The organism is Chryseobacterium sp. CBo1 (assembly GCF_001693475.1).
Taxonomy (GTDB): domain Bacteria; phylum Bacteroidota; class Bacteroidia; order Flavobacteriales; family Weeksellaceae; genus Chryseobacterium; species Chryseobacterium formosense.
The window spans coordinates 1-57671 of sequence record NZ_MAUH01000009.1; the positions used below are offsets into that span (position 1 = coordinate 1).

The 57671-nt window shown below is 34.6% G+C and carries 43 protein-coding genes and 3 pseudogenes (1 of these 46 running past the window's edge); 3 read left to right on the plus strand and 43 right to left on the minus strand.

The features are described from left to right. Positions 1 to 122 precede the first annotated feature (122 nt). The 17 genes and pseudogenes from BA768_RS07075 to BA768_RS07155 all read right to left on the minus strand — a co-directional run bounded on the left by BA768_RS07075 (position 123) and on the right by BA768_RS07155 (position 18934). Entirely contained in the window at positions 123 to 1001 is an 879-nt protein-coding gene (locus BA768_RS07075) for an RHS repeat-associated core domain-containing protein (protein ID WP_317039941.1), read from the minus strand. 167 nt (positions 1002 to 1168) lie between these two features. Then, positions 1169 to 1915: a hypothetical protein gene (locus tag BA768_RS07080; RefSeq protein ID WP_065720246.1), complete on the minus strand. Its 747-nt coding sequence runs from the start codon at positions 1913 to 1915 to the stop codon at positions 1169 to 1171. Positions 1916 to 2526: 611 nt separating this feature from the next. After that, positions 2527 to 2712: pseudogene (locus tag BA768_RS21740) on the minus strand (RHS repeat-associated core domain-containing protein); the annotation flags it as partial. A gap of 74 nt (positions 2713 to 2786) precedes the next feature. Continuing rightward, the gene (locus BA768_RS07090) at positions 2787 to 3242 is read right to left on the minus strand and encodes a hypothetical protein (RefSeq protein ID WP_065720248.1); all 456 of its coding nucleotides are present in this window, start codon (positions 3240 to 3242) and stop codon (positions 2787 to 2789) included. Between the two features lie 535 nt (positions 3243 to 3777). After that, positions 3778 to 3969, minus strand: a pseudogene (locus BA768_RS21745) (RHS repeat-associated core domain-containing protein); the annotation flags it as partial. Positions 3970 to 4019: 50 nt separating this feature from the next. Next, complete coding sequence (locus tag BA768_RS07100) at positions 4020 to 4361, minus strand: hypothetical protein (RefSeq protein WP_065720250.1); 342 nt, start codon at positions 4359 to 4361, stop codon at positions 4020 to 4022. A gap of 2 nt (positions 4362 to 4363) precedes the next feature. After that, positions 4364 to 5224, minus strand: coding sequence for an RHS repeat-associated core domain-containing protein (locus BA768_RS07105; protein ID WP_065720251.1), 861 nt, complete (start codon positions 5222 to 5224; stop codon positions 4364 to 4366). A gap of 43 nt (positions 5225 to 5267) precedes the next feature. Further along, positions 5268 to 5747 carry a hypothetical protein gene (locus BA768_RS07110; protein WP_123947077.1) on the minus strand — a complete coding sequence of 160 codons (480 nt, stop codon included), beginning with the start codon at positions 5745 to 5747 and terminating at the stop codon, positions 5268 to 5270. Further along, a complete protein-coding gene (locus BA768_RS21650; protein ID WP_065720253.1) occupies positions 5731 to 6801 on the minus strand; it encodes an RHS repeat-associated core domain-containing protein in 1071 nt (356 codons plus the stop codon). The genes BA768_RS07110 and BA768_RS21650 overlap by 17 nt, the downstream gene beginning before the upstream one ends. Before the next feature lie 42 nt (positions 6802 to 6843). Continuing rightward, complete coding sequence (locus tag BA768_RS07120; RefSeq protein WP_065720254.1) at positions 6844 to 7539, minus strand: hypothetical protein; 696 nt, start codon at positions 7537 to 7539, stop codon at positions 6844 to 6846. Between the two features lie 3 nt (positions 7540 to 7542). Beyond that, the gene (locus tag BA768_RS07125; RefSeq protein ID WP_065720255.1) at positions 7543 to 8268 is read right to left on the minus strand and encodes a hypothetical protein; all 726 of its coding nucleotides are present in this window, start codon (positions 8266 to 8268) and stop codon (positions 7543 to 7545) included. A 28-nt stretch (positions 8269 to 8296) separates the two neighbouring features. Next, positions 8297 to 8989, minus strand: a complete 693-nt coding sequence (locus BA768_RS07130) for a hypothetical protein (protein ID WP_065720256.1) — start codon at positions 8987 to 8989, stop codon at positions 8297 to 8299. A 675-nt stretch (positions 8990 to 9664) separates the two neighbouring features. After that, positions 9665 to 9880, minus strand: a pseudogene (locus BA768_RS21750) (RHS repeat-associated core domain-containing protein); the annotation flags it as partial. A gap of 33 nt (positions 9881 to 9913) precedes the next feature. Beyond that, the gene (locus BA768_RS07140) at positions 9914 to 10396 is read right to left on the minus strand and encodes a hypothetical protein (protein ID WP_123947078.1); all 483 of its coding nucleotides are present in this window, start codon (positions 10394 to 10396) and stop codon (positions 9914 to 9916) included. A gap of 2 nt (positions 10397 to 10398) precedes the next feature. Beyond that, a complete protein-coding gene (locus BA768_RS07145) occupies positions 10399 to 13845 on the minus strand; it encodes a DUF6443 domain-containing protein (protein WP_065720258.1) in 3447 nt (1148 codons plus the stop codon). 5 nt (positions 13846 to 13850) lie between these two features. Further along, complete coding sequence (locus tag BA768_RS07150; protein ID WP_065720259.1) at positions 13851 to 17282, minus strand: hypothetical protein; 3432 nt, start codon at positions 17280 to 17282, stop codon at positions 13851 to 13853. Positions 17283 to 17287: 5 nt separating this feature from the next. After that, on the minus strand, positions 17288 to 18934 hold the full coding sequence (locus BA768_RS07155) for a T9SS type A sorting domain-containing protein (RefSeq protein ID WP_065720260.1): 1647 nt from the start codon (positions 18932 to 18934) through the stop codon (positions 17288 to 17290). Positions 18935 to 20094: 1160 nt separating this feature from the next. Between BA768_RS07155 and BA768_RS07160 the strand changes: the two genes are divergently transcribed. Genes BA768_RS07160 through BA768_RS07170 form a run of 3 tightly spaced genes read left to right on the plus strand, consistent with a single transcriptional unit; the run spans position 20095 to position 22810 of the window. Next, the gene (locus tag BA768_RS07160; protein ID WP_262696904.1) at positions 20095 to 21144 is read left to right on the plus strand and encodes a di-heme oxidoredictase family protein; all 1050 of its coding nucleotides are present in this window, start codon (positions 20095 to 20097) and stop codon (positions 21142 to 21144) included. Positions 21145 to 21146: 2 nt separating this feature from the next. Beyond that, positions 21147 to 21593, plus strand: coding sequence for a ubiquinol-cytochrome c reductase iron-sulfur subunit (locus tag BA768_RS07165; RefSeq protein ID WP_051879933.1), 447 nt, complete (start codon positions 21147 to 21149; stop codon positions 21591 to 21593). Next, positions 21590 to 22810 (plus strand): hypothetical protein, encoded by a 1221-nt coding sequence (locus BA768_RS07170; RefSeq protein WP_065720261.1) that lies wholly within the window; start codon positions 21590 to 21592, stop codon positions 22808 to 22810. Before BA768_RS07165 ends, BA768_RS07170 begins: the two co-directional genes overlap by 4 nt. Before the next feature lie 285 nt (positions 22811 to 23095). On the opposite strand, the gene BA768_RS07175 is transcribed toward BA768_RS07170, so the two are convergent. The 26 genes from BA768_RS07175 to BA768_RS07300 form a co-directional block, all read right to left on the minus strand. Further along, positions 23096 to 23290 (minus strand): hypothetical protein, encoded by a 195-nt coding sequence (locus tag BA768_RS07175; RefSeq protein WP_034975906.1) that lies wholly within the window; start codon positions 23288 to 23290, stop codon positions 23096 to 23098. A gap of 444 nt (positions 23291 to 23734) precedes the next feature. After that, a complete protein-coding gene (locus BA768_RS07180; RefSeq protein ID WP_034975909.1) occupies positions 23735 to 24526 on the minus strand; it encodes a phosphatase PAP2 family protein in 792 nt (263 codons plus the stop codon). Between the two features lie 210 nt (positions 24527 to 24736). Next, on the minus strand, positions 24737 to 26785 hold the full coding sequence (locus tag BA768_RS07185; protein ID WP_040995614.1) for a heavy metal translocating P-type ATPase: 2049 nt from the start codon (positions 26783 to 26785) through the stop codon (positions 24737 to 24739). 27 nt (positions 26786 to 26812) lie between these two features. Next, entirely contained in the window at positions 26813 to 27274 is a 462-nt protein-coding gene (locus tag BA768_RS20875) for an MgtC/SapB family protein (RefSeq protein WP_034975913.1), read from the minus strand. Between the two features lie 11 nt (positions 27275 to 27285). Beyond that, positions 27286 to 29016 carry an LTA synthase family protein gene (locus BA768_RS07195; RefSeq protein WP_228388333.1) on the minus strand — a complete coding sequence of 577 codons (1731 nt, stop codon included), beginning with the start codon at positions 29014 to 29016 and terminating at the stop codon, positions 27286 to 27288. 375 nt (positions 29017 to 29391) lie between these two features. Beyond that, positions 29392 to 30288 carry a cation diffusion facilitator family transporter gene (locus BA768_RS07200; RefSeq protein ID WP_034975918.1) on the minus strand — a complete coding sequence of 299 codons (897 nt, stop codon included), beginning with the start codon at positions 30286 to 30288 and terminating at the stop codon, positions 29392 to 29394. Between the two features lie 26 nt (positions 30289 to 30314). Further along, complete coding sequence (locus tag BA768_RS07205) at positions 30315 to 31193, minus strand: bestrophin family protein (RefSeq protein ID WP_028123473.1); 879 nt, start codon at positions 31191 to 31193, stop codon at positions 30315 to 30317. A gap of 125 nt (positions 31194 to 31318) precedes the next feature. After that, positions 31319 to 32593, minus strand: a complete 1275-nt coding sequence (locus BA768_RS07210) for an efflux RND transporter periplasmic adaptor subunit (RefSeq protein WP_028123472.1) — start codon at positions 32591 to 32593, stop codon at positions 31319 to 31321. Between the two features lies 1 nt (position 32594). Beyond that, complete coding sequence (locus BA768_RS07215; protein WP_081780193.1) at positions 32595 to 36959, minus strand: CusA/CzcA family heavy metal efflux RND transporter; 4365 nt, start codon at positions 36957 to 36959, stop codon at positions 32595 to 32597. A gap of 159 nt (positions 36960 to 37118) precedes the next feature. Then, positions 37119 to 37448 carry a DUF6660 family protein gene (locus BA768_RS21655; protein ID WP_072410597.1) on the minus strand — a complete coding sequence of 110 codons (330 nt, stop codon included), beginning with the start codon at positions 37446 to 37448 and terminating at the stop codon, positions 37119 to 37121. Between the two features lie 193 nt (positions 37449 to 37641). Next, on the minus strand, positions 37642 to 42801 hold the full coding sequence (locus BA768_RS07225) for a helicase-related protein (RefSeq protein ID WP_042279187.1): 5160 nt from the start codon (positions 42799 to 42801) through the stop codon (positions 37642 to 37644). Continuing rightward, positions 42798 to 43478, minus strand: a complete 681-nt coding sequence (locus BA768_RS07230; protein ID WP_034975921.1) for a hypothetical protein — start codon at positions 43476 to 43478, stop codon at positions 42798 to 42800. The genes BA768_RS07225 and BA768_RS07230 overlap by 4 nt, the downstream gene beginning before the upstream one ends. 79 nt (positions 43479 to 43557) lie before the next feature. Beyond that, entirely contained in the window at positions 43558 to 45540 is a 1983-nt protein-coding gene (locus BA768_RS07235) for a hypothetical protein (protein WP_051879934.1), read from the minus strand. A 17-nt stretch (positions 45541 to 45557) separates the two neighbouring features. Beyond that, a complete protein-coding gene (locus BA768_RS07240; protein ID WP_034975922.1) occupies positions 45558 to 46265 on the minus strand; it encodes a hypothetical protein in 708 nt (235 codons plus the stop codon). Continuing rightward, positions 46258 to 47130, minus strand: a complete 873-nt coding sequence (locus BA768_RS07245) for a M23 family metallopeptidase (protein WP_051879935.1) — start codon at positions 47128 to 47130, stop codon at positions 46258 to 46260. The genes BA768_RS07240 and BA768_RS07245 overlap by 8 nt, the downstream gene beginning before the upstream one ends. 1 nt (position 47131) lies before the next feature. Continuing rightward, positions 47132 to 49123, minus strand: coding sequence for a type IV secretory system conjugative DNA transfer family protein (locus BA768_RS07250; protein WP_034975924.1), 1992 nt, complete (start codon positions 49121 to 49123; stop codon positions 47132 to 47134). Continuing rightward, entirely contained in the window at positions 49123 to 49479 is a 357-nt protein-coding gene (locus BA768_RS07255) for a hypothetical protein (RefSeq protein WP_028123307.1), read from the minus strand. Before BA768_RS07255 ends, BA768_RS07250 begins: the two co-directional genes overlap by 1 nt. Before the next feature lie 10 nt (positions 49480 to 49489). Beyond that, positions 49490 to 50359, minus strand: coding sequence for a DUF4138 domain-containing protein (locus tag BA768_RS07260; protein ID WP_028123306.1), 870 nt, complete (start codon positions 50357 to 50359; stop codon positions 49490 to 49492). 4 nt (positions 50360 to 50363) lie between these two features. Continuing rightward, positions 50364 to 51572 carry a conjugative transposon protein TraM gene (traM, locus tag BA768_RS07265; protein ID WP_028123305.1) on the minus strand — a complete coding sequence of 403 codons (1209 nt, stop codon included), beginning with the start codon at positions 51570 to 51572 and terminating at the stop codon, positions 50364 to 50366. Beyond that, entirely contained in the window at positions 51568 to 51921 is a 354-nt protein-coding gene (locus tag BA768_RS07270; protein ID WP_028123304.1) for a hypothetical protein, read from the minus strand. The genes traM and BA768_RS07270 overlap by 5 nt, the downstream gene beginning before the upstream one ends. Before the next feature lies 1 nt (position 51922). Next, entirely contained in the window at positions 51923 to 52537 is a 615-nt protein-coding gene (traK, locus tag BA768_RS07275; protein ID WP_034975926.1) for a conjugative transposon protein TraK, read from the minus strand. Between the two features lie 54 nt (positions 52538 to 52591). After that, complete coding sequence (locus BA768_RS21040; RefSeq protein WP_228388334.1) at positions 52592 to 52735, minus strand: hypothetical protein; 144 nt, start codon at positions 52733 to 52735, stop codon at positions 52592 to 52594. Further along, the gene (locus BA768_RS07280; RefSeq protein WP_065720262.1) at positions 52698 to 53285 is read right to left on the minus strand and encodes a hypothetical protein; all 588 of its coding nucleotides are present in this window, start codon (positions 53283 to 53285) and stop codon (positions 52698 to 52700) included. Before BA768_RS07280 ends, BA768_RS21040 begins: the two co-directional genes overlap by 38 nt. Positions 53286 to 53368: 83 nt before the next feature. Further along, entirely contained in the window at positions 53369 to 54163 is a 795-nt protein-coding gene (locus BA768_RS07285; RefSeq protein ID WP_034975954.1) for a hypothetical protein, read from the minus strand. Between the two features lie 1561 nt (positions 54164 to 55724). After that, positions 55725 to 57134 carry a T9SS type A sorting domain-containing protein gene (locus BA768_RS07295; protein ID WP_065720264.1) on the minus strand — a complete coding sequence of 470 codons (1410 nt, stop codon included), beginning with the start codon at positions 57132 to 57134 and terminating at the stop codon, positions 55725 to 55727. A 403-nt stretch (positions 57135 to 57537) separates the two neighbouring features. Then, a protein-coding gene (locus BA768_RS07300; RefSeq protein WP_065720265.1) for a hypothetical protein crosses the window boundary here: on the minus strand, positions 57538 to 57671 show its end. 2098 nt of this gene lie beyond the right edge of the window; 134 of the gene's 2232 nt are visible here — the last part of the coding sequence; its start codon lies off the right edge, out of view; the stop codon is at positions 57538 to 57540.

Here is a 57671-nt window from a genome sequence, read left to right on the forward strand (position 1 = left end):
GATGTCTTTTACGAATTTTTCGGAACTTTTCTTTTTAGGTGTTTCCATAATTAAATGTAATTCTTTTTTTGAAAACACTCCTTAACTTTTATACTATATAATGTCTACTTTTTGCTGACGATTTACAGAGTTCCACTACGGCCGTCTCTTTTGCGTTCTATATGATCTACGTTATCCTCCCTTTTATCAGGTGTGACACCTTTTTCCGATTTTTTAGCGGGTAGAGTTTCAACACCACAGTGTTCACAAATAGTTTTACCTCCGTTTTTTTCTTTATTCAAATTTATAACAGCCTCTTTTCCTGCTTTTGTAAAATCTTTTCCTGGTCTTTGCTTTTTACTCAGTTTTTCTGCTCTTTCTTCTGCCTTAGTTTTTGGCTTAGCTTCATTTTCAGATTTTTTATCACTTTTACCATCGCTTTCACTATTCATCACACTATCACATAGCGAGGTGACGTTATCATAAGCATTTAGAACGTTACTAGCAGTCATTGCTGTTGTTACTAAAGCTACACCTACTACTGCATCTTTTGCAGAGTTAATCGCATCTTTTACATCGCTTAATCTTACAGGACGCTGACCAATAGGATGAAACCCTGTTGTACTACCTCCATAGGCAGGTGGCGGCGGAGCAATAGGAACTCCTCCGGGACCTATCATAACAGCTTCTAATCCTTCCAGTTCAATGTGGTTGGTTACTTTGTTTTCAGAAAATGCATAAGGAGTTTGATAGTCGTACTCTTCTGCAAGAACATCTACATTAAAGAACCACCCTACATCCGGCATGTAGTTTCTCCACTTAAAACTATAAAAACCAGTTTCCTGTAACTCTTGTCCTTGGTACTTATATTTATAAGCATTTGAGCTACTTGCCTGACTGGCGTGATCAAACAGCATCCCAAAAGGATAGTACGTGTTGTTGGCTACAATCTCACCGGGGATAAATGAATCGACACATTGCCCATTCGTACATTCCCGTATTCTCTCATCTCTTCCTCTGATATTGCCGTCATGATCTGCGTCTGCATAGCCTTATTCTTATATTTCCCAGATGATCGGTATAATGATAAACATACAAATTGAGCAAAGCATTAAAATACCCCTCAGAAGTCGGGATAATTATAAGCTTCATGGATTCAACCGTTAGAAGATACGGCAATATAATTGACTTATTCTTTAACCCATTCTAAACCTTTCCAAAATATCGTATTTTTATTTTTTCTGTAAATTAAACTATGATCATAATGTTCAAACTCAAAAAAACATTCGTCGAAATAGGGCAGTTTGATTGTAAAATAATTGTTTTGATATGTATCTATTTTTTCGCTAAATATATCAAACAATATTCTGCCTTCATAAGTTTTAGTTCCCGAAATATTGGCATTTAATGAAAAATCTATTAAATTTTCAGATGGAGAATATGATTGCAAATATTTTTTCTTGGGTAAAGATATATGTAGTTTATCTGTGTTATAGCGTTTACTATTATTAAAAGTAAATGTTAAATCAACTGGTCGATATTCTGTTGGAAACTCAACGTTAAAGTAAATGCTGTCCTGTGAATATCTTTTCTCTTCTTTTAATTCATATTTAAATCCATCCTGTTTCAAATAATTATCTTCACTTACTAAACTAATAACATTTTTACTAATTTGTAACCATTTTCCTTTTGAAGCAAGATCACATTGTTCTATAGCTGGAGAAAAATTAGCTTGTGCATGGTAAAGAAGATAAGTACTGTCTACATTTAGTACTATCTTATCATAATTTTTTTCTGATAAAGCCTGATAAATTTTATTTCCACTTTTTAGCTTATAACTCCCAATAATAGAGTCTATATCTTTATTTGTAGATATTGCAGGCTTACAAGATGATATTGTTATAATTAATATTAATAATTGAATGATATTTTTCATATTTATTTGCCTTTTTCGTAAATGTATGATGAGCTAGTTGAAATATTAATTAGAGATTTTTCATTAATATCATCTAAAGAGTTGGCAGTTCCAGGATAACTACCTTGTTGGTATGAGTGCCCTACCTTGTAAGCTTCTACTTCATGCATTCTCGCTTGTTTCATATCAACACTTCCGTTAATAGTTTTTGCAGCATTTAGTAACTGTCCTTTTTTATTAAACTTCATTCCTCCTACTTCAAAACTTTGTCCTACGTGTCTAATTTCATGCAAATGAAGAGTAAGTCCATCGCCCTCAATAAGAATTTTGTCTTTGCCTTCTGAATCTTGTTTTTTAAGTACTCCGTGAGTTCCATCTCCCTGTGTCGGCTTTGATAAATAAAATGTTTCCTTTGCTTCTGCAATAGTGTTAATATCCTGTAGTGACTGATTCATATAACCAATCTTTTTATTGTTTTCGGACAATTCTGTCTTTAGTGATTTTACTTTACCTTCACTAAGCTCACCTTTTTTAAGTTGAGATTCTATTTTATCATTACTCTTATTAATTTCATCAATTCTTCTATTAACATTTCGTAATAACTTTTCTTGGTCTTTAGGATCTCCCCATGTTCTTCCATCTGGGTCAATAAATCTAATAGGATTATCAGCAGCATAGACATATGGTGTCCATCTTCTGGTTTTCTCCGCCAATGGATCTACGACTCCCCATCTTCCGATATCCGGCATATAGAATCTTGCGCCGTAATCATACATCCCGGTCTCTTGTAACTCCTTGCCGTTGTACTTATATTGATAAGTAACCTCATAAATACGAGGTTACCTATTATTTGCCACCCAATACAATCGTACGGGAGCGGGATACATTATCATTAATTAATTGGAAGCAATTTTTTTTTACTACTAATTATAGAATTACTTTTCTCTATTTCGTTAAGTTGATTTTCAAAAAATTTACTTTTCAATATTTCTTTTTTTAAGCACTCGCTTCTATCTAATTCATATCTAGTTTTTTCATATATTTTGAAAATTTTGTTATCACATACTGTTAATAAACTTACTGTTGTATGAGTAATATTTAAACCTACCTTATATATATTATTTATTTCTTTTTTATTATGTGTGAAACTATTAAGGTAAACAAGTTTATCAAACTCTTTTATTATTTTATTTCTTTGATCTAAAGTAATTTCTTTATTATCATAATAATAATTCGCAATATTACTTTTTAAAGTACTATTTAATTTAAAATTTTGTCTCTGAGTAGAACAATTATTAATGAAACAAAGAAAAATAAAAAGAAAAATTATGTTATAGGATTTCTTCATATATATATTGTTGTAAAATTTTTATTTCTTTTTGATCAGGAACAACTTCACTTGCAAAACCTGTAATAGCTTGATTGGCTTTATCTACTGCATGTTCAATTTCATGACCTACATTAGCTGCTGTAGCTTCTTCTTTCGTCACAAAGTTGTAAAGCTTCTGTTCAGCAGTTAACAAATTATCTTTACCAGCACTAAAATATTGCCCTACTAACGATTGAAAATCTTCAATGCGACCAACATAAATTTCTATATCTGCTTTTTTAACATCTCCTGTTTGGGAATCTCTTGTAAGAGTAGTATTTCCCATTAAAAAATCATTAGTTCCTCCTGTTGGTCCCTTACCACTTAGAAGACTAACTGTTGTTGGAATATTTGAAGTTACTAGTTTATTAAATTGCTCCGTTCCACCTTCAGTTTGTTGCAGGAAATCTCCAATAACTTTGTCATTATCAGAAGCATATTGTGTATATGATCCTTTTCCATTGTTGGCATTAGGATCATAAATGAGTTGCCCATTTTTATTTCTCCAATCGTTTACATTACGGCCATCTGGATCAATAAAACGCAGGGGGTTATCAATTGCATAATTGTATGGCGACCATCTGCGATATTTCTCCGCCAAAGGATCAACAACACCCCATCTTCCAATATCCGGCATATAGAACCTTGCTCCATAATCATACATTCCGGTCTCCTGAAGTTCTTTTCCGTTGTACTTGTAATTGTAAGTAACCTCATAAAATACGAGGCTACTTATTATCATAAAATCAGTTTTTGCTATTTCTTCTTAAACTGAATATTATTACACTTATTTTTCTCATACCATTCTATCCAACCTTTTCGATCTTTTATAAATGTACTTCCAGGATATAGACCTGTATAATTTGCAGTGTCTTCAAAAGAAACATGGGAATACTTTGAAATAAATCCCAAAGATTTTTTAAACTCCTTATTTTGATTTCTATAAACCAAGCTATCAATTATTTTAACTCTGTGAAAAAATTCTTTTTTAAATTGCAGATTTTCTATGCAATCAACTTTTTCTTGGGAAAAAATTTTATTTGGTGTAGAACAATTTATGAAAATTAATAAGATAAATATAGATGTATTTTGTTTCATTATTACGGAATTGTAGTTTTCTTTACTTCAATCAAAGGTTTTTCAGTTCGTACTACTTGAGATGTCTTTGATTTGTCTTTTTCTTGAAATACATTTATATTAGTATAATCTATTTCATTTCTTGTATTTCCATTAACTTTATCCTCAACTTTTAAACCTTTTTTATGAGCTTTTTCATATTGCGGATATGTTTTATTACCATTTTTGTCTGTAACTGTTTTACCCATTTTCCCTTTAGGAATTCCCATTTTTGCTTTTTCTAGTTGCTCTACATGCTCATGAACTAATGCTCCTGCGCTACTAGTGCCACCTTTACCTGCTTTATCAAACTCTAAAACATCTGCGATGTCAATATCTCCAGTTTGAAATCTTCCAACAGGTGCATTTATGTCATTTTCTACTATACTTTGATTAACAACTTCTTTTGCTCCAACTACATCATTATAGCTATCATAGAAAGCCTGTTGTTCTTTCGTCAAAGAAGCATCTTTATTAATCATATTGAGAGTTATCTTATAATTACTTGTACCAGTAATTTGAGTATAAACAGCTTCATATTTCCCACCCAATGTATTCTTAACTAAATCTTTATAGGATTGCTCTGCTGTAGCAGTAGCAAATGAAAGAATTAATTCATTTCCATCAGGATCTATAAAGGCAATAGGATTATTACCTGCATAAATATATGGAGACATCAGCGAGTATTTCTCAGCTTTATTGTCAATCACACCCCATCTTCCGATATCCGGCATATAGAATCTTGCTCCGTAGTCATACATTCCGGTCTCTTGTAGTTCTTTTCCGTTGTACTTATAATTGTAAGTAACCTCATAAAATATGAGGTTACTTATTTTATCTGTCATATGATTAAATCGTGCGGTAGTGTAGGATATCTACTGACAGGAGCTAAAAGCTCGCACCAGCGTGAGGAGTTTCACTTGTAATTTTGCACTTACTAGCATGCCATTTATTATTTATCTTTTCCATATTAACTTCTACAAAAGTTTCCGAGTTTTTTATTTTGTAAAGCATATAAAACTTATCAAAGTTTTCATTGAATTGATAAGTCCATATTATTACCCACATACCGTTTTCTTTTAACTGTGAGTGATTGATTGTAGTAGTATGATTAAAAATTTTGATACTTCTGGTAAAGGGATCATTTTTTTTTCCAATTATAATGTTTATTTTAGAATCTTTATTTTCAAAAAAATATTTTTTTTTGGATTCCTCACATATATTAAAAGCAACCTCTATTATTTCAGTTAGCTCTCGATCCTTTTCTATTTTGTTATAATTGTCTAATCTTTTCTTTTTTTGGCAACAAATTATCAAAAAAAACGAAACAAATAACAAATACAGTAACTGTTTATTTAATTTCTTCATCTTTTTGTTTTTTAACTCGAACATTATCAATTACTTTTTTGAATTCTTCATATTTATCTTTCTCCTGCATCATCTTAAATGAGTCTTTCACCATTTTTTCAATAACTCTATCCAAACGTTTTTCAGCAGCCTTTCGATGTTTTCTAACATTAGAATATTGAAGATCTTCTTTAAATATATCTAATTCAAAAAGGTCTCCGTGATCTTGTTTTTCAATCACCTTTGCTTCATCATTTCCTCTATGAATATCTTCGTGAAGAATGGTCATTGCAATTTTGAAAATCAAATCTGCTTTGTCTTCACCATCATAATCGGAAGCGTTATCAACTGTGATTTCATTTAGTGTTAAATTATTTGTACCTAACCCATTGGTTGCATACTCTCCAAAAGCATAACCATTGAGAGATTTGTCTAATGTTATCGTTGGTCCCTTTCCATTTGTAAAATCTCTCTTTAATTGACTATAAGATAAATTACCTCTTTTCATAACACTAGTTAATACCTGATTATCTTTCAAAAAAGATCTTGCAAGTTCAATAGCTTTTTGAATAATTACCCTTTGCTCTTTGGTAGCTTTTGAATCGATTATAAATCTACCATCAGGATCAATATATCTAATTGGATTATTCACCACATAATTATAAGGTGACCATCGACGGTATTTTTCCGCCAACGGATCTACCACTCCCCATCTCCCGATATCCGGCATATACATTCTCGCACCATAATCATACATCCCCGTCTCCTGCAACTCCTTTCCGTTGTACTTATACTTATACGCATTTGAATTATTGACCTGAACATTATGATCGAACAGCATTCCAAAAGGATAATACGTATTATTGGCTACAATCTCACCGGGGATAAATGAATCGATACATTGCCCATTCGTACATTCCCGTATTCTCTCATCTCTTCCTCTGATATTGCCGTCATGATCTGCATCTGCATAGCTTATTCTTACATTCCCAAGATGATCATTATAATTGTAAACATATAAGCCTAATAATGCATCGTAATACCCTTCGGAAGTCGGGATAATTCTCAGCTTCATTTGTGCAGTTGATGTTAATCCTACATGTTATTTAATTAATCTTTACTCCTTCTTATCATTTGATTTAAAGAAATTCCAGTAAGCTGCTTTTTCACCTTTTCCGTAATTTCTTTCGTAAATATTTAAGATTTTTCCAGTCTTTGGATTTAGCTCAATTACTTTAGCTTTTTTCTCATTGCTACAATCCTGTATCTGCCATATATCCTGATCTATATTGTAAGAACTTGCAGAAGTTAGAGATTGATAGCAGATGTTTTTCAAACCATTAATCTTAGCGATTTTTAAAGCCTTTTTAGGAGAAAGATATTTTTTAGTATTTATTTTATTGTAATAGTTTATAATTTGTTTGTTTATTAAATCTATAAGGTCTTTATTCTTTACTAATTCACATGTAAATACTTTATGGTAAAAAACCATATCTCTATAGAAAAAATTATATACGTAAAAATCACTAGAATAGAATTTAGGATACTCTTTTCTGTACATTTTTATATCATTTTCATTATTTAGATTCAAAAAGATTATTTTATAATTATCATCATTTTCTATATTATTTGTTAGGTGCAGATCAATATAACTTTCTTTCTTATTATATTTTATATTTTTTTTATAAAATTTATCTCCGAAAAAATCTTTAAATACAGAATCATGCAGTGATTTGCATTGTTGCTCTATATTAATCTTATTTTGTGAGGAGAAATTTGTTCCAAGAAAAATGAATAATATATAAATTTTCATGTTTTAATATTGATTTGAAGGAATGAAAATTTGTTTTGTAATTCCTTTAATCTGATTCCAATACGCAGCTTTTTCCCAGGGAAAGTAGTTTCTGGTATAATTCGTTATTTCTTTTCCATTAATTGGATCTAATTCTATCACTTTTATTTTATTTGTATTACTGCAATCCTTTATTTCCCATACTGTTTTATTTTTATTATAAAGACTATAGTCTGTAATACTTTGAGAACAAACATTTTTTATTTTTTTTAGTTTGACAATTTTATGTATTCTTTTGGGAGTAAGGTATTCTCCTTTTTTTATTTTTTCGTAATAATGGAGAACTTGTTCATTTCCAAATTTAAATTGTTTATCATTATTAACAGAGTCAAATCTGTAAATTTCTTGATGAAAAGGATAGCCATTATACAAAAAGTTATATGTATAAAAATCTAAAAAAGAAATATAGTTATTCTTACGTTTTTTTTTGAAAAGTAAAATATTCTTTTTGTTTATATAGAAAGATTTTGAAGTATTATAATCATCGCTATTAACATCTAACGTATCAACTTTCCAAAAATATTGTTGTTGATTATAGATTATATTTTTATTAAAAAAAGATTTACCAAAAAACGCTACAAATGATGAATCATATTTGATTTTTTGTAATTCAATATCAGTAATTTTATTTTGCGCCAGAAGTTTTGATGTAATAAAAAGAATTATTACAAAATATTTTATTTTAAACATATTCTGTTTAATTATTTGATTTCAATTCTTACTTATCTTTTGATTTAAATAAATTCCAGTAAGCTGCTTTTTCAACTTTTTCATAATTTTTATCATATATGTTCAAAACTTTTCCAGATCTTGGATTTAGCTCAATTACTTTAGCTTTCTTTTCACTACTACAATCTTGTATTTGCCAAACATCTTGATTTATATTGTAAAAACTTGCAGAAGTTAGAGATTGGTAACAAATATTTTTCAAGCCGTTTGCCTTGGCAATTCTTACTGCTTTTTTAGGAGAAAGATATTCTTTGTTTTTTATTTTATTATAATAATCAAGAATTTCTTTGTTTATTAAATTTGAAAGTTTCTTATTATTTACTAACTCACATACATATATTCTGTGGTAGAAGACATTACCTTTGAATAAAAAATTATATGAATAATAATCAGTATAATCAAAGTAATTTTTACTAGATAGCTTTTCTAAAGTTTGTTTATTATTTTTGTTTATATAAATTGCAAAAGACGTATTATAATCTTCATTATTATAATCCATTGTATCTACTCTTAGAGAATATTGATTTTTATCAAACTGGATATTTTTCTTAAAAAACTTATCTCCAAAAAAATCTCTAAATATAGAATCATATTTGGATTTGCATTGTTCTTCTATAGTCTTATTTTGTGAGAATAAATTTGCTCCAAAGAAAATGAATAAAATGTAATATTTGAGTTTCATAATTTGTTATTTAATTGATCTTAGCTTACCATTAGATCCTGATTCATTAACTTTCTTAAGTTCATCTGGAGTAATATATTTAGAATCTACAACACCATATCCCTTATCAGGTCCAGTTACATCCATTCTTCCCATAATTGCACGTACAGCATCATTGGTGACTGCAGTAAAAGTAAATGTTGTTGTCTGTTTTAAACCTTGTTTATGGGTGTTTATATTATCTGTAGTATCCATCATTTGACCGGGATCACCGTGTATTCCTCCTAAGTTATGCCCGATTTCATGGTTAAAATCACTTTCAAATTTACTCGCATAATTCATTCCAGGGTATTTCATCACCTTAGAAGCATCTGAAACAATACTAATTTTGTCAGCCTCTGCAGTAGTATCATCTTCTACAGTTCCATTAGAAATGTAATTTCCGATTCTTATCATTCTACCTTCACTGTCCGGCATTTTATCTCCATTAGCAGAAGCTATTGCGTTTTCCATACTTGATGATTCTATTGCAGATAAATTAAACTTTGTATAAATTTTTCCGTCTTTTGTTTCAATTTCTCTTGCATTTCCTCCATTATTATAACCCGCAATAGATGCGTTCAAACCTTGTTTCTGTTCTTTTGTTAAGCCGTAATGATAATAATTAGCTGTAACTACAAAAGGATCATCTTTTGTACCTTTACCAGTGACACCGCCATCTCTACCATCAGGATCTACATACCTTATAGGGTTATTTAAAGTATAATTATAGGGGCTTAAAGAGGAATATTTCTCCGCCAAAGGATCTACCACACCCCATCTACCAATATCCGGCATATAAAACCTCGCACCATAATCATACATCCCCGTCTCTTGGAGTTCTTTACCATTGTACTTATACTGGTATGCATTCAGTGTTGCGTAGCTGTGAACGAATTACCCGATTTATAAATCGGGTAAAAAAATCATATTTTGCTGATAAAATCTCTCTTTATAATTTTTACTAGCATAATTAATAGCAGATAAAATATCTATTGGGAGTTCTTTTATTTTATAGATATTTAAAAATGGCTCATTGTGATTATTATATAATAGATAAAAATCTTCTTTGGGTTTTATTATTTTTATAAAATCTAAGAAAATAATAGGGTGAGTGTTAAAATTTTCTAAACTGTTTTCAGTTAAAAGTTCTTTTAATGAAAATTCTCCTTTAATCCCAAAATATTTCTGTGGAATTTCTTTATTTTTTGTTATCCAAAATACTATTTGGTCTTTACTATTGTTTTTAATTTTAATTCTTTTATAGTTAAAATTTTCCCCTGATACATTATATTTTAAAGTATCTTTTTTTATTTCAACATCTTTTTTTTGTGAACTGATATAGAGTACATTAAAAAAAAATGTCAAAAAAAATATTTTATATTTCATTCTCATTTCATGTTATTTATTGTTTCATCTATTGATTTAGTAATTGATTCCTTTAATTTAGTATTTCCTTCTATCCTTATTAGCGTATCTCCTTCCCATTTACTTCCTTTTACTTGATGTACCCAAGTTTCTCCTCTAATGTAAAATAAAGCATGTCCTCCTATTAATTCATGAGATGCATTTTGAGCTTGTCCTTCTTCGCTTAAATTACCATTAGTATATACTTGTAAATTATTATTTGTAGATGTTTTGACTTTCTCCGACGTTCTCTTATCATTCGATGGTGCCAAGGTTGTTCCCATTACATCAGCACTTTCTCCTGTTCTTATATGCATACCTTTATCAGGGGTTCCATATCGTATTTCGGAAGCATCATCTTTGATAAAGTTTCCGTTTTTATCATAATAACTAACGCTATTACCAACAGTATATTCAATAGTTGTTGTAGAATTGACTAACTCTGATAAATTTGAATAGTTACCACTGGTACTTTTATGAGAGTTTAATACTTCTCTATCAATATTTCCATCTTTATCAAGTGTTACAAATTGTCTGTCTTCTTTAGGCAAAGTATTTTGAATAGCTTTCAAAGACGCTTCATTAGTTGGCTTCACTGTTTCTACACCTCTTCCATCTGGGTCAATAAATCTAATAGGATTATTCATTACATAATTGTATGGCGACCATCTGCGATATTTCTCCGCTAATGGATCTACAACACCCCATCTTCCAATATCGGGCATATAAAACCTTGCACCATAATCATACATGCCGGTCTCTTGGAGTTCTTTACCATTGTACTTATACTTATACGCATTTGAATTATTTACCTGAACATTATGATCGAACAGCATTCCAAAAGGATAATACGTGTTGTTGCCTACAATTTCCCCGGGGATAAATGAATCGATACATTGCCCATTCGTACATTCCCGTATTCTCTCATCTCTTCCTCTGATATTGCCGTCATGATCTGCATCTGCATAGCTTATTCGTATATTTCCTAAATGGTCAACATAATTGTACACATACAGATTCAGCAAAGCATCAAAATATCCCTCAGAAGTCGGGATAATTCTCAGCTTCATTTGTGCAGTTGTCATAGTTCCTGATTCATCTTCCCACGGCTGGGTATATTTATACTGAAAACCGTCGAGATAATCGGTTTGCACCGTTCCAAAGAGCTTCTTCACTTTTACTCCGTCTGCGCGGTACGTATAATTCGTTACCTGTGCATTCTGAGTAATCTGCTTGGGTAAATTTAAATAATTATATTGAATTGATGACATTCCTTTGTCATTATAATTCATCATATTTCCGTTATCATCATATCCTATATCCGTAGGAACGGCTGTATACGGATACCCCATCGAATTCTGCGAGGCATCTGTTATCTTCTGTAATCTGTTGCTTGCGTTGGCAGAATAATAATCGTAGGTAAGATTATCAATAAGCCTTGGCGTCGCCCCAAAGGCTTCTGCAGTTCTTTTCAACGTTTTTATATTGCCGTTGAGATCGTAGGTAACTTTCTCAAAATATTGCCTCATCGATGGAAACATTGAGTTTTGGTAAAACCCGGCCGACAACCTGTTCAATCCGTCATAAACGTAGCCATACCTTTTTAAAGGTTCATTTTCCTGGGTTGAGGTTTTCCAGTCGATTTCCGTAATATTACCATTGTACTTTGGTGTTACCTGCAAAGCGGTATCAGATGCATCAGGAGTTACCAGACCTTCTACCTGGTTGTATTTTATTTTATAACCAAACAAGTCGTTTCCGAGATTATCAGGATTGTTGATGTGCGTCATCCATCCTCTGATGTTGTAGCTGTAATCTACTGTTTGCAAGCCGTTTCCTAAAATCTTACCGCCTACCTTTTTGGTTTTAAGCTGAGACAATTCGTTATACTCATTCTGAACTAAAATTTCTTCAGTATTGTTATCGATTTTATGTTTATGCGTCAAAAATCGGTTTTGATGATCATAGATAAAAGTTTCCGTAATTACTTTTTCGGCATCAGCGGCTAATCTTTTGTGATAGGTTTTGGTCTGCAAAACGGCTCCTGCAAAATCAAGCTGAGACTCTGTTTTGGTATACCCTCCGAGATGATTAATGGCATAGCTTCCAATGGGTCTTCCTTTGGTGTCATAGTATGAGTAGCTTTTCGTCCAGTTATCATCTTCAATGTTTTTTACCAAAGTCATTACGGGAAGGCTTTTGGTACTTTTTCCTAATGTCGCTGCATTATCCGTTAAAATTGTTTTTCCATAAATCGTAGAAGGAAAAGCAGGGTTGAAGCTGTAAGAAGGATAGGTGTCATAATAATTGACTGATAGCACTGTTTCAATCTGACTGTAAAGATTATTGGTGTAATAGATTTGTATTCCGTTTCTGGTAAATCCTGTATTGTCTCTGGATTCAGTAATTACGTATTGATTCGTAATTTCCTGTAAACCTACTCGCGTCTGGTTCGGCAGTGGCATCAATCCGGTATAGATTACTCTTCCAAATTGATCATATTTTGTAACCAGCCATGTTGAGGCTTGTCTTAAATTGACATCCTGAGTAGCAATCAATCGATCTGCTTTATCATACACCATATATTCCCATCCTTTTCCGGGAAGCTTTTTTTCTACCATTCTGCCATCCCCGTCATAACGGTACTGGTAGCAGAGATTATCGAGCAATGTTGGAGTTAAGGCTATGTCTGAGGATAAAGGAGGAACCACGAATGCCAACTGATTGTATTTGTTGTACACATAGTAAGTGTTGGTATTTTCTGTGGCAGAAAGTTGTTTTCTTACTAAAATTGTTTGTCCTTTACTGTTTTTAAACTCAACGGTAGTGTTGCCGTCCTCATCCGTCACGGTATTTTTGTACAGTTGTCCTTCAGAATAGCTTCCGCTGTCACTGATGACAGATTTTGTTGCTCCGTTTTCCCAAATGGTTGTAATGGCATATTTTTTCACCTCGCCATGGATGTTAACATCATATCCGAATTGCACGGGTTTATCTGCCCATGCGTTTCCAACCTGAATCTGCTGTTGCAGCCTGTTTAGTGGTGAGTTATCTAAGATTTTTTCTGCATAGATTTTTTCGGAACCGTATTGAGTGTTAGCGTTGGAGAGGGGCAAGGTGTAGATCCCGCCGTTTTGTGTAGCAGATTGCGGAATGGGAAGATATTCCTTAGCCTGTCTTCCGTACTGATCGTATTCTATATGGGTAACCACATCCTTTCCAGTGGGAGAAGATTTTACGTTGACCGTCTGTTTAGCTCTTCCCAAGCCGTCAAAATATTGAACGGTCTGTATCTGTTTTGCTGAGGAACTGCTTGCAATTACAGGCTCGAGGTAAACTCTGGTCTGTACATAATTTTCTGTATTCGTTGTCTGTGCATGGTAAAAAACAGCTACAAACAATACATTTATAGAGATAAGTATTTTTTTCATGTGTTTTATGGCTTGTAGTGATACTGGTATTCTTTCAGGATCTTTCCCTCTTCGTCTACGATTTTTTCCAACCTGTTGGTATGATCATATATATAAATCTCTCTGATTCCTGATGGCGGGGTAAGGCTTGTGACACCAATTAAAGGGTTGTAGGTTATGGTTGCCATCTGGTAATCTTTAAAGTTGGCGTCATTTCTCAATGTGTCCAGGGCAGATATCAGGTTGCTTTCCATAGCAGGATTGGCAGCATCAGCATTAGATGCGTTGATGATAGCGGTAATCAGAGGATTATTTTTAATATTATTATAAATAGCCCCTTCAATCTTCGCAATCGGCTGGGTATTGTTATACCCCCATATTACTGTTGTAGGAACTCCATTTTTGGCAGTAAACTGGAGGATGTTTCCCTGAGGATCGTATTGATTGAATGTTACCTGCTCAGAAGCATTTCCACTGGCAATATTGTATGATAATACCGAGCTCGGAAACAAATGGGATGTATCGGAGTACTGCGTTTCTGTTTTTGATGCCATTATTCCAGTAGCCGCCGGGCTTTCTTTTTCTGTTACCATAACTTCCAGAGGGATAGCAATTATATTGGCATTAATCAGCTTTGTATTTCCCTTCTCGTGGGCGTATTGATAGCTGGTTTCCTGAACGGTATTATCAGATGATGTTATCGTTTTTTTTGTAAGATAATCTCTGCTATTATATTCATTATCAGTAGTAATGATAGCAGAGCGCTGACTAGGATAATAATTGATTGTTTTTTCCTGTATCAGATTAGCTGTACCGATATGCTCGTTCTGGAAATTAAGAGTCAGAAAAGCGAAAGGATCGTTTCCTACAAAAGGTCTCATTCCGTTAGAGCTTGTATCGGCATAAAATTCATCATAATTTACATACTTCCCTCCATGCAGGTAAAATCCTACATTTGAATGGGGAATCGGCTGTACCGTTGCTCCGATCGTTAGATCGTAGCCAGTATACGAATACGTATATCGGTCTTCAGTAAGAAGAATATTGTTGTTATCATATACTTTTTTGTTTAAAAGATTCCCTCTGGTATAATCATAGTTGGCAACTGCATTGAATGGTGGAAGCGTAGAAATGGTATAAGGATTCGGCTGATCTATCGGAGAAGTGTATTGATAGACCGTCTTTCCGCGACCTGTTTCATTTACGGTAACATACTGATATCCTATATCTGAACCCTTTGTTTTTTGGGTAGGCAGAAAATTTCGATCAGAACGATAAGTAATATCTGCTATAAATAATGCAGTACAAAGGTTATTACCAAAAGATGAGCAGGTATATTCCATACCGGCTACATAAGGAGCTGTATAGGTATACAGAGGTTTTGGAAAAACTAAACCACCAGTACTTTTCTTGTTATCTAAGAGATTGTGGTAATTAAAGTTTACAGTTCTGTCTGGTGTAGTGCTATTTTGCTCTGTGTAATAATTGATATTTTTAATGCGTACATTTCTGTAATCAAACAAGTACTTTAAATTGTTGGAATTCCTTACCCTGAATGTCGAATTATAGCTTGTGTTGAAACTGATTCCCGAAGTTCCTAGCTGATTACTTATAAGCTCGAGGTAATAGTCGCCTGCCTCCAAGATTTTTCTGTATTCAGTTGGCACAGGATCAGCCGCGTTAAGCAGAGCTGTACCCAATACGCCAGTCTCTATGTAATTACTGCCAACTTTTTTCAAAAGGCGCAATGTCCAGGAATATTGATTAATTTCTGATGTTTCAAGATATATAGTTGCAGCAGTATTATTTTCAGGTACTGTAAATGCAAAAACTTTTCCACTTACAAAATTTTGTAATTCTGTATTATGATTGGAAGTATCCCAATTGAGAGGATTTTCATCATAGTCTGAAAGCTCGGTTGCAGCTGTTGAGACTCCCGAAGTAGCTTCTGGTACAAAAGAAAAAGTTCCGTTTTCATAGAAAAATTCAGATTTCCCCTTTGTAGGATAGGTAACAGATTTTAAAAGTTCCACTTCCGCGCACCCTACCGGTATGTTCTCTGAGCATTTGAAAAATATCTCTTTGCCGCTGATAAGAGCCGGTGCAAATCTGTTTTTGCTATAATAATCAAGTTGATAATCAAAATCCTGAATATAATTTCCATTAAATTTATTCATCTTCTGTACCGAGGTCAAAAAAAGTCTTTTATAGGGACCGTTATTTTTATAAACATAATTAAAATTAAATTTCTCATCATATTTACCATCCATTCCCTGAATCACAATGCTTTTCAGTTTTGAAAGCCTAGTGGCATTAAGACCACCTACATAATTGGTATCTTCCCTGCCATTTTCGTATTCGAACAATACGTTGCCTTTTCCCGGAAGTTCTATTTCTTTTATTCTGCGTGTCCCGGTAATGGTAATACTGGTAGAAGACTCTGAAATTTTGGGCAACAAACCCTTATTTTGATTAATGACCGTTGCATAGGTAGGTGAATCATTATAAGTAATTAAATTACTGTTAAAACTATTTTCAACCGACTGTATTTCTACAGGTTCTGTATCGTATTTTAAAAGCACTTTCACTATATCATCAGCGCTTTTTACAGCACTCAAATGAAAAGCACTATTGAAACTCGCATTCATTACTGAAGAAGAGGTACTTGTATAAGATTCTAATCCAGAGCTGTATGTAAGTGAAGAAGTTGATGATGTTTCTAAAACATCAAACACAAATTTATTTCCGAAATCATCTATGATGTTAAAAAATACGGGAGTAAAATCCTGTAAGGCATTTACACTTATTTTCAGATTGTTTTTATCAAGCTTCATTACCTGCAATTGTCCATTCACCTTTTTGATAATAAATCTTCCGGTGTAGCTTAAGAAATTATATTGATAAAGGTCATATTGGGTATCATATCTGTTTTTGTAATGAGCATCAAAAACGCTTCTCATGGCATTAGAATGCTGACTCGCCTGATTGGGATTCTCAACCATAGCCCCAAAGTAATTTTTATAAACATTTACGCTCGTAGTTTCATCCAGATAAATTCCCAGTTTAGGGCTTGAGCCTCCACCGAGAGAATAAGCTACTGATTTTTCATCGGGACTTCCCAATACCGTTCTTGATATGGTTCCACCCGCAAAAAGACTCCACCCTAATCCTGTTTCACTGGCCTTAGATTCAGAAGCAGCATTATTAACATGGTATTTTAAGTTTAGGCTGATAGGGATATTATTTAATCCAGTTTGCAAACTGGCAATAGGTATTGTAACGTCAGGTATTCCCGTGTAATTGCTCACAGGAACTTCTTCAAATTTCATTAAACTATTGACAGTAGGGGACGGAGGAATGACGTTTGGAATATTTTTGTTTTCATCACTGCTACTTTGTCCAAATGCCCATCCTGTAAGTAATATTAAAGAAATTAAGATCAGTTTTTTTCTCATCATGTTTTTTATTTTTTAATCAATTTAGTATTCGCAGTTTTCTCAGTATCCGTTTTCACAACAGTCAGATACGCACCCTGAATCAAATTCTGCGTATTGATCTTCGTGACCTTATTCTTCGTTTTCAAACTTTGGAGCTGTCTTCCACCCATATCATACAGTGTAATATCTGCTTCCTTAAACTCAAACCCTATCTCCACATAACAATAATCGCTCACCGGATTCGGATAAATCTTCATATCCTGCTTCTCGATCAACTGATCGATCTGGCTGTCGCCCAACTTCACGATCTTCCAGTTTTCTTTGCCTAATTCCTCTGCACTCGTTCCTGCCAGAACTATAGAACCGTCTTTATTCATCTTCAGGTCAGATAATCTTTCTTCCTTCTTCCTCGATTCACCTTTCACATGCTTTCTCCACTGCTCATTGCCGTCATTGTCAATATAAAGCATCCAGAAGGTCTCATCATCAGCTTCAATTTTTCTTTCTGCCTGAGTGTATCCGCCCAGTAAAATGCCTTTTGAATTTTTACCATCTCTAGTGCTGATCACATTCATTCCCATCAAAATATCGCGGTTTTTAAAATTGTAGGATTTCTGCCATTGTTCATCACCTTTTGTGTTTAAAGAAATTAGCCATAGATCTGTTCCTTCTTCTATTCCTACTGTTTTATTTCCTGATCTTTCAGATCTTGATTCTCCACCGATAATATAACCTGATGAAGTAAATGCTATTGTTCTTACATGATCATCTCCTTTACCTCCAAAATTCTTTTCCCACTCTACCTTTCCGTCTTTGTTAAGCTTTACAATCCAGTAATCACCCTCGCCAAAATTTTCAGTAGATTTTGGATAATGGGATACAAGGTTCGGGTTATCGTTATTCGTGTTACTTCCTGTGGAACCCGAACCACTATGCAACCCGAATCTCGAATCCCGCATCTCGGAACTCCTCGAATAAATTCCAAGCAATGCTCCACCATCGGGAGTAGGAATCATCTTTTCAACTTCATCCAAACCTTTTCCACCTAATATTGATTCCGATAACAATTTTCCATTTTTGTCTAATCTTGAAATGATCACATCTTTAGAACCAAAACCGTTTGAAGCATTCTGAATATTTCCTGTCACCATAAACCCTAAATCTGCCGTCTGAATCACCGATCTTGCTTCTTCATCCTGTGAGGTTCCCAAAGTTTTCTGCCAAAGCTCGTCTCCGAATTCGTTGATTCTGATCAACCAGATATCAGATCCGCCTTTAGAATCATCTTTTTTGTCTAAGCCTTTTGAAGAATAAGAAGTTCCTGCAAGCAAAAACCCACCATCCTGGGTAGAAACGGTTGCCGAAAGAAAATCGTGGTTCTGGCCTGAGAAATACTTTTCCCAGGTTTCTTCCCCTTGTTGATTCAGCTTGACCAAATGGAAATCGTAGCCGTTGTTCTGTTTTGAGGTAGAAGATAAACTTCCAGCACCGAGCTTCCCGCTTCCAGCCTGAATAGAACTTCCTGTAATAAGGTATTGCTGGTCTACTGTCGTTGTTACCTGGGAAAGAAAATCCTGCGTCGAGGACTTAAGGTCTTTCTGCCATACCACTTCCTGTGCAGTAAAGCCTGCGGCAGTATAAAGGAATACTGCGCTCATGTAGAGTTGTTTCATGATTTGAGTTTTATTTATTGAGTTGAAAATTAGATGGAAATCTCTTTAAAATTGTAGGTGCGATTTTAAAATTGAGGATTGTTTTCTTTTGCATTATGAAAAATGCATCTGTGGAGTAAAGTAAAAATTTATTCATCTTAATGTGTGTTTTAAACTGGTTTCGCAAATTTAAAATATTTTAAATTTACTTCAAAATAATTCACTGTACTTTTTCCCATAATCTATTGACTATTAGTTAATAATACAAATGTAATCTTGGGCAGCGACAGAACTCGTCGTGTTTAGGAATCAATTACAAAACTTGGGGAGAAAAGAAAAATGTATTTATACAAAAAAAAATCCTGTTTCTTAATGAAACAGGATTGCGATCCGGACGGGACTTGTTCTTATTTGAAAAACTCCCTATCCATAAGCTTTATGTCGTTCTCTTATTTTTAGGTCACCGAATAGGTCACTTTAATAAACAAAAATAGAGTGCGTCGTTTTTACTGGTGCAAAGATATGTTTTTTTTTATTTTTCACAAATAAATGTAGATCTTTTTTCTATCTCTTCCATAATCCACAGATTTTCAAATAACAAATATACCCTGCCCTAATCATTTTTCGCTTTTGATATAAATCCCCAAACCAAAAATCATTAATGAACTATCATCCTTTTTATCTTTGGTAAGTTTAGATGGTAAAATTGTATAATTTACAAAAAATAATTACCTACTACTATTAAGACGGTCAACCTTAGCACTTGGCAACCAACTGTTTCGTCTGGCTATTAAAATTTGTACACTAGGACTGTTCAATATCCACATTAATTTACTATGCGATAAAGGTTATTGTTTTTCAAGAAAAATATCCTAACAGCACATATCCTGAGATTAAATTCCGTTTCAAATTATCTAATCTTTATTTATAGTGTTTGCTATAAATGCACAGCAGTCATAAAAATAATTAGACATAGCGAAATAAAAAGTTAGATTAATCTAACTTTTTATTATATTTGAAAAAAAAACGTGAGCAAGAGATATATACCTATTATTATAATTTTCTATCTTCTTTTTCTGATCGTACAAGCTTGTGATAAACTTCAGCCTGAAGCGATAGATGAGAGTGAATTACTTGATGGCTCCATTGTGGGGTTATCATATGCTGAAAACCAACAATTTTTGCGAGGGGATATCGCCTTTAACGATGAAACCTTCACGGTCGGGAAAGGTCTTGGTCCAACCTTCGTGGCAACAAGTTGTGGAAGCTGTCATGCTGGTGATGGAAAAGGGACTCCCTTTACTACTCTTATACGTTTTGGACAGACTGACGAAACAGGAAATTTATTTTTGCTTTTAGGTGGTCCTCAATTGCAAAATAGGGCGATACCAGGTTATACTCCGGAAGCAATTCCTCCCGGAGCAACATTTTCTAAATTTACTCCGCCTGCCAATACCGGATTAGGTTTTATTGAATTGGTTTCTGATATGGATATTTTGGCAATGGCTGACCCTTGTGATACAAATAATGATGGCATCTCAGGAGTCCCCAATTATATTGATCTTCCGGCATATCAAGCACCATTCTTCTTTGCTGTAACAAAAGGAGGGAAGTATATCGGAAGATTTGGTAAAAAGGCATCCACATACAGTTTACTACAACAAACCGTTAATGCTTACAATCAAGATATGGGCATTACTTCAACTTTTAATCCTCACGATGTTTATTCAGGAATGAATGTTGATCCCGAAGTTTCTGATAAGACCATCGCAGATGTTGTATTTTATCTTCGTACATTGAAAACACCTATTCAGCGAGACGCAGAAAATAGTATCATTAAACAAGGTCAGACTATATTTTCTCAGATAAGTTGTAATAAATGTCATGTCCCGGAACTGAAAACTTCATCCTCCTCAATTTCACCATTATCCAATAAAAAGTTTTATCCGTACACAGACTTATTACTTCATGATATGGGTGCTTCTTTGGATGACAACTATACGGAAGGCACTGCGAAAACTTATGAATGGCGTACGCCTGCACTGTGGGGGTTAGGTTTATCTCCAAAATCACAAGGCGGTCAATACTTCTTAATGCATGATGGCAGGGCAAAAAGTATAGAAGAAGCAATACAGCTTCACGGGGGAGAGGCTGCAACCAGCAGAACCAATTACACTCAATTACCAGTCCAAGAAAAAGAAGCTATTATTAAATTTTTGAAATCCTTATAATTATGGACAGACTTGAATTTCTCAAAAAATGCAGTTTGGTCTGTTTAGGCTTTACTGCAATTCCTCCCATTCTTTCAGGGTGTATAAGCAATAAAATGATTTCAGGAGCGATTAAAGACGATTATATCATATTGCCTTTGGAGGATTTTATGGATACAAAATATCCTGACAAAAAATTATCCTATGTAATTATTCAAAATGAATCTCTCAAATATCCCATTTGTGTATTTCGTTTTTCGGAAACTGAGTATGAAGCATTATGGATGCAATGTACCCATCAGGGTAGCCAGTTACAAGTATTTGGAGATAAGCTACAGTGTCCTGCACATGGTAGTGAATTTTCCAACCAAGGTTTAGTACAAAACGGTCCTGCTGATCAGACCTTAAGAAAATTTCCAGTATACATAGAATCGGATTTTTTGAAAATTTCTTTAAAAAAACCGGTATGAAAAAAATTATCTATCTAATTATAATTTTAATTTTTCAGGAAGCCACAGCACAGATAGATTCTGAATTACTAAAAAGAATACCTGTAGACAGTTCTCGCTCTTTGAACATGGATGCCGTTTACAAGCGTCCCTTCTTAGGATTAGGGAAAGTGCCTATCTCTATTGGTGGCTATGCGGAAGCCAATTGGCAGCATATCAGCACTGATGGTATATCTGATGGACATCAATTTCAATTACGTAGGATGACACTTTTTGTATCTTCTACAATTTCCTCAAAAATTAAATTTCTGAGTGAAATAGAATTAGAAGAAGGAGGTAAAGAGATTAATATTGAATTTGCTGCCATTGATGTAGAGTTTAATCCCTTGCTTAATTTGAGAGGAGGAATTATTATGAATCCAATTGGTGCTTTCAACCAAAATCATGACGGTCCGAAATGGGAGTTTACCGATCGTCCTATATCTGCTACAGAAATGTTGCCTGCTACATTCAGTAATGCTGGTTTCGGATTTTATGGAAAAATGTATAAAGCCGAGTGGATGTTCGGATACGAGGTATATCTATCAGGAAATTTTGATAATTCAATTATTGACAATAATCAAAACAAAACGTACTTACCTGCTGCCAAAAGTAATCCTGAACGTTTTGAAGAAATTAACAGCGGTGTTCCTCTTTTAACAGCAAAAATTGCCACAAGACATGAAAAAGCAGGAGAATTTGGAGTCTCTTATATGGGAGGAATCTATAATAAATTTCAGGATGAAGGTCTTCAGGTTGACGATAAAAGAAGGGTTCGGGTATTTGCATTGGATTATAATAATACACTTCCAAACCTTGGAACTTTAATTACTGCAGAATGGGCTTGGGTTAAAGTAGATGTCCCGGAAACTTATACACAACAATATGGAGACAGGCAGCATGGAGGATTTATAGACATTGTTCAGCCAATAATTAAAAGAAAAATTTTGGATTGGGAAAGAGCAACCGTTAATCTTGCATGCCGTTTAGAGTATGTAGATTGGAACGTAGGTCATTTCAGAGAAGACAACAGCAAAATTGGAGAAGATTTATGGAGTATTATGCCTGCAATCAGTTTTAGACCCAATGCACAAACTGTTTTTAGACTTAATTATAGATTTCAGAAACAGAAAGACATTTTTGCGAACCCTGCGGCAAAAACTGTAGGCTTCAGCTTTGGTATTTCAACGTATTTCTAATAATTTGCCTCCGCAGATCTTAGGATTGAGCAAAAAGTCATTCTTGAGTTAATACTCCGTGGATATTCTTTATGTTTTTGTTAAGGGACAAAAAGCAAGAAAGACTGTTTCGTAGGATTACTGGAATTAGCGAATTCAATCTAGATTTTATACATAACGACTCAATTAAATATTAATATTTGAAAATGCTCACTTATGAAGAAAGATTAAAATACGGTACATTATATTATTAAAAATATACTGAATTCCAGTATTGAAATTCAGTATTTATAAGAACTATGCTATTTACTTCTTATTCTCATCATGATGTTCTTTCTCATCGTGATGTTCTTTTTCTTGATGATGCTCGGCCTCATCGTGATGCTCCGGCTCATCTGCATGTTCAGGACCCTCGTGATGTTCCTTGTGCGGATGATGTTCTTTGTGTTCGTGATGTTCTGGATGGTCGTGTGTCTCTTTTTTTTGATCTTCGCTGTTCATAACATTTTAATTTAAAGGTGAATATTAATTTATATATGTTGTTATTTGTGAAAGGCAAATAAGATGCCAAAACAAAGCTATAATCTACTGATTTTAAATACTTTCCATTGTTTTAAACAATATTGCTTCAAACATCTAAATAATTTTAAATGTCCTTTAAAAACGTGATATGTTAAAACATTACTCTAAAAAAATATTATTTCTATCTGTCCATAGTTAACTATTGATCGTTTTAGGAAGTAGATTGATTAGTTTTTACTTTGATGATATTTAAAATGATGGTCTTTGACAGGATGAAAATATTTCTTAAATCCATATGTTATAAGAGATAGTATCAGGATACTAAAAACTATCAAATAGAATATATCTTCTGACGCAAGCCGATGCTTTCCCCTCCTGATTATTCGTCTCCTAAATCGTCTTTTAAATCCCATAATTTCTCATTTAAAAAAATAGCTGGTAATTCAAACCCAAACTTTTCTGCTGATAACTCTTCTGGAAATAAGGAGAAATCATAGATAATGTTTTTTCATTCTTACTTTTAAATAAAGTTTTGATCTTTGGATATAACCAATATGCTATCTCAGTAGAAAAAATTCCGATACCAGCACCAGACAGGACATCTGTAACCCAATGCTTATTATTGATGATTCTGTACACACTAGTAAAAATGGCAAACGGATATCCTGACAGACTGATCCAATAATTGCTGTCCCTATATTCTCTGAACATAAACTGTGCAGTTGAAAATGCGATCGCTGCATGACCTGAGGGAAATGACATATAATTTGATTGATCAGGCCGCTCCCTGCCGATCAATGATTTTGAAGGAATAACTATTGCCAATAAGATAGCTTGTGATGTTGCTAAAATGATCGTTCGATCTTTTAAGTTATGTTTCCCTCGAACACCCGCTATGTTTAAACCATAAACGAGCGCAGCTGGTACAAATAAGGTATAGTTGTCTAATTTTGAATTGTTTAATGTATGATCGTTTACCTCCCTTCTCACATCATAATCAAACTTTTTGATTTCAGGAATTGTAAAACCAATTGCACCTGCCGATATCAAGCTAACCGGAACAATAAGTTTTTTATAATCCAAAGTATCATCTCTTATTATTAAAGAATCTTGTTGAGCAGTTTTTTGCAATGACAAACTATCCTGAGCATAAATACTTAGAGAGAATTTCAGTAAAAGGATTAGTATTGAGTTTTTTTTTACATAAGTCCACATAAAAATTATATTTCTGATTTTTATTGTTCGGATCTAACATTAATAGTATTCAATTTTATATCGTAAAATTGGATGTAACTTCCCTGTTCCCATCTTTTATGGGAACTCAATCTTAATAATATGAGTGGAGGCAAATTTTCCTTAGAATTGTAATATCCTAAGGAAACAGGATACTAGAATTTGCTCTATTTTTATCTGTGATAATCTCTTTTAAAATTTCATTCTTTGAATCCTGACTGCATTGAGTATTGCAATCAAAGCAACTCCCACATCAGCAAATACAGCTTCCCACATCGTAGCCAGTCCACCAGCTCCAAGTACGAGCACGATGGCTTTTACAACAAAGGCAAGAATGATATTCTGCCAGACGATCCTTTTGGTCTTCTTTCCAATATTGATCGCCATAGGTATTTTTGATGGTTTATCATCCTGGATCACAACATCGGCAGTTTCGATGGTCGCATCGCTGCCAAGTCCACCCATTGCTATTCCAACATCACTTAATGCTACTACAGGCGCATCATTTACACCATCACCAACAAAAGCCACACTTTCATTTCTTGCTTTGATTTCTTTGACCTTGTTGACCTTATCTTCCGGAAGCAGGTCTCCAAAAGCATTGTCAATACCGATCTGCTCAGCCACATATTTTACTACAGTTGTCTTGTCACCACTTAGCATAGTCGCTTTTACATTCAAGCTATGAAGTTTTTCAACTGCTTGCTTTGCATCGTCCTTGATTCGGTCGGCAATCGTAATGAATCCTGCAAATTTTCCATCATATGCGATAGCTATCACCGTATATACGATTTTGGATGGGTCTACATCATAACCGATCTTAAATTTATCCAATAGTTTAAAATTACCCACCAGGATTTCCTTCCCATTAGCTCTCGCTTTAAGCCCATGCCCTGCAATTTCTTCAGTATCCTCTAAATTGATCGAATTGTTGATCTCTCCTACAAACTCGTGAACAGCAGTAGCCACAGGATGGGTACTTTTACTTTCAACAACATTGACCAATTGGAGAATCTCATCTTTGTCAAATCCTTCTTTAATGGTAACGTCCTGAACTTTGAAAACACCTTCTGTCATAGTTCCGGTCTTATCCATTACCACATTCTGAATCTCAGCGATCTTATCCAAAAAGTTGCTTCCTTTAAATAATATACCATTGCGGCTCGCTGCTCCGATACCTCCAAAATAGCCAAGCGGGATAGAGATCACCAATGCACACGGACAAGATATAACTAAGAAAATCAATGCTCTGTACAACCAATCTCTGAAAACATAATCATCAACAAAGAAATAAGGTACTAAGCAGATCAAAACAGCTAATGCAACCACAATTGGGGTGTAAATTCTTGCAAATTTTCTGATAAAAAGTTCAGTCGGAGCTTTTTGAGCTGTTGCATTTTGTACCAGTTCAAGGATCTTACTGAGTTTGCTATCCTCATAAGCTGTATTAACCTTAATCAAAGCTACGCTGTTCATATTGATCATTCCGGCTAAAACTGTTTCACCTTTATTTTTAGAATCAGGTTTGCTCTCTCCTGTTAACGCTGCGGTATTGAAAGACGCAGAATCGGAGATCAGTTCTCCGTCCAATGCCAGTTTTTCTCCTGATTTTAACTGAATCGTATCCCCGATTTTGGCTTCGGCAGCTTTGATTTTTTTAGGCTGATTATTTTCAATAATCGTTACCTCATCAGGACGTTGATCTAAAAGAGCCTTAATATTGGTTTTAGCTCTCGACACAGCCAGAGTCTGAAAAACCTCTCCTACTGCATAGAACAACATAACCGCTACTCCTTCAGGAAATTCTCCGATAATGAAAGCCCCTATCGTTGCAATGCTCATAAGGAAAAATTCTGAAAACACATCACCTTGTTTGATACTTTCAAATGCCTCTTTTAAAACCGGTAGGCCTACCGGTAGATAAGCAACACCGTACCAGACAATACGTACCCAGTCTTTAAACCATTCAGGCTTAATGTAATTGTCCAATGCAATGCCTGCTAATAACAATACCAAAGAAATAATCGCAGGCAAGAACATCTGAAACGCTGTTTTATCAGTTTCTGCATGATCATGTCCATCATCATCTGTATGTTGATGATCTTCCGTTTTCTTCTTTGGAGCGCAGCATCCGTCTTCTTCAACTAATTTTTTGGCTCCAGCATCTTTATAGATTTTGCCTTCCTGTGGAGTACAGCAGAGCTGCTTTCCATTTTCGTCGTAGATGTGTTTATGTTCCATAATAATATTATTTTTATGATTTTTAGGTTACTTTATATATATATCCTGGTCTGATTGTCTTCCGGTTTTTAGAATTTTTTTATACCAGCCAAATTTGTTAATACTTAAGATGAACAAGGTAAGAACAGTTGCTAAAAAAGATAACAAAAACATGTTCAGTGCAAGGGCAGATCCTATTGCCGATGCAGCCCATAAAGCAGTGGATGTTGTAAGCCCCTGCATGCTTTTGGAACTATCTTTAAATGCCAGTCCAGCTCCGATAAATCCTAAACCGGCAGGTATCGCCGCCAACATTCTCGCTATTGCAGATTTATCATCTGTAAGATGCGAGGCAACTGCCACAAATAAGCAAGAAGCCATACAGAGAACGCCAAAAGTGCGAACCCCTGCATCTTTATGGGCAGTTTCTCTTTCGAAACCTATTATCGCGCCAAAAAACAGTGCTAATAATAATTTTCCGGCAAGTAAAAGTTCAAATTTTAGATCCATTTTATATCACTTTATCTAGTTGTGGTTATATTTCCCTTTTTAATCCGCTTCTGTTTTAATCCTTCATTCTTGAAAAGATAGTAGGCCGACTGATAATTTGCTATCGCTTTTTTTACATACTGTTCAGACAGCATCTCTGGATTTTGTTTATTTTTCTCCTTGTCATACAAATACGTCTCTGTTTTTTGCTGTGGACCTAGAATAACCAATTTGTTGTTTTCCATATATCCAAGTTTCTGATAGGTACTTACAAATATTCTTGGAATATAGCTTTCGCCTAAAACATTTTTACCATAAAGATTACTCTGATATGTCCAACCTAAAAGTGCGAAAAGTGTTGGATACAAATCGATCTGAGAGCACATTTTTTCAATTCTGAATGGTTCGTTGTCGTTCAGGTTGACAATCATTGCAGGGATATGGTATTTTGCGACATCGATATCGTTCTTGCCCGCACTGCTGGCACAATGATCTGCAACAATTATAACAATGGTATTTTTGTACCAGGATTTATTCTTTATCTTTTTAAAAAACTGACCGATCGCATAATCTGTGTATTTCACGGCGCCTTCCCTTCCCGATCCCGAGGGAATATCAATCTTTCCTTCAGGATATGTATAAGGACGATGATTGGAAGTGTTCATTACAAAATCGTAAAAAGGTTTCCCCGCTGCAAATTTTTGATCTGCTTGCTTTATCACCTGATCATAAAGATTTTCATCACTAATACCCCAGGCATTTTCAAAAGTGACCTCCTTGTCTTCTATTGGTATTCTTGGAGACTGATAATCTTCCCCTACAAAAGAATTTCTTTTCCGGTCTACAATTGTGTATCCATTATTACCGAAATAATTATTCATATTATCAAAATAACCATCACCACCATATAAGAAAGAAGTATCATATCCCTTTTGACTGAAGATCGATCCTACAGTGCTCAGATTATCATTTTCTTTCCTGCGGACAATACTATTCCCCGGTGTAGGCGGAACGGCAAGTGAAAGTGCCTCCATTCCTCGCACGGTTCTTGTTCCGGTAGCATACATATTGGTAAATAAAATGCTTTGATTCGCCAATGAGTCCAACGTAGGTGTCAGATTCTGATTGTTGCCAAATGTTTTCATAAAGTCTGCACTGAAACTTTCCAATGTGATCATAATAACATTGGGCTTCTCATAGGAGTCAGCTCCCTTAATGTTACGTAAGATTGAGAAATCATTTGATAAGTAATCTGAGTTAGATTCCTGGAGATCAGTTCTCACAATATTAAACGCCACCCTATTATCGATGAGTTTATAGAAGTGTTCATAATTGATCTCGTTATTTTTATATGCAGAAAAAAAAGAATAGATTCCTGATTTTGACAGCTCATTCCGATACCTGTTTTCGCTATTCTCTGCTAAACTGTTGTCAATAAAAAATGCATAAATGACTGAAATGAAAAGCAATCCGAAAAAGATAAAGAATCTTTGTAAAAAAGGTGTACTGCCCTTAAAATTATCTGTGAAGTAATGCCTTTTATAGAAAAGTAAAAACACCAAAGAAGTCATTATTAACATGGCTGTAATGAGCAATGGCAAAGGATATGATTCATTAATATTATTGATTACTTCATAGGTATAAACCAGATAATCAACTGCAATAAAATTAAACCGGCTTTCAAATTCCTGCCAGAATGTTACTTCAGCAAAAAATGAAAACAACAATATAAGCACAGCTACATTAAAGCAAAAAAAAGTCATAGCTCTATTGAAAAGCGAATTATTATATTTCTGAGGAAATAAAAGCAGGTACAGACTGTACGGTAGCACAAAAAACACCCCTACCCCTATATCAAATAAAAATCCCAGAGCAAATACATTCAGCAATGAAAGAAAACTAATCTCTGCCTTTTGAAGGCTGGCAATAGAAAATCCTATCCTGAGGACAAAGGAAAAAATTATATATAATAAGAAAAAATTAATGAGCAGGCTATAACTGCTTCGCTTAATTTTAATTAGTTTCATAAACAAGTTTTATAAGTGATTACATCATTAATTCTTTAGAAATCAATTTTATTTGATATAGAAATAATCATTTAGATTTCATTTCATTTTCAATCTATTCTGATCATTCATCTACAAGTGTATTTCAGTTTCATCATAACCTTCATATTCGATTTGAAAAGTGGTATGGGTTATTTTAAAATCTGTCGTTGCTTTATCTATTAATATTTGCAGGAGTTCATTGCGATTTTTGTTATCATCTGCAATCACATGTGCGCTCATGGCATTAACGCCTGATGTAAGCGACCAGACATGTAGATCGTGGATTTCCTTGATTCCCGAAAGTTCTTCCAGTGAAGATCGAAGCTTGCTGATATCTACATCTTTCGGTGTACCTTCCAATAAGACATTAACCGCTTCCATAAGCAACTTTAAGGTTCTGGGAATGATTAATAGACCTATTGCCGCAGAAATGATCGGATCTGCGTAATACCATTGTGTTGTCAGCATTATCACACCTGCGATCATTACTCCTACGGATGTCAGCATATCCGACAAGACCTCAAAATAAGCACCTTTCATATTAAGACTTTCATTGGAGTCCTTTCTTATGATAAGGATACCGATGATATTGACCACAAAACCAATTCCTGCAACGATCATCATGGAGCCACTTTGCACTTCAGGAGGATTTTTAAATCTTTGAAATGCCTCATATAAAACAAATAATGAGATACCCAATAGCACAACAGCATTAATCACAGCAGCCAAAATCTCTGTGCGATAGTACCCAAATGTTTTTTCAGGACTAGCCTTTCTCTCACCAATTTTGATTGCAATAAATGCTAGGAGTAAACCGACAACATCTGTTAGCATGTGAGCAGCATCCGCAAGCAATGCAAGACTTTTTGTTGCAATTCCTCCAATGACTTCAGCAATAAGATAAGTACCACTTAGTGCTAGGACGATGAGTAAATTTTTCTTATGTCTGCTTGATGCAGATCCAGTCTGTTTATTTGTGTCGCTCATAATTTTATGTATTTACTAGATTGACTCTACATTTCGAAGTAAGTATTATTTTCTTTTTTAACAGGAATATCATTTTCTTTGATCATCTGTAAAATATTGATTTCTATAGTTTGTGCAATAGATGTCATTGGCGTATCCACAGGAGTATTCTCGAAAGGATCCTGCATGATGATTGCTGTTTTCTCAATGGCTATAAATAGCAGAGGAATAGTGATCGTTGTAATAATTTCCAAGGTGAGCTGGGAATCTTCCAATCCGAAAGGGAGTATAAAAGCAAAAACATATATAAGAGTATGCAGTAAAATACTATAGGCACGTGGAAATACCGTATTTTTCAATCTTTCACATTTTCCCATATTGTCACACAGCCTCATGAGAACTTCGTTAAGCTGAACCTCCTTGAAATCTGATACCAATCCTTTTTCGGCTATTTGTCTTAAGTGATAAGAATGTTCATCCAAAATTGCATTGGGTATATTAACAGCGTTAATCTGATGCATATTCAAATACTCCCCTACTTTACCGGAAAAAGGCTGTTTTCTTAATGCTTCGCCTAACGCATAGACCCATACGATTTGTCTTTCTGCAAATATTTTAACGTCCGCACTATCCTGAGGAATGAACTGAATAATTAATCGGATAAGAGACCTGGAATCATTAACAATAGCACCCCAAACGGTTCTTGCTTCCCACCATCTCTCGTATGACTGCGCCGTCCTAAATGCAAGTAGCAGTGATACAGCAGTTCCTAAAATTGCGGGAATGCTTAATGGAATTGATATTTTTTTGAAAATAGGATGCAGATCCAACAAACCTATACCTACAGCAAGTATAACAATCAGTAATATTTGGCTTTTAATTTGATCAATAAAATACCAGATTGAAATTTTCTTGTTTAGTAACATAACTTTTGTTTATAGATTTGATATAACATTATGATACGTAGTTCACGATTTAATTCGATTCGTAGCATAATGTTATTTTTTATTACAGCTGAAACTTTTATATAAAGGCTTTCGTAATAATAAATCTAATCTTCATGCCCTCCTGAATTAGATAATTTAGCATTGACGAAGAATGCACCTTTTACCACAATGTTTGTATCAGGTGCAATTTTGGTCACTGGAGTGATTGCAGTATAACCTAGATCTGAAGAACCTTTAACAATTTCTATTTTCTCAAAATTCAATGTTTTTCCTTGATTCTTGGTATGCGCTGCCTCTTTTGTACCTTCCTCTTTCTCACCCCCTTCTTCCTCTTCAGCATGTTCTTCAGGCTTTTTAGAAGTCTGTATGAAAACATAGAATTTACCGTCAGCTTCCACGATTGCTTCATCAGGAACGGCAGCGGTGCTTGAGTTTCCAAGGCTTACCATTCCGGTAACATTCATCCCATCGATCAACCCCACTTTATTTCCTGTAACACTCGCATGTACAGAGATCGTTTTACTCTCATTTTCGAATGACGACCCGATACTAAATACGGTAGCGTTATACAAAGTTTCCGGATTATTGGTCAGCTTAAACTGTACAGTTTGTCCAACTTTCATTTTAGGTAGATCCTTTTCAAAAACCTGAAGATCTAAATGGATAGAACTATTATCAATAATATCAAGAACTGGTGATGCCACATCAACATAACTTCCAATCTGCGCATTGATACTGCTTACGGTTCCACTGATCGGTGAAGTTATAACCAACCCAGATCGTAGATTACCATTGCTTACTTTACCCGGGCTGATCCCCATAAGCTGGAGCTGTCTCTGTAGTGATGATCTTTGGGTTCTTAAACTTTTTAATTCAGCATCAGAGCTTTGCAGATTCTTTTTTGCTCCGGCATCATTATCAAATAGTTCACGTTGCCTTCTATATTCCTGTTCAGCAAACGCGATCCTGCTGTTCACTGTAAGATATTGCTCCTGAAGCTGAATATACTCGGGATTATTGATTGATGCAATTACCTGCCCTTTCCTCACATGATCTCCTATCTGTACATTTAATGTCTTAATCACCCCACCATACAGAGAGGTAACGGTAGCTTTTCTATTGTTGGGAACACTCAATACACCATTGGCTTTAACAAGTGAGGTCAGATCTTTCATCTCAATTTTACCTAAGGAGATTCCGACTGCTTTCATTTGTTCTTCTGTTAATGCCGCGATCGTTTGCGGTGCCTCTTCATGAGCCTCCTCTACCTGTTCGGTTTTTGCTTTTACTTCCGTTTCCTCAGAGGCTTCTTTTTTTCCACAGCTTAAGACTAAAAAAGAAATTAACAGCGTAGATACTATATTATATTTAATTTTCATTTTATTTGTTTATGATAGAATTAATGGTAATAACAGATTGATTAACCTGTTGAATCGATTCGAGATACTTTAATTGAATATTGGTAGAAGTCTGAAGCGCAAAAAGATATTCAACGTAGGAAATTTCTCCTGTTTTATATCCCAATTGTCCGGCTTTAGCTATTTTCTCAGCATTGGGTATAGCCTGATTAATATAATAATTATATTGCTCTACATCCTGCTGATATTGATTCAAAGCGTTTTCCAGTTGCGCTTCCAGCTGTTTTTGCTGTAATTTTGCATTAGATTCCGCTACTTGCTTTTGGAACTCCCAAGATTGCATTCTCGCTTTTGTAGCACCGAAAGTCAGGGGAATCGTAACGCCAATAGTTGCTGCGTGAAATCTATTTCCCGCATTAAAATTCCGATCCATACCATTGATCGTCTGGGTACCGATTAAAGACTGATTGGTGTAACCTATACTGAAATCAGGTAGGCCCAGAGACCTTTCAACGTTTTTATTTTTTTCTGCTATGGTCATCTCCTGATAGTAAGACCTTACTGTTGGATGATTCGCTATTGACGCGCTGTCAAATACATAATTAGCTTTCAGGGGCTCATAATTTGTGTTATAAGGAACCGAGATGTCTCCCGAAGTATTCAATAAGGTTTTTAAGTTTTTGTATGCATTATTCAAATAAACTTCATTTTGCTTCAACAACAAATTGATCTCCCCTTTCTGAGTTTCTGCAGTATTGATCTCTATCTTTTTAATATCTCCTGATTTAAATCTGACCGTAGCAATTCTTATAAAATCCTGATATAAACTATCCAGATTTTTTAATTTTGACTGGTTAAATTGCAGATATTCGATCTGATAGTAATAGGTCCTAACCTGTCTTGCAAGTTCGTTGACCGAAATCTCCTTATTGATCTGCTTTCCTTTGATCTGTTCAGCGATAAGTTCTCTTCTTGCTTTAAACAATGTTGGAAACGGAATACTTTGAGATATAGAAAAAGATTGATCGAATTTTTTACTGTTGTATTGGCCTAACTGAGCATCTAAACTCATTTTTGGAAGTTCTTTAGCAGTAGGTTTCAGTGCCTCTGTTACTTTAATATCCAAATCTTTCGACCGCATTAAATTATTGTTGGTCAATGCGATGCTCGTAGCTTCCTCAACTGTAACAGGGGTACCTTGTTGTGCGTTAAAGGTCTGTCCAATGAATAAAAAACCTAAAACTAAAACCGCTGTCAGTGGCTTATTACCTGAAGGCTTTTTGATTTTTAGTTTAGTACTGAAGATAATGTATAACATCGGTAAAACAAAAAGAGTCAAGAAAGTTGCTGTAACCAGTCCCCCGATTACAACGGTCGCCAAAGGTTTCTGAACTTCTGCCCCGGCTCCGGTTGAAATTGCCATAGGTAAAAATCCTAATGATGCGACTGTGGCTGTCATTAAAACAGGTCTCAGACGAGTTTTAGTTCCTTCCATCACACGTTTTAAAATATTGGTTTCACCTTCCTTCTCTAACTCGTTAAATGTTCCGATCAACACAATACCATTAAGTACCGCTACACCAAATAATGCAATAAACCCAATTCCCGCGCTGATACTAAAAGGCATACCGCGAAGCATTAACGCGAATATACCGCCGATAGCACTCATTGGAATTGCCGTAAAGATCAAGGCAGCCTGCTTTAGCGAACCAAAAGTAAAATATAACAGCATAAAGATCAAAAATAATGATACAGGTACAGCAATGGTCAGTCGTTTACTGGCAGCTTTAAGATTCTCAAATTGTCCGCCATATGTATAATAATATCCTGATGGTAATTTTTCTTTATTAAGCTTCTGCTGGATTTCTTCTACTACACTTTCTACATCTCGGCCTTTTACGTTAAAACCAATGACGATTCTCCTTTTACCTGCCTCACGACTAATCTGTGCGGGGCCAAGTTTATAATTGATATTGGACACCTGTGAAAGCGGGATCTGTATTCCTGTCTTCGTAGACACCATCAGATTGTTGACATCATCAATACTGGTTCTATGTAAACTATCCAAACGAACCACCAGATCAAACCTTCTTTCATTCTCAAATACCTGACCTGCAGCCTGACCTGCAAAAGCAGTACTTACAGCAGTATTTACGTCTTTAATATTCAGCCCGTAATTAGCCATTCTTGTGCGGTCATATTCAACATTAATTTGCGGAAGACCACTAACACGTTCGATCTGTGGAGCACTCGCACCATTAACAGACTGAATAATTTTTGCTGTTTTATCCGCATATATCGCTAAAGAATCTAAATTTTCACCGAAAATTTTAACCGCTACATCTTGTCTGATTCCTGTCATCAACTCATTGAAACGCATCTGGATCGGTTGATTTTTTTCGAAAAATACCCCGGGAATAGCTTCAAGCTTTTCAGAGATCTCATCTGCTAATTCATCATATGATTTTTTTGTTTTCCATTCACTTTGCGGTTTTAAGATCACCATCATATCAGTAGCTTCAGGAGGCATTGGATCAGTAGGCACTTCAGCAGCACCGGTCTTCCCTACAACCATTTTAACTTCGTCAAACTGCTTGATCAGCCTGGAGGCCTGCATAGAGGTTTCAATACTCTGACTTAATGAACTTCCCTGTGGAAGAATACAGTGAAAAGCAAAATCACCTTCTTGGAGTTGAGGGATAAACTCGCCCCCCATTCTTCCAAATATAAATAATGAAACTGCAAATAATGCAACAGTAACACTTACTAACCAATATTTTACTTTTAAAGCTTTCTCTAGTAGAGGTTGATAGATTTTTTGGAGTCGGTTCATCATTTTATCTGAGAAATTTTCTTTATGCGAGATTTTCTTCGATAAAAAAAGTGCACTCATCATTGGAATATAGGTCAATGATAATATCAATGCACCAAAGATTGCAAAACCTACAGTTTTAGCCATCGGAGTAAACATCTTACCCTCAACACCTACTAACGTTAAAATAGGAATGTAGACAATCAAAATAATAATCTCCCCAAATGCTGCGCTGCTTCTGATTTTAGAAGCTGAAAGAAATACCTCTTCATCCATCTCAGACTGGGTAAGAAGACGTGTTGTTTTCCGCAATCCTAAGTGATGAAGAGTCGCTTCAACAATAATAACAGCTCCGTCGACAATTAATCCAAAATCAATCGCCCCTAAACTCATTAAGTTGGCACTTACTCCGAAAACGTTCATCATTCCCAAAGCAAAGAGTAAGGACAACGGAATGGCAGATGCCACAATAAGACCGGCTCGTAAATTACCGAGAAATACTACCAGCACAAAAATCACTATCAACGCTCCTTCGATAAGATTTTTCTCGACAGTATCAATAGCTCTGCCAACTAGATTAGTTCTGTCTAAATAAGGCTCAATAATCACATCAGTAGGTAAAGATTTTTGAATAGTTGGTATTTTTTCTTTGATTAATTGCACTACCTCATTACTATTAGCACCTTTAAGCATCATCACCACTCCACCTACAGCATCCACCTCACCATTAAATGTCATGGCACCATATCGAACCGCACTTCCCAAACGAACCTCAGCAACATCTTTAATGAATATAGGCACACTCCCTGTTTCATTTTTAACTACAACATTCCCAACATCTTCAAGAGAGGTCACAAGTCCAATTCCACGGATAAAATAAGCATTAGGCTTTTTGTCAATGTAGGCTCCGCCTGTGTTCTGATTATTTTTTTCAAGAGCTGCAAAAATATCAGAAATACTAACTCCCATCGCTCGTAGACGATCAGGGTTAACAGCGACCTCATATTGTTTTAGCTGTCCTCCGAAGCTGTTAATCTCTGCAACTCCGGGAGTACCATTAAGCTGTCTTCGAACGATCCAGTCCTGCATTGTACGAAGTTCTTTGGAATCGTATTTTTTCTCACTTCCTTTCTTTGGATGAAGGATGTATTGATATACTTCCCCAAGTCCTGTACTTACCGGAGCCAACTCTGGTGTGCCAATTCCTTTTGGAATTTCTTCAGCAGCCTGCTTCAGCTTTTCACTGATCAATTGGCGGGCAAAATAAACGTCAACCTCTTCTTTAAATACAACAGTGATTACAGACAAACCGAATCGTGAAATACTTCTGGTCTCCTCAATATCAGGAACATTAGCAATACTCTGTTCTATAGGGAATGTCACCAACTGTTCAACTTCCTGACCGGCCAAAGTAGGACATACCGTGATTATTTGAACCTGATTGTTGGTGATGTCGGGTGTGGCATCGATCGGAAGTTTGGTTGCGCTCCAAACTCCCCAAATAATCAACAACAAGGTCATTATACCAATGACAATCTTGTTCTTGATGCTAAATCTTATGATTTTATCTAACATGAGAATATAATTTTTATTGAATGTCACAACTACCTTTTGGAACAACTATTTGTTCTAAAAATCGAGCGACAAAAATGAGTAAGAATACAACGCAATGCTATTGCAATGTTTCCATAACTGTTTTGACGAAAGACAATTCTTCCGTCTGATTAACAAAAATTATATTTTAGGAGGTTGCCATATCTGATCGTACACCAAATATGCAAAGTCATTCTTTATGAAAAGAATTTTTTTAGAATAGTACTCTTTTATCTGTTTACGATATTCTAAAACAGGATTTATTTTGAGCGAAGTAACGCTGATTCTGCAGCAATTACAATAACAAAAAGGAGAACAAGAATCTGTTTTTGAATGAGCATCGTTTTGCTCAGATTTTATATAGGAATATGATACATTTTCATTTTTTGATTGCGCTTTTGCAACATCCATGCATGGCATTAATGATAATGCCATGAAGTAGACTGTAAAAAGCAATCTTAGAAAATTCATGCGACAAAGTTAATTATTTTATATTTATAAATATATATTAAATTTTATCTATTTTTTTAAAATTTATTACTAACAAGACTTTTAAAAAAAATTATTTATACTACAGTATCTTACAAAGCACAAATCTCTTTTAATAATCCGTACTAAACAATCAATATAAATATATCTTACTAAGCTATATACAAATAAATAACTACCTTCTTCGGACAACATTCTGAAAATTATCTAAGTAAATATTCTCTTTTTGGTTTAATACTTTATCTATAAAATCTACTGTTGTTAAATTGTTATATAAAACTGTATTTTCCCTCGCTCTTTCTCTCACATAATTTCTATTTTCATTCGCTTTAAGCTGTTCCTCTTTTTCTATTCTGTATTGAACTACTAAATTTTCTCTAACTGCTGGAAGCTCTTCCAGCTTTTTATCCAGTTCCGCAATTTTATCTTCAGTCATTTTGGTTTGATATTCAATTTGAGTAACATCTATTCCTTTCTGAGCTAAATTTTCAATTACTTCTTGTACTTGAACTTTATGAAGTTCAATTGTTTTTTGATATGATGGTAATTGGGTTGCCCAATATTCAGCATTTGCATCGCCATTTTTCGAATAGCCTTCAATTCTATTATATGAATGCTCGGCTTGGGTTACCAATTCTTTTACTTTCAAAACATCTTCATATTTTCTCAGAACAAATGCACTATCGGCCAAATGTTTATTTTTTTCACTTTCAATCTTCTTTTTAATGAGTTCGATTTCGATATTGGCTCTGGTTTCGGGATTGGTAATGATGGAGGTTTTTAATTCTTGAGTCCTGATGTCTGAAATATCCAAAACATCGGCTCCTTTTTTCATTGCTTCTAAATATCTTGCCTGTTTGGATTGCAGTTTTTGAAGCATAAACACATCAATACTGTCATTGGTCAGCATAAAATTAACCCGCACATTTTCGTTCTTGTTTCCTTGCCTCCAGGCTCGTCCTTCCACTTGTCGGAGTGACGTAAAATTATATGGCAACGTAAGCATATAAACATCGGTTGTGTTTTCCTGAAGGTTCATTCCTTCCTGAATGGCTTCACTTCCAATAACTACTTTTATTTTTCCTTCATTAAAATCATTTTGAATAGAAATTCTTTGGTTTTTATTGGTCGCCCCGGTAATGATTCCGATTTCTTCGGGTTTGTAACCAATTTCTGTTATGAGATATTCTTTTATTTTTGGAAACTGAGCAACTGCTAATTCAGAATACACAATTTGTCCTGAGTCAGGAAGATCTTTTTTGTTCTGCCTTATCAAATCCATCGTGTCTTTTAACTTCGGAGAATTTTCTATGAATTTTTTTATTGAAGGTTCTTCGCCATCATAAAATGGCGATAAATACGGTGAAATAGCAATCAATCTGGCATTGAGAATATGTGTTAAAATTGCTCCTTTTTCAGTCTCACTGAAATTTTCATTGAGCAGCTCATACTGTTCTCTTGTGAGATCATTCTGTTCAATTTTATATTCTTTGTTAATTTTGTTGGGACGAATTAATTCAGGATTGTCTTCTTCTCCTTTTATATCAATGAATTCCGAAAGTAATTGTTGAAACAGCGAATTATTTTTAAATCTCCGAACGTTGGCTTTAAATTTCACATCACCCTTTGCATCAATTTCCATATCATTATCCGCTTCCATAAAGGTCTCGAAGAAAGTATTGACGTTGAAATATCCCGATTCTTCTAATCTTTTATTTGCTATTAAAGAAAGAATGGAATAATATTCCAAAGGCTTGTTGGTAAAAGGCGTTGCGGAAAGCAAGGTCACATTTCTTCCGTCGTTTTTGTCTTGAATGTACTGAGCTGCCATCCAGGTATTGATTCCCAGTTTGGAAGTCTGTTGGTTTTGACTTCTAAAATCGGACGCAAATCTTCGGTCCTCAATTTTTACTTTTCCTACAATATGATTGGCATTGTGAACTTCGTCGTAAGTCAAATGGTCGAATCCAAAATCTTCCCAGTCATAGATTTTACCACGCTTCATTTTTCCCTCAATCTCCTTTTCTTTCTGAAACTCAATTTGGAGGTCTCTTTCGGTATTGGTAACGCCCTTCATTTCACTTGCAGAGATGTAACTGAATTTTGACGAAAGTTCTTCGGTTATTTCTGATGAAAATCCAATATTGTTAAAACCTTCATAAGTAACGATGGTTATTTCTCCGTCTTTATTATCAAATTTTGAAAGGTCATAATCTTTCCCCAAATTCCCTAAAACATTAACTTTCGCGTTGGGAATCGTTTCAAAAATCGTTTCCACCCATTGTTTCATAATGCTGTCATTCGGAACTACGATGATTGGTCTTTTCGCATTTCCTCTTTCCATTGCTTCGTGCATTGAAAGGATTCCGGACAATGTTTTTCCATAACCCACTTCGTGCGCTAAAAGTCCTACGCCTTTTGTGGTCTGTCTTCCGATTCCCGCCTTCTGAACCTCTGCTAATCTAAATTCCTTTCCTTTGAAATTCTTATGAATCTTTGAAAACAATGGGAATTTAGAATAATCCGGAACGTGGATGTTATTGTAATTGCGGTTAAAATCTTTTACAAAACGAGTTCTAATGTCATCTGATAATTCTTCACGTACAAATTTGTAAAACAAATCATTCGCAGCAGCTTTTCGTCTTTCTCTGACTAACGCATTTCGCTCTTTATCGCTTCCTGTAACCGTTTCATTATCTACAAAGCTTCGCACTTCCCAAGCTGAAGAACCCGCAAAGGCTTCACTTGACAAAGTGCCTACAAAGTCTTTGAATCTTTCCGCAAGATTGTAATCTACAATGACTGATTCGGTACGTTTTGTAATATGATTATATTGGTCTTTTTCTATTTGGCCTAACTCAAATTTGTGCACGAACTCGTGGTTCGGACTGATATAAATTTCATCTAAAGATTTCGCTTTTGGTAGAACATTTTCTAATAATGCTTTTTGTTTTTCGTACTGATTTTCCGTTCCACCAACAGCATTTTTATCTGCAAAATCTTTTTCGAGCTGCTCTAACTTCGCATAAATATTTCCTTCTGCATAATAAAAATCGTGAATCCAAACTCCATCAGAATAATTTGAAAATTTGGAATGTTTTTCGTGATTGTTGAGCGTTCCATCGTAAGATGTATCTCTGAATGCTTCAATTTGTTCTTTCGTAATGTTTGAACTATTTTGCAAGGAAGTATTTACAATTTCATCCTGTTTGGAGAATTGATATTTTAAAATTCCTTTCTTTATGGAAGGCTCCGTTTGGACTTTATATTCCTTCTCAGTTCTCGTATTGTGAATAGAAATTATTCTATCACTTTTTTCTATCAATTCTTTTAATTTTTCTTCTGAAAACGATGCTGGTTTTGTGATTAAATCTTCGCGCAGTTTTTCATACTTTCTTATTTCAGTCGTAATGGTGGGAGATTTAAACTTGATGTTATTGAGTTTAGAAAGTACCAATTCAATTTTTTCTTGAGTTTCTGTTAAATTCAACTCATCTATTTTCTCCGCAATAATTTCTTTTTTTACAGGAACTTTTGTAACAGAATTGGACTCAGTATTTTCTAAAAACAAATCTTCAAAAAGATTTCCGATTCTCTCGGTTTCTTTTTTATTTTTAAATTGTTCAATCTTAAAGAGAGCTTCATCCAAATTTCCGTGGATATAATTTTCCAAACGCCCAAAACGATTGGTTTTCTCACGGTTTTCCCCGAGAACTCTTGTGTGATTATTTTCAAAATATTTGGAAATATCCGCAGAAATCTGGTGATTGTTTTTTTTGAGAATGATAATATCCGTTCCGATTTGTGTTCCTGCAAAAGCGCCATTGGGTAAACGGAAACCTTCCAAAACACTAGCATTCTGTAAATTCTTTTGTCGGTTGAGCCAACCTGATGGAAGAACCATCGCCAAAACGCCGTTGGGTTTCAAAGAATCTAATGACCGTTTAACAAAATAATCTTCGTATTTTGAAATTTTAGGTTCTTCGCCTAATCCTTTGTAAAGCCCACGATGTTCGCCATAAGGCGGATTTCCGATGACCAAATCATATCTTTCTGAAAAATCTTTTGAGTCTTTTTTATTACCTCTGTCATCAATAAATTCAGTTTCAAACGAACGAAGGTTGATCTCGACTTCGGGATGTAGAATTTTTGCAATTTTCGCCGTGGTTTCGTTGATTTCAAAGCCTGTAATTTTAGAATTTACAGATAATTCGCGAGTGGCATAGATAAAATTTCCTGTACCAACGCTGGGTTCTAAAACAGAAATTTCTTTTTGAGTTTTGAAATGGTCTTTGATTAAATTGCGGACTGCATCGACAATTTTATCTTGTGTGTAATATTCATCTAAAATCCCTCTGCCTTCTTTTGCGGTTCCGCCACTTTGGAATTGATTGCAGATTTCTTTTAAATCATCCGTGACTTTCAGATTTTCTTTGAGAAGAATTCTGTTGTCATTAGAAACAAAACAAGCTGCAGAAACTACTTCCGCAACTTGTTCATTATTAAGTTTTCGCCCTTTATATTTTGAAATGAGAACATCTAGCTCTACCTTATTTGTTGAATTTTCACTTACCTCGGAAGGTCTTCTATCGGATCTTCTTCTATCGGATATAGCTCTCCCGGATACGATTCCGCCCAAGGAATATTCTCTTCCCTCGTTTTTTTCATCATTTTGCGGTTGTGTTCCTCCATTGGATCCTCTTCCTCGGTTTCGGTTTCCCAAATCGCTCCGTTCTGTGCCTGCAAGTCCATTTCCAGCATTGTTGCTGCCCACTGCTTGTCCGCTTTCGTAACTTCCGTTTTGCTCGGATTGGATTTTTGAGCCAAGTTCTCCAGTGTTTTGTTCAGGTGTTCCGTTTCCCACTTGCTGAGGATCGGATGTTGTTCCGGATTCAATTGCATTGCTTTCATTTTCAGAAATTTTTGGTTCAACTAAATTAGTATTTTTATCTTGAAAATTGAGTTTATTCTCTAAATATTCGGTCAGGTCTTGATTCCCATTTTCAGAAATTTCATACAACGGACGAACGTCTTTGATATTTTTGCCATTAAATTCTGTAAGAATTTTTCTGGTTATTGCATTTCCTGTTCTGTCCCCGCTCAGACATAAAAACATTTTGCCATCATAATTCTGGTATCTATTGAGGAACTTTTTGCTATTGGAACCGGAATTTAAGGTAATAATTGTTCTATTATTGACTTGCTTGTTCAATTGAAGAAGCTCCAAGAATGAAAGCATATCCTTACTGTTTGTGAAAACAATAAGTTCCTTTTTATTTCCTTCAACTACAGAAATGTCATCATTTATCTCATTAAAAAAATCTTCATCTTTCACTTTTTTCTGTTTTTTATGAAGTGGTTAAATTCAAAAATTTCTTTGGCTTCACTGTCCCAGTTTTTTCTTGATATTAATTGAAGCGTCACGAATATGTCCGTCTTTTTATTGTAAGAATCAATCCTTTCGAGCCTTCCGTGGTAGTCCTTTTCCGCGTGTTTGTAAATAGAGTACGGTAAAATAGTATCCGTTGGATAAATGTAAAACCGGGTGTACATCCAAGGTGAGTTGATTTCAAATCGTTTGTATTTTTTCTTAAACAAAACCGTATCATTCAGATTTTTTCTGTTTCTGTAATTGGGGATTTTTTCCTGAGAAAACAATGTTCCTCCTTTTTTCTTTTCAACCGAAAGCGGCTTTTGTTTCTTTATGATGTCTGACAGAATAATTTTGCCGGGATTTTCATTTTCAATAGTATAGCACAATGAATCTTTAATGAAATAAATCTGTTGGGTTATTTCGGGAGCATCAACATCCGGAATCCTTTCTATTATGGAATCTCCTGAATAATTAAGGCTTGACAAATGAAAACTTTGGATATTGTTCAGATTTTTGGAAACATCAAAATATACATTGGAGACAACATCGATTCCTCCTTTTTCGGATTTGATTTCTTTGTGGCAGGAAGTGCTTACAAAAAGAAAAAACAAGCTGGGTAGTATTAAAAGTTTTTTCATAGATATAGGGTTTAAAAAAGCGGCAGCCTAATTAATTTGACTTACCGCTGGGAAATAAATGATTGGTTGTAAGTGTTATCTATCGTTTAATACTTTGTTCTTTCACGTTATTTTTTTCGTGCTTGTTGTCTTGTTCCAAACCTTCTAAAGGCTTGTTGGTATTGATTCTGTTCATATCAGAATCATACAGATTCAGATTTTTGTATTGCGGATTCAGCACCGCTTTGCCTTCTATTACTTTATCATCCAATTCAAATTTTACCTTCACGATATTTCCTTTTTCCAAAGATTTTATGGTACTTTCCTTCCATTCCGGCTTATCGAAGATCAGTTTGGATTTTTCTACGATCTGAGCCGTATCAACTCCATAATTTTTGTAAAAATTCTGGAAATTGTAATTTCCTTTTTCGGTTTTGGGTTCGTTAAAATTCAGTTTGGCAAATGCAGGTTCTATTTTTTCTGTTTTCGGATTGTGAAATTGTATTTTTACCGTACGCCCTTCCAAAAGGTTGACTGCTTCTTTAGCAGTAAATGTATTCACCCTGTTAACAGGAAAATTGTGGGAGATAACGTCGCCATTTGCTTTAGTGAGTTTAGCATTATAAAAATTCATAAAGACACTTCCATTTTCTATCTTATTGAATTTTAACGTGAATTCCATTTCATTTCCGGGCATCGTTTTGTCGGAAGTGGTTTTAATTTCGAACTCTTTTTCGGGAGCATTAATTCCGTTTTCTAAATCTTTGTGCAGTTGTTCTCCTTCTCCGAAACCAAGATATTTTAATTGAAATTTCGGATACTGAGATGGTTCATATTCGTTCTGTGTTTCCATAATGTTTGGGGTTTGATTGTTAAATTTTATATCATTCATTGTTAATATTCTGTTTCTTGAAAAAACATTTTCATCCAGATAATTTTTTAGAATTTCACCGCTATCCAATAATTCGTAGGATTCCCCATATAGCTGTTTTTCCAATAGGCCGAAAGCCAATTCGTATTTGTCATTTTTTGACAACGTATGACCATCAATAACATTTGGGATTGTGTCCATTTGTGCCTTTGTAAGAGAATAATCTCCATCTGTTGTTCCGAATTCCATTTTCTCTGAATAAGCTTTTCTTTGGCTCGCTGTGATCTGCAAGTTCTCCAGTATGAATTCGTTTTCTTTCATAAAGATCCTGTATTTGAGAATATCATTTTTTTCCTCTTCGGAAAGTTTCGGATAAAGATTATTTTGCACCGCTTTTGCTTTTAAGTCGTTTTCGACATAGCTTTTGAATTCGTTCAAACTTTTTGGAGCATCATAAAAATCTCTCATACCTGTCCATTCTCGCCGACCGTACGGTAATGTATATTCCTGAGTTTGCAGATCATAGCTGTAATACCTATGACCGCTTGGACTCTTCAGCGAGCCACTCCCATCATCGTAATCGTTCCAGGTCCAGCCGTCCGGAAGGTCAGATGCAGGGGTTAAATTTTCTTCAAAGCCTTCATCTGAAAAAAAGTCTGCATTTTCTTCCAGATCAGTCATTTCAATTTGATGAACCCCTTCTAATGATAACTTTACAGCTTCAACTTCATAATTTCGATAATGATGAGCTTGCTTTTCATCAATTTGCGTATAGGTCAATCCGGAACTTAAATCAGTTTTTTTCTCCAATTCCTGAGCCCAGAGATCAGAGAGAAATTTCTGTTTTATGGACTCATTACTTATAGCAATTTCAGTAGACTCCCTGTTATTTTGCAAAATCAAATGTTTATTGGCTAGTTGCTGCTTTTCAATAAATCTGACTAATTCAGCGGTAGTATTAAATTTATCCTCAATAGGGAAACCCTGATTTGAATTGAAAAATGTTTTCAATGTAAAATTTGAACCTTGAATAAATTCTTTTCCCTTAGATTGATGAATTGCCATAAACTTTTTCTCTCTATCGGTAAACAGCCTCTCTCCGTCCCGAAAAAACTGTTCAGGTGAAGTGTTTTCAATTTCCTTCACAAAATTTTTATAAGCCTTCGTTCTGGGAACTATATTCTTATCAAACCAGGTTAGATTGTCTTCCATTTTTTCCACCTATTAAGCTATCTTCTAAAACCTCTTGACTTTGGTATTTCCTCGTCCTGCTCTTGGCTTTCCTCATCTCTCATTCGATTGGCATCCTGATAGACATCAGGGTCGTTCACATTTAGTTGTAAATCTGATTTTTCCTGCTTTTGAGAGTGATTTTGCTTTTCAGAGATTCCAGCAACTGTATTAAATTCTTTGGATACAATATTCAAATCATTCGTAATTTCTTTTGCCATTTCTGGGAACTGAACAATTTTATCTTGCAGAAAAGATTTAAGTTTTAGAAGTTCTGCTATGTAACGGTTAAGTTCTTCTGTATTTTTTTTATCTGCAATAATTGCGGTCAATTCTCTTGCATTTTTAATGAAATCAAATTCAACTACTTTTTCGGTCTCTTTGTCAAAAATGAAAGCTTTTTTTTCGAAACTCAGTTCATTTTCAGATTTAGAAACATTCTTGACATCAGTATATTGAATATTATTTTTACTGTTTTCGAGGATGTCAGAAATACTTTTATCTCTTTCCAAAAAGATGACCTTCAGTTTAGTATTATTATCAGTCAGCTGAAAAGTCGCCCTGTTTTTGTCGTGGTCTGCAACGATGGTATATCCTTGCAGAAATTTCTGAACATCCTCTATATTTAGCTTTTTAGAGAAAGAATTATCCTCATTAATAATTCCGTATTTTTTCAGTTCATCGGTAGGTAAGGTTATGTTATTCATTGTATGTTGCTATTAAATTGTTTACTTTTATGAGGTCATTTAAAAAATGAGAAGGATTGATGTTTTGTCCGAATTCTTTCACCGAAAAATGCAGATGTGGTCCTGTGGAGTTTCCGGTATTCCCGCTTTTTCCGATGACAAATCCAGCTTTTACTATTTCTCCAGCTCGATAATACATTTCTGAAAGATGTAGATAGGAAGTTTCGAAACGGTTAAAATGTTTTACCTTTATGAAATTCCCTCCGCCTTTAGAATCCCAACCGGTTGCTGTAACAATTCCATCCATTACAGAATAGACATTCTCATAACTGGCTTTAAGGTCGATGCCGTTGTGCGTTTTTTTTGTTCCGAAAATAGGATGAGTTCTTGTCCCATAAGAAGATGTAATGGTGATCTTGTTTTTAAGAGGCATTACAATTTTTGAAAAAGATGCTGCAGGTTCGTCTACAAAATCATACGTTGTAAAAAAGTTTTGTTTTTTTGATGCTTTCTTTGTTTCTTCTACTCTATTTTGTGCTTGCAGCATCAAAGAATCTTTCAGTTTTTCAAACTCATTTTTTCGTATTTCTTTTACACTGCTATACTCTTTAATCAGTGTTTTCAGTGAATCTATTTGACTCGTTAACCACTTCGTCGAACCTTTGGTTTCATTTTTTAAATCTGATTTTGTGGTGATATTTAAAACTTGCTTCCAAGATTTCTTAGCCTTCTTTTGTTTTACCGGATCTTCAATATTAGATTTTTCGGATACCTTTGGATTTTCAGATTTTTTCGGTATTGTTGGTGTAATCGTATTGAATTGGGCAAAGCATAAGCAGCTGTAAAACAGCGCCATCAATGTAAATGTGTATTTTAGTTTTTTCATTTTACGCAGCTTTAATATTTTCATTCACAATGAGTTCCACTTCTTTGTTGATCTTTCTAAAGTTGGTCATCAGCACTTCTTCTTTGCGGTTAACCCCTTTTTTATCTACAAAAGAGTAATAAGATGGCATTTTAACATAGTTTTTTTCTTCTTCTTGAATCGCTTTCATATCCAGGTTAATTTTACCACTAATTGCAGACGTTTTATATTCCTCAGCATCATTTTCTTCTCCCTGTGCGATCATTCCAACCATTTCTCCGGTTTTCAGAGCCGCAATTTTTCCGGCAGGAATCATATTGTCCATCTTTTCATTAATACTGGTGGTCGTCCCTTGCTGTGAAATTGATTGTGAGTATGATTTCTGTTTAATTTTCCCAAATAGTTTTTCCAACCAATCCAATGTATTTTTGTCTCTGGCAGAACCGGAAATAATATTTCCAACAATCGCAGAAATAGTATCTGCAACTTCTTTTTTGTAGAACTGTCTGAGCTGCGGAATTTCTTGTAATCCAAGCATTACAGCAACTTTATTGCTTCTTGCAGTGGCCACGATGTTATCAATTTTATGAATATAAATCGTCGGAAATTCGTCTGCGATAATTCCTCCCGGTAAATTGTGCTTGGAATTGATCAATCTTAAAGTCCTGTTTAACACCGAGGAATAAAGGGCTGAGTTAATATCCTGTGTTCCCGGATCTGATGCTAATATGATAATGGATGGATTTTCACGATCAGTAATCTTCAATTCCACTTCATCTCCCGAAAACACCCAAAAGCTTTCTTTAGTTGCCAATCGGGAAAGGAATATTTTCAAAGTTCCAATTTGTCCTTCCAGCTGATCAAACGCTTTGTTGTCATACGCCGTTTTGAAAGGCGAAAGCAAAGAGAAAATTTCTTCGTTGGTAAAAAGTGTGTCAAAAATTTCTTTATAACTGCGGTTCATAAAGGAAAGAATATGAGGCAGATCAGAATATTTTCCATTTTCAAATGTTGCAAAAAAATAAATACAGGAAGACAGAAAATTGATGGCGGATTGGGTAAAGAAAGCTTCAGAACCACCTCCGGAACTCGAACCTCCCTTCTGTAGAGATGAAACCATTGATTCTGCCATTTCCTGGGCTTCTGCTAAAGTTTGGATGTACTTTTTGTGAAATGGATTGACTCGTTTTGATTTTTCAACCTCTTTCAGATTAATGACGTGGAAATTGTAATCGTAGTCTGCTTCCTTACTTTTTTTCAACAAATAATGGTAGTATGCAATCTGTGCTAGATCAGGAAATTTAAAATCGTAGATGCAGAGACAGAAACCTTTTGCAATCATTTGTCTTATGGCAGGATTGATCACACCAAAAGATTTACCAGAACCTGGTGTTCCAATGACCATCGTTCCTCTAAAAGGATTGATGTTCATCCAACCTTTATTGCTTTTGTTTTTGTAACGGAACAAGTATGGAATATTGATTGTGACATCCGATGTTACCAATTCCTGATTTTGGTCGAAAGATTCTTCTTCAACATTCCATCGGTCTTTTCCCATTTTCTGCTGCATCAGTTTTGAAATACTATCTGCACCCATTTGAAGAATAACTGCCCCTAAAAAAGAAAGAACTGCATAGATTCCCTGATAGAGATTAAATCCGGGAAACACTCTTGGAAGTTTTTCATTTCCTGCCTCATTCTGCCAAACCAGTGAAGAAAAAATCATCAGCAATCCCAAAATCATAGGAGCAATAATCTCTTTACTAATATTAAGGTCTTTCTTTTTCTTGGCTTTTGTTCCGACAGCCACTAATCCAATCAGAATCAATGTTGCAAATTTGGCATTGATAGGAGGGTAGATAAAACTCAACTTTGAAAAATTTTTCAACAAGTTTGATACTACCGGAACATTGGCATTAAGGTAGAAAAGCGAAGCACAATCGAGTGCTACGACTGCGTACACCGCTTTTTGTAGAAAGCCATAGATCTTTATTTGGTGTTGTTGCTCTTGCATTAAGAATAATTTTCGAAATATTGATTCAGTAATTTGTGTTCTTCCAGTAAACTATCGTGTAGCTTCTGTTGCCGTTCCTGCAAATTTTTATGATGTTCCTGTATTTTAACAAGTTTGGCATTCAACAGATTCAATTTATTTATTAATTCATTTCCTCTTTTTTCGACACTCTCGATAATGTATGAGTGACCTGGCTCTTCAGATATTTTATCACACCAATCTTTAAGGTTTAACACCCTTTTATAGGCAATGATAAATTCTTTTCGTTTTTTATAAATAATAATTATAGCAACAGAATGGTAGGTAAATAGTAATATCACCAGTGCAAAACACAGCATAACTGTAAAATTTTCCATAGTCTTAATATTAAAAGGTATCTGCTTTCAGAATATCTGAATAGTTGACTTTCATTTCTATGGTGCGCCCCGAGAGCTGTTCTTCAATCAAGCGAATCATCATCACTTTACTGTTTGGGTAAGTGAATTTTTTGAAAACATAAATATTCCTGAAATTTTTTCTGAAGTGTTTCTGCGGATTGAGCTGTAAAATGGGTGTTAGATCTACACTTTGGTTATTGGTGGCTTTGTGTATTTTTTTGTCTTCCAAGGAGAATTTCAAATCCTCAATATCATAGTTCAGATTAGAATTATTCTTGATGGTCATATCTAAAAAAATATAAGCACTCATCACATAGACATTATTGAGCTGGAAGCTGAGTTTTAGATTTTTTTCTTCTCTAATCGGATTTTTTTCAGATTTTTTTCGAATAATATCCATCGAAAATTTTCTCAGTTCAAGATTAGAGAACACCATTTTATCAAATTCTACAGGCTGCATCGCTTCGGGCTGTATATGAATATTGGTAATCGTATTGAGGTTATCCTGATTTCTATGCACCACTTTATACTGTGCAATGAAAGATTGTGCGACAACGGTAATGATCCCAATAGTATTTCCATTAACAAAAACGGAAGGTATATTGATTTTTCCTTTCTCGTCAGAATCAGGATGGTCTGTGATCTTTATTCTGGCAATGTTTGTAGAAGGCAAATCTCCAGTCAGTTTTTCTGTTGACAAATCCACGTACTGAATGGGCTCAGGCGAGATAATATGCAGGTTGATGCCTTCGGTAATTTCAATCTCAGGTAAATCGGAAACAATCTGTTCTTTGGTTGCAGTTTGAGCCGTGAAAAATTGAGCTGTGAATATTAAAAGGGTGTATAATAAAGTTCTCATTGTTTTATTTTTTTTGTTGGTTTTGTGAATCTTTCAATTGATTTTCGTCGATCAAAAAGACATATGAGTTGTATTTCAGTTTTGCTTTATTTTCTTTGATCAGGTTGGCAATAGATTTAGATGTTGATGTAAACAGGCTGGATCCAATGCTTGAGAAAAATCCTTTTCCGCCCATATCCATCTGAGTTCCTTGTACTGAGTTACTTCCCATTTCCCGCATCATATCTCTGAAAACGCTTTGCGGAACGTACAATCCCTTCATCCCGTCAACATCATAAATCGAAAGATTGACAGGATAGATTTCTCCTTTTGTGAATACAGATACAATGTTGAGATTGACTCTCTGCATTGAAAATCCTGAGATTTGTCCGTATAATATCGAACCTTTGATTATTTTTTTGTTCCCGACAAAGATGTCTTCCAACAATCGGAACCTAATCCTGCTTCCAAGAAAGCCTTTGTTATTTTCGTCAATGACCGCTTTGATAAAGCTGTTTTCTTTCTCCTTATAGAAAGCATTGAAACCACTGTTGATTCCGGATTTGCTCACATTGAAAGTTGAATTAAGAAAATCTTCCATTTTCTCTTTATTGGACTTCAGTTTTTGTTCTGCTGCGAGTTTACTTTGGTACTCAGGATCACGGGATTTTTCTAAAGAATCCATCACGAGCATTTGTTCTTTCAGATATTTTACAGGGTCTGGTTGGACACTTTGTGTCTTTTCTTTTGGTGTATCTGCGTATTTATCTTCTTGGTTCCCGTAAGATTTGTCATTCAGCATTTTAATGATTTCTGAAGACCTGTTGTAATCTTTGTCATCCCTCTGTGATTGATTTGGTTTGTAATACGAGGATTGATTTTCTTTTGCCTGGTATCTGTTTTGTCTTCCGTTTTCTGCTTTTAAGGAGTCAATTTTTCTTTTTTGGTCCAGTGACAATTGGTCATCATAGTTCAATAAACTATCTTCTTCTTTATCCAAACCACCAAGCATCGTTCTGTTATCCTCTTTTTTGAAAAAAGCATCATACGCATCATTTTTGGTCATAATGGAATCTTGCGTATCGCCGAGTGATAGTGACAATTCTTTTGGTTTATTTTTTTCAGAAGTATCTTCTTTGAGAAACTGTGCTCCTACGTAGCCGAAAAGAAAAAGAAATGGCAGAGCCAAAAGAGGCAGAACATATTTTTTTTCTTTAAAATTTATTTTTTTAATGTCCATTTTTTAATTTTTGGTATTGGTTGAACAAGTAGTCAATTCGTAAACTGTCTTCTTTTTTCAGTGCGTTTTTGTCTCTTTTCACTTTTAAAGTTTTCAGTTCTTGTACTATTTTTTCCATCTCTTTATCATTGTTGACAGATAGATTTTGACTCGACTTATTTTTAGAATAGAGAACCGGAGGTCTTATTTTAAATGCTGTTTCGGAAGGGAAAAAGATACCTTGAATTAGAGACCCTATAAATGAAACCGACAGTAGAATCATTGAATACGTGAAGAATTTCTTTGGATTTTGAACTGCCCACTGCAGCCATTTCTGACCCTTTTGTTTTAATGTAGTTTCCATTTTAGTAAGAATTTTTATTTTGATTGGACAGTTCCTCGTTATTGATGATTCGCCAGTTTTTAAGAATCACACCGTGAGGATTATTGGGACTTCTGATGATGTCTTCAAAGAAACCTTCGGTGATGAGCTTCCTCGTAATGACAGAAGATTTTCTTGTGATCATCTGCTTACCGAAAAAGCTAAATTTCTTTTGTTCCATACTAAGCGTAATCGAATCGGTATGGATACTGACCATCGAACTGGAAGCTATTATTTGATTGTAAAATCCTTTTTCCCTTAGGTTCGTATATTCCTTTTTTCCGCTGTCATCAATAAGATACAATGACTTTTGAATATTATCCTTGATATAGGTATCATCGGGAGCGAGTGTGAAAAACAATCTGTGGAATAATTCAATTTGAGCTTTATATTCAACAGGTCGGTTCAGCAGGACATCAGTCTGCTTGGCAAGAACCGGAACGCCATTGTCTAAAATGTAAATTGATTTTCTGGAATCCTCGATCATTCTGTATGCAAAGAAAAATCCGGCAATGACAATGAAAACAGCAAAAGCAATGGTGGATAAAGAAATGACCTTGTTGATCTTGATTCTTTGTTCTATATTTTTGATAAGCATCTTTATTTTAGTTGTTGGTTGATAATGTTTGGTTGTTGGTCATTCGTACAACATTTATTTTCCTTTTTTCATCGCTCTTTGAACTCTGCCTGATGCTGAACCTGCTGCTGCACTTGCTGCTACAGAAGCTCCTCCTGTTTTGGCAGCCAATATTGCTGTTTTAGCACTGCTTGCCATTTTTCCTGCTGCACTTTTCATTTTCGTCATTGCTCCCGCCCCTCCTGCAGAAACAATAAGCACTAGCGGAATTTCCTTTTCCAGAGGTTATATTAGAGTCGGTTGCAAAAATAGAATTGTAGTCACCGGTGATTGGACTTCTGGAATTTCCCAGTATGTAATTTTCTTTCTCATCAAAATTAAGATGCAGACTGTTCTTGACAATAAGTTCAACCGTAGAAGTGTTGCCCTTGAGTGCAACTGTATTTAGTGGGTCTTCTTTTATAAATGACTTCCATAGATCACCGTCAAAATAATACAACCCGGACTTTGTGATATGAATAACCTGACCGGATAAATTAGTAGCTGGAGATGTTACAAACACGACAGCTCCTTTTTTTGCAGATGAATATGTTTTTGCTGCGAGTTGGTTACCTGTAATCCTTGGAGGAATAATCCCGTCATAATGATTGGTGTCATTTGGTTTCCCTACAACTTCTAAAGTAGCCTCGGGCGTCTGGGTGTTGATGCCAATCTGTCCCTGTATTGTTGTTGCTATGAAAGGCAGAAAAAAATAAATTAATGTTTTCATTTTATTTTTTATTAAAATTCATTTGGTCTTAAGAATCGTATTAACTGTGTATAATTTGTATTAATTGCTATAATTTTAGCGTCCTAGTGTAGATAGGGTCTGATCCAATTTGAGTAGCCCTGAACTTCTCCATAAGTATAATATGATGTTGATATTGCGCCTAAAGAAGCTTGAGGAATTTTTATGGTGAAATTTTCAAGCAAGGCAGGAATAAGCATTGTTGAATTCTCAGGATGTAAAAAAACAATCTGGTTAGGAATATACCCTATGTCACTAAAGATATCCGGAATATTTATAAGTGCGTCGGAAGTAATTGGTTCTGAATCAGTCGACCTGAATATTTGAAATTTTACATTGACGATACCATTAACTTTTCTGAATGATACGGATCCTTTTAAGCCTCCATAATTTTTGGTCCCAATGGTATAGTATTTAGAAGCGGTTAAATAATTATTTGTATTTCCATTATAATTAACCGGAGCGGACCATGTAGAAGTTGCACTAAGAGCCGCAGTACTGGTATGGTCAAACGTCAATAGAATTCTATATTCAGTGGGTTGCTTTTCTTTTGAAAATGTTTGCCACAAATTGCCATCAAAATAATATAATCCGGGTTCAGTTATTTGAATGACTTGTCCTGATAAATTGTTAGCCGGAGATGTTACAAAGACGACAGTTCCTTTTTTTGTAGATGAATATGTCTTTGCAGCGAGTTGATTTCCTGTAATTCGTGGAGGAATAATTCCGTCATAATGATTGACATCATTTGGTTTTCCTACCACTTCTAAAGTCGCCTCTGGAGTTTCGGTATTGATGCCGACCTGACCTTGGATTGATACTACTATTAATGCCAGTAGAAGATGACTCAATTTTTTCATTAGTATTTTGATTAAAAATTCTGTGACAAAATTGGGCGTTAAAACCTTCTAAAACAATAGTATTCAATGGGTTTGGGCTAAATAAGAATAATCTGGATTAGTTTGGAAACTTCCCAGGATTAAAAAAGAATGATTTGGATTAATTTGGATTCTTGTACCAAAATTTAATTAAAAACAAAAAAACAAGTTCCGCAGTTTTTTTCCCCTTTTTGAAAAAAAGGCAAGATCGTCTTTGGATATAAAACTTGAAAAGTTTGTATATACAAAGACACATCTTGCTATACAAAGGATGCAGATTTTTTGGAGCTTTAAAATACGTTTTATAGCATCAATAATCAGCAGTTTTGCACTTCTATTGTTATTATTAAGAAATTATGGAAGTGAAGCCTTTGATTGTGAAAGAAAAATTATGATTGCTTGTAAAGTGAGAATTTACCTGTCGAATTGTAAGTCAGCTTGCAATGATTTTGACCTTTATTTGTTTTACGCAGGTTAGATGATGGATATTGTCCTATTTTTTGCAGATGACCTGTATTTGATTTACGCAGGTATGAACTCCAGCTGTATGTATTTTACGCAGGTTTGATGATTGGCATTATCCTATTTTATGCTGATGAACTATATCTGATTTACACAGGTATGAACTCTGCTGTAATCTATTTTACGGGTTTGATGATTGGAATAATCCTTTTTATGCAAATAACATGTAGCTGATTTACGCAGATATGGAGATTCCACTAGATTCATATTACGCAGGTTCGATCATTGACATTGTCCTATTTTATTAAGGTGACCAATCTGTCATTTACTCACGTATGAATTCCAATTGTATGCATTTTACTCTGATTTGATGATTGGCATCATCCTTTTTACTCAGGTGACCTGTATCTGATTTACGCAGGTATGAATTCGAGTTGTATGCATTTTACGCAGGTATGGGATTGCACCTGTATTCATATTACGCAGGTTCGATAATTGGCATAATACTTTTTACAAAGGTAACCTGTAACTGATTTATACAGGTATGGGATTCCATCTGTATTCATAGTACTCAGGTAGGATGATTGACATTGTCCTACTGTATTGAGATATCCAATATTGAAATTGCTTTGATTCATGAATTTTTAAATAACAGTTAAAACTTTATCATCAGAGAATGAAGATCTAAAAAAGCACTGAAAATTAATCAATTCTCGATTCGGAAAAAGAAAATTCTTTATGCAAAACAACAAAAATCGCTGGGAATAAAGGCGAAAAAAGCATCGTTGTAAGTTTTCTTATCAAAAGAAAAAATGAGAACAAAAAAATAACGATGACCGATAGCTCTATTTTATATATTGAAGGATATAAATATAAAATAGATCTATATAAATCCAGCAAACCATATCTGGAACTCGCAGTGAACACAATTGAGAAGTTAGATTTCTCATTTAAAAAATCACATCAAATTTAGAATTCAGAAATTAATATTGTAGATAATTAAAATTCAATTCACTGAAGATATTCTAGCCATCTATTTCAAAAACATCCTCGGTAGAAAAATCTTAAATCTTTTGCATGGTCACTCTTTTATAAATGAAAAACTTTTAGAAGAATTTTTACCTGAAAGTAATATAAAATAGTTACCGCGCACTAAATGTTCAACAGAAATTTCCGAACTGTTTAAGGCTTTCTTTTCAATTACTCTTCCGTCGTAAGAATAGATAGTATATGTCTGAAACTCATTTTTAGGAGAGATTTGAAGAATTCGACTTGTTGGATTTGGATATATTTTCAGATCATCTTTTGTTTGCTCTGCAACGCTTAATGAACCTCCTCCTATAATTCTTGCAATCCTGTTGATGCTAACACCGTTGTAATTTGTAAAATTGCCCCCAATTACAATCTTACCATCACTCTGTAATGCACAGGTAATAAGATTAGTATTGGGGCCTCCTTGTATGTTAAAACTGGAATCATTACTACCGTCATAATTAAGTCTGATGAGACTTCGCGCAGGTTGATTATTGAAATATGTGAGGGTACCTACAACTAATATCTTATTATCAGGTTGCAAAACAATTTCAGTTGCTCCAGCAACATAAGCGTCATAATCAACAGCAAAATTCTGATCTAAAGTTCCATTTGCATTAAGCCGAATAAATTCATTAGTACCAGATTGATAGTTATAACTGCTTATACTGCCACCTGCTAAAATTTTATCATCTGCCAAAACTGTTAAACCTGTTACAATTCCACTTGAGCCAAATCCGCCTGGATTAAAAGTAGTATCTTTCGATCCATCTGTATTGAGCCTTGTCAAATAGTTTGCGGCATAGCCATTGAACGTTGTAAAATCACCACCAACGATAATTTTACCATCTGACTGTATGCCTACAGTTCTGATTGGATAGTTAAAGCCAGTTCCTTGATTAAAAGAAGTATCTAAACTCCCGTCAGCATTTAATTTCGCTAAATACTTAATTCCTGTATTCTGGAAATTAGTCATATTTCCAACGATTATAACTTTATTGTCAGGCAATACCGCAAAGTCATAAACGAAACTGCTCATATTATTATTAATTTGATTGGCATTAAAGGATGTATCAAGTGTTCCATCACTGTTTAATCTTACTATGAACTTCTGGTTATTCACCCCATTGAAGCTAGAAAATGCACCAGCTACAAAGATTTTTCCGTTTGGAAGCAATTTTATCTTATAAACAATACCAGAAAAGCTTGTTCCTGTATTGAATGTGTTATCAATGCTTCCATCAGGTAAAAGACGTACGATTCTCTTTTTACTAACACCATTATAAGTCAGAAAACTTCCTCCAACTAAAATTTTTCCGTCTGGTTGAATACATATTGTTTCTACGGGTGTTTCTACCCCACTACCTACATTGAAGGATGTATCTAATGATCCAGGTTGCCCAAAAATAAAGCAATGCGACAGCAAAAGCATGAAAGTAAACCATTTAATTTGTGACATAATTATATGTATTTTTTATATTATGTAAATATAACATTTATTTCAATTAAAATATTGATTATTAACAACATACACCTTTAAATGAAATTTTTTATTAAATAATTTTCCAAAGTTCTTTGTTTTTCACAATTTTTACTATTGAAGTTTCCCAGTCTTTATAACCACTTACAGTAATAAATGTCAAACTTTCAGATAGGTTATAAAATTTATTTGATAGCTAAGTGGGATGAGAAAATATTTTTAAAAAATAAAAATAAAGTGATACAGATTCTCATAATATGACTATATTTGTAATGTAGAATTGCTTTAGTTGTTCTTATTTCTATAAATCTGTTGTTCAATAGTAGATTTATAACAAGAAAAAGTCATCTCAATGAGATGACTTTTTCTTGTTTTTGTACAGTTAAAGATGTAAGATTTGTTCTAAAGTATAATGATTAAATTGACCATTAATAATCAAAGTAATTTTATCCATGCCTTTATCATTTCCAGAATTAATAGCAAATTTTAATTTGACTATATTTTTTTCTATAAATT

Coding starts and splice junctions, on each gene's coding strand:
- BA768_RS07080 (WP_065720246.1), bottom strand. CDS start 1,915: ATGAAAAATATCATTCAATTATTAATATTAATTATAACAATATCATCT.
- BA768_RS07090 (WP_065720248.1), bottom strand. CDS start 3,242: ATGAAGAAATCCTATAACATAATTTTTCTTTTTATTTTTCTTTGTTTC.
- BA768_RS07100 (WP_065720250.1), bottom strand. CDS start 4,361: ATGAAACAAAATACATCTATATTTATCTTATTAATTTTCATAAATTGT.
- BA768_RS07105 (WP_065720251.1), bottom strand. CDS start 5,224: ATGACAGATAAAATAAGTAACCTCATATTTTATGAGGTTACTTACAAT.
- BA768_RS07110 (WP_123947077.1), bottom strand. CDS start 5,747: ATGAAGAAATTAAATAAACAGTTACTGTATTTGTTATTTGTTTCGTTT.
- BA768_RS21650 (WP_065720253.1), bottom strand. CDS start 6,801: ATGAAGCTGAGAATTATCCCGACTTCCGAAGGGTATTACGATGCATTA.
- BA768_RS07120 (WP_065720254.1), bottom strand. CDS start 7,539: ATGAAAATTTATATATTATTCATTTTTCTTGGAACAAATTTCTCCTCA.
- BA768_RS07125 (WP_065720255.1), bottom strand. CDS start 8,268: ATGTTTAAAATAAAATATTTTGTAATAATTCTTTTTATTACATCAAAA.
- BA768_RS07130 (WP_065720256.1), bottom strand. CDS start 8,989: ATGAAACTCAAATATTACATTTTATTCATTTTCTTTGGAGCAAATTTA.
- BA768_RS07140 (WP_123947078.1), bottom strand. CDS start 10,396: ATGAAATATAAAATATTTTTTTTGACATTTTTTTTTAATGTACTCTAT.
- BA768_RS07145 (WP_065720258.1), bottom strand. CDS start 13,845: ATGAAAAAAATACTTATCTCTATAAATGTATTGTTTGTAGCTGTTTTT.
- BA768_RS07150 (WP_065720259.1), bottom strand. CDS start 17,282: ATGATGAGAAAAAAACTGATCTTAATTTCTTTAATATTACTTACAGGA.
- BA768_RS07155 (WP_065720260.1), bottom strand. CDS start 18,934: ATGAAACAACTCTACATGAGCGCAGTATTCCTTTATACTGCCGCAGGC.
- BA768_RS07165 (WP_051879933.1), top strand. CDS start 21,147: ATGGACAGACTTGAATTTCTCAAAAAATGCAGTTTGGTCTGTTTAGGC.
- BA768_RS07170 (WP_065720261.1), top strand. CDS start 21,590: ATGAAAAAAATTATCTATCTAATTATAATTTTAATTTTTCAGGAAGCC.
- BA768_RS07175 (WP_034975906.1), bottom strand. CDS start 23,290: ATGAACAGCGAAGATCAAAAAAAAGAGACACACGACCATCCAGAACAT.
- BA768_RS07180 (WP_034975909.1), bottom strand. CDS start 24,526: ATGTGGACTTATGTAAAAAAAAACTCAATACTAATCCTTTTACTGAAA.
- BA768_RS07185 (WP_040995614.1), bottom strand. CDS start 26,785: ATGGAACATAAACACATCTACGACGAAAATGGAAAGCAGCTCTGCTGT.
- BA768_RS20875 (WP_034975913.1), bottom strand. CDS start 27,274: ATGGATCTAAAATTTGAACTTTTACTTGCCGGAAAATTATTATTAGCA.
- BA768_RS07195 (WP_228388333.1), bottom strand. CDS start 29,016: ATGACTTTTTTTTGCTTTAATGTAGCTGTGCTTATATTGTTGTTTTCA.
- BA768_RS07200 (WP_034975918.1), bottom strand. CDS start 30,288: ATGAGCGACACAAATAAACAGACTGGATCTGCATCAAGCAGACATAAG.
- BA768_RS07205 (WP_028123473.1), bottom strand. CDS start 31,193: ATGTTACTAAACAAGAAAATTTCAATCTGGTATTTTATTGATCAAATT.
- BA768_RS07210 (WP_028123472.1), bottom strand. CDS start 32,593: ATGAAAATTAAATATAATATAGTATCTACGCTGTTAATTTCTTTTTTA.
- BA768_RS07215 (WP_081780193.1), bottom strand. CDS start 36,959: ATGTTAGATAAAATCATAAGATTTAGCATCAAGAACAAGATTGTCATT.
- BA768_RS21655 (WP_072410597.1), bottom strand. CDS start 37,448: ATGAATTTTCTAAGATTGCTTTTTACAGTCTACTTCATGGCATTATCA.
- BA768_RS07230 (WP_034975921.1), bottom strand. CDS start 43,478: ATGAAAAAACTTTTAATACTACCCAGCTTGTTTTTTCTTTTTGTAAGC.
- BA768_RS07235 (WP_051879934.1), bottom strand. CDS start 45,540: ATGGAAGACAATCTAACCTGGTTTGATAAGAATATAGTTCCCAGAACG.
- BA768_RS07240 (WP_034975922.1), bottom strand. CDS start 46,265: ATGAATAACATAACCTTACCTACCGATGAACTGAAAAAATACGGAATT.
- BA768_RS07245 (WP_051879935.1), bottom strand. CDS start 47,130: ATGAAAAAACTAAAATACACATTTACATTGATGGCGCTGTTTTACAGC.
- BA768_RS07250 (WP_034975924.1), bottom strand. CDS start 49,123: ATGCAAGAGCAACAACACCAAATAAAGATCTATGGCTTTCTACAAAAA.
- BA768_RS07255 (WP_028123307.1), bottom strand. CDS start 49,479: ATGGAAAATTTTACAGTTATGCTGTGTTTTGCACTGGTGATATTACTA.
- BA768_RS07260 (WP_028123306.1), bottom strand. CDS start 50,359: ATGAGAACTTTATTATACACCCTTTTAATATTCACAGCTCAATTTTTC.
- BA768_RS07270 (WP_028123304.1), bottom strand. CDS start 51,921: ATGGAAACTACATTAAAACAAAAGGGTCAGAAATGGCTGCAGTGGGCA.
- traK (WP_034975926.1), bottom strand. CDS start 52,537: ATGCTTATCAAAAATATAGAACAAAGAATCAAGATCAACAAGGTCATT.
- BA768_RS21040 (WP_228388334.1), bottom strand. CDS start 52,735: ATGAAAAGTGCAGCAGGAAAAATGGCAAGCAGTGCTAAAACAGCAATA.
- BA768_RS07280 (WP_065720262.1), bottom strand. CDS start 53,285: ATGAAAACATTAATTTATTTTTTTCTGCCTTTCATAGCAACAACAATA.
- BA768_RS07285 (WP_034975954.1), bottom strand. CDS start 54,163: ATGAAAAAATTGAGTCATCTTCTACTGGCATTAATAGTAGTATCAATC.
- BA768_RS07295 (WP_065720264.1), bottom strand. CDS start 57,134: ATGTCACAAATTAAATGGTTTACTTTCATGCTTTTGCTGTCGCATTGC.